Below are 57,671 nucleotides of genomic sequence, written 5' to 3'. Positions count from 1 at the left end.
TTTTAGTTCCCTGGAAATGATTTACCTGACAACGGGGAAAATTTCCGAATGCGTCCATGTTTATACCAATAATCTGTTGCTGAAGAAGAATATTGCTATCAGGTCGGACCATAAATTGCATTTTATCGAAGAAGAGGGCGTAACCAATCGGATTGAAGTGCTTATCGTGGATAAAGTAAAGGAAAAACTTGGGGTTTATTACCCGGAAGTTTTAAAAACGGTCACTGAAAATGCCCTTCTTCTGAAGGTGAAATTGAGTGTGGATGCCTTTTGCCGTGTTGTGCGTTCTTCCACTGATTTTATAAAAATATTTGCTGTCAATCTTTTTGTGCTGCTTTTCTTTTTTCTGGCCGGACTTTTAAGGCTTTTGTTCGGGCTTTATAATGGGAAGCCGGTAACCTTTATTTTAATGACGCTAGGGGTTATGTTGGTGCTTTCAGTCTTTTATCTGATAAGGGTTTATAAAATGTTTTTCAGCGAAATTCTTTTTGCTAAATATTCTGAAAAGATCTACAACGACAGGATTCATAAAGGAGACCTGGACTGGAGCTGGAATTATTTCCTGAAAGGCGAGGAATTACTCGTGCTTTCGTTTATTCCGCTTGTCGGGTATACGAACCGAAACAATGCCAAAAACGGGTCAGGTTGCAATACCGGTTGCGGAAGTTCCTGTGGCTCAAGCTGTGGTTCCAGTTGCGGAAGCGGCTGTGGGGGCTGCGGCGGGGATTAAAATTAGTCACAGTAATCAGTCACAGTCGCAGTAATTCAGTGCGGTTTTCAGGAAGTTGTTTCTGATTCCGGTTGAAGCGGTGTTTTTTTCAACTCCTCAAACCAATCCGTTACTACGGGCAACAGTGCTTCCGAAGTTTTCATGACCGGATTCAAAAGCAGTGATTTTTCCTGTGTTTCTTTTGATAGCAGCATGTTGTTGTGGTTCACTTTCTGAAACAGGTTCAGTACAATTCCCAACAGCAAAATTGTTTTTAAAACGGCAAATAGCCCGCCACCAATGGTGTTCAGCCAGCCTAAAAAAGCAAAATCCGCCATGCCGGTAAATACTTTGGCCAATAAATGGATGGCAACCACAACCACTAGCAAGGTTATGATAAAAGCGCTCACCTGTATCGTTTTCGGCGACCAGGAAACATGAGGTTCCAATAGGGCTTTACTAACATAGGAGAATTTAATCGCAACATAAATCCCGATGAAGAAAGCGATCAGCGAAGCCAATTCCACAAAAAGTCCGTTGCGTAAGCCTTTAATCAGTGCGAAAATCAGCAGTGCGGCCAAAACGATATCGATGAAACCCATGATTAAGAAAATAGATGCAAGAACAAAGATACAAGAAGTGAGAATAGAGACAAGAAACAAGAGAAAAGACTTTTTCGAAACCATGATTCTCGTTGCATAACTCACTATCTTTGCAGCATAATTTTATGAAAGGTGGATTCCTAATTCATAACTCATAACTCATATTTTTAAAAAATGTCTAGAGACGAACAGTTAAAAACCCGCTGGGACGCAGTGGTCAACATATTATCCAACCAGTTTGCCGATGGTGAAATATTGGATTTGGACGCTATTATTTACCTGATTGGCGTACAGGAATTGGGGCAACTCAACCGTAAATTCAAAAAAGACGAAAAGCTCAACCTGATGCACATCGCCATTTGCCGTTTGCTCGAGCCCTACGGCTACTACGAATTCGAGTTTTTCGATGCAGAAGGCTGGCCGCATTATCAGGTGAAAGAGCAGTTGCCTTCGTTAAAAGCCGGAGAGCAATCCGTACTGATGAAAGAAGCGATTGTGAATTATTTTCTGGAGAAAGAACTTATAGATTAGTTGGCAGTCTCAGTTTACAGTCTCAGTTTTGAATTTTCACACTGATTACTGCGACTGCGACTGAAAACTACAAATTAATTTGCTAAATTTGCATCCAATTACCGTATGACGATGACTGATAAGATTAAAGAATACATTGGTGAAGCACAGGCTTTTACCACCGACAATAAAGACACCTTGGAAGCTTTCCGAATTAAATTCCTGGGAAGCAAAGGCTTGTTGAAAGACCTTTTTGCCGAATTCAAAAACGTGCCGAACGACCAGAAAAAAGAATTTGGTCAGGTAATCAACCTGTTGAAAACCACAGCAGAAGATAAAGTAAAAACCATCCTGGAAACTTTGGAAAGCAAAGAAGTGGCTGGTGGTGTTTATGGCGATTTGACGCGTCCGGGCGAGCCTTTGGTTGTTGGTTCCCGTCATCCTATTTCCATCGTTAAAAACCAGATTGTCGATATTTTTTCCAACATCGGCTTCAACGTTTCCGAAGGTCCGGAAATAGAAGACGACTGGCATAACTTTACCGCACTGAACCTTCCGGAATACCATCCGGCGCGTGACATGCAGGATACGTTTTTCATCCAGACCAATCCGGATGTATTGTTGCGTACCCATACGTCATCGGTTCAGGTGCGTTACATGGAAGGCAACAAACCGCCGATCCGTACGATTTCTCCCGGGCGAGTGTTCCGCAACGAAGCGGTTTCCTCGCGTTCCCACTGTATTTTCCATCAGGTGGAAGGGTTGTATATTGATCAGAATGTTTCCTTCGCTGATTTGAAACAGACTTTGTTGTATTTCACTAAGGAGATGTTCGGGAAATCGAAAATCCGTCTGCGTCCTAGTTATTTCCCGTTCACCGAGCCAAGTGCCGAGGTAGACATTTACTGGGGCTTAAAAACCGAAACCGATTACCGTATCACCAAAGGAACCGGTTGGTTGGAAATTATGGGTTGCGGAATGGTAGATCCTAACGTTTTGAAAAACTGTGGCATCGATGCGGATAAATACAACGGTTTCGCTTTCGGTATGGGAATCGAGCGTATTGCAATGTTGTTGTACCAAATTGGCGATATTCGAATGTTCTACGAAAACGATGTGCGTTTCCTGGAGCAATTCAAATCCAGTATATAAAACAAAAAGCTCCGAATTCCGGAGCTTTTTTTATTTCTTTTTTCGGATTTTCATGTACATGTCGTAAGGCTCTAAAGTGCCGGCCAGAAATTCCTGTAGTATTTTTTTCGTAAGGTGTTGGGGTATGCCGATCCATTTAACGGTGCCGTAATTGTCAATCAGTAGGGTAAGTGGGTAACTTATTTTGTCAATGCCTCCCGTCCAAAACGCGTTGATTTTTCGTTGATCAGAAGCGACTATGGCTTTGAAATTCCATTTTTTTACTTCTTTTTTAAGTGCCTCGGGTTTTTCATTGGCCAGCGAAATGAAATACAGGTTTTTGCTCCCAAACTTACCTTGTAATTCGTTTAAATGGTCAATTTGAAAGTGCTTAAAATGTTCTTCCGAAGCACCTGTTTTCCAGAGATTCAAAACGATGAATTTGTTGTCCAGTTTCTTGTCTGTAGGGACATTGACAATCCAATCGGTTATTTTAAGGTTAGCACTTTCGTTAGGTTTTACCTTGATGATTTCTTTTTCTGTTGTATATGAGAACATTCCGTTTTGGGCAAAGGAATTCAGGCAAAACAGTAAAATAAAGGTTTTGAGAAGGTTTTTCATGGTTAAGTAGTTAGGTTTTAGCGTTACTAAGAGTTGTGTGGCAATCCTGCTTTAATAAACGAATATTTGTAGTAAATTTGCACACTTTTAATTTACAACGTTATGCAAAAGGATATTAGTATACCAAAGGTGGAAAATGTATATGTGGCAGCCGTTCAGGAATGGAACGACGATTTTATGGAGAACTCCTGGTATGTGCACCTGATCAACGACAGCGATGTAAAACTGGAAATGGCCATCGTGGTTTCCCGTGCTTATGGTATCATTAATGGGGAAGAACGTAAAACGGGGACTTTCCGTCATGCGTTTAAGGAGGTCGAACCTAATTCCTCCGTTAAAATCGAATTACTGGAGAACAATGTACTGCAACTGAACAACGAATTCATGGTAACGTTTTTTATCGGTGACAAACTTTACGATAAAACCTATGTGTTCAAAACCAATGGTATCAACGAAAAGGCTACGACAGATGTTCCTGTAATGAACAAACGTGGTGTGCTTGTAAAATAAGCCATGACAAAACTACCCGTTTTAGGGAAGTAAATCACAAAACGGTTGCTGCTGTTCCTGAAATATTTTTTATTTTAGGGAAAATTTTACAGACCGTATTTTATGAGAAAACCAGCTTTTCTTTTATTGGCCGCTTTGTTTTCGGCTACTGCTTTTTCACAACAACATAATTTTGCCCAATATGTCAATCCGTTTGTAGGAACCGGCGGTCACGGGCATACTTTTCCGGGGGCCACAGTGCCTTTCGGGATGGTGCAACTTTCTCCGGATACCCGTATCGACGGCAGCTGGGACGGATGTGGTGGTTATCATTATTCGGATTCCGTTATTTACGGCTTTTCCCATACACATCTTAACGGAGTAGGGGTTTCCGATTATGGGGATATCATGCTGATGCCAACCATGGGAGAACCTTCGTTTGATAACAAAGTATATTCATCAACCTTCTCACATCAGAATGAAAAGGCTGCGGCCGGTTTTTATGGGGTGAAACTGGATAAACACAATATCGATGTCCGTCTCACGGCTTCCACCAGAGTCGGTTTCCACGAGTATACTTTCAATCAGGCAGGACAGGCCAACATCATTTTAGATCTGAACCACCGCGATAAACTGCTGCAGGGCGACATTCGAATCGTAAACAGCAGAACCATAGAAGTGTTACGAAGGAGTGAGGCTTGGGCACGTGACCAATACGTGTTCGCTCGCATCGAATTCAACCAGCCGATGACCCTCAATAAAGTGAAAGCCAATGGTAAAAACGAATCGAACTTTTATTCCGGAACGGAAGTAGCGTTGAGCTTTTCCAAACCGGTAACCAAAGGCGAAAAGATTTTTGTGAAAGTGGCGTTATCGCCTACCGGATATGAAGGCGCTGCCTTGAATTTAACCGAAATCAAACACTGGGACTTCGAGCGTACCATCAAAGATGCCGGCGTGCTTTGGAACCTGGAGTTGTCTAAAATCCAAGTAGAATCAAAAGACAAAGAAAAACTGGTGATATTTTATACGGCCTTGTACCACACGATGATGCAGCCGAACATTGCCGAAGATTTAGACGGAAAATACCGCGGCCGCGACAACCAGATTCATGTGGCGGATACCTTTGATTATTACACGGTTTTTTCGCTTTGGGATACCTTCCGTGGTGCGCATCCGTTGTATACGTTAATCGATAAGAAACGAACTTCCGATTACATCAATACCTTTATCAAACAGTACGAACAAGGCGGCCGTTTACCGGTTTGGGAGCTGGCGTCCAACGAGACCGACTGTATGATTGGCTACCACTCGGTTTCGGTAATTGCCGATGCGATGGTGAAAGGTATCAAAGGTTTTGATTACGAAAAAGCGTTTGAAGCCGCGAAACATTCCGCCATGTTGGACCATTTGGGACTGGAGGCATATAAAAAGAACGGTTTCATTTCCATAGACGATGAACATGAAAGCGTTTCCAAAACCCTTGAATATGCCTACGACGACTGGTGTATCGCGCAGATGGCAAATCTGCTGAATAAAAAGGAGGATTACGAGTATTTCATGAAGCGTTCGCAAAGCTGGAAAAACCTATTCGACAGTCAGACCGGTTTTATGCGTCCGAAGAAAAACGGAGGTTGGGACAGTCCTTTTGAGCCACGTGAAGTGAACAACAACTTTACGGAAGGGAACTCCTGGCAGTATTCCTTTTTTGTGCCACAGGATATTCCTGGGCTGATTGCTGCTCATGGCGGTCCGGCAAAATTTGAAGCGAAACTGGATGATTTGTTTTCAGCGCCGACAACTACTACAGGTCGTGATCAGGCGGATATTACGGGCTTGATTGGGCAATACGCGCACGGAAACGAGCCGAGCCACCACATGGCGTATTTGTACAATTATATCGGGAAACCGGAAAAGACTAAAGAAAAAGTACATTACATCCTGAATGAATTTTACAAAAACACACCGGACGGTTTAATCGGAAACGAAGACTGTGGGCAGATGAGCGCTTGGTATGTGTTGAGTTCGATGGGGATTTATAACGTTACACCTGCACATCGTGCTAGTAATTGGACTGTAAGCGAACCCTTTTTTAATGAAATTAATGTAAAATTTGAAAATGGGAGCAATGGCGTGATTAATAAAAAAAGTATACAGGATGATTATTCTAATTTTGGTTTTGATGAAAACTACTTACGAACTTTAAAAAATTATGAGAACATTAGTCCTGTTCCAGCAATTCAATCTGAAAGCAAAGCCTTCAAAAAAGATCTGCAGGTTTCGATAGTCGCCACGCCGGGCACCACAGCTTTTTATTCTTTTAATGCGGGTAAGAGGTTCAGGAAATATTCAAAACCTTTTAAAATTAAAGAATCAACAACGGTTTATGCTTACAGTATTGATGAATCGGATAGACGAAGCAATGTAGTTTCCGCTTCTTATTTCAAAAAAGCCAACGATTGGGCGATTGCCATTGCTTCTAAATATTCGGAGCAATACCACGCTGGAGGGCCAGGAGGTTTAATTGATGGCATTTTAGGCAACGAAAACTGGCGTAAAGGCGATTGGCAAGGGTATCAGGGTCAGGATTTTGAAGCGGTGATCGATTTGAAAAAAGAAACGAAAATCAATGAGATTGCAGGACGTTTTCTGCAGGATACCCGTGCCTGGATTGTAATGCCGACTAAAGTGGAATACTATGTTTCGAATGACAACGTGAATTTCCAATTGGTGGGATCGGTTTCCAATACCGTTCCGGCTGACGATTACAAGGAACAGATAAAAGCCTTTGCCTTAAAACTTAAGGGAACAACTGTGCGCTATGTAAAAGTGAAAGCGTTTAACTTCGGAAAATTGCCGGACTGGCATCAGGGTGCTGGTGGTGATGCTTATATTTTTACGGATGAGATCCTGATTAAATAGTAAATAAATAGCAAATAAAAAGAGCGGTAGTACTACCGCTCTTTTTATTTTATCCTAAAAATTAAATTACTCCTTAACCGGGAAAACAAACGAAGCTACTACCGAAAGCATTAAAACGCTGCCCACTATGATAAGCGAAACCGGCGACGAAATATGACAGAAAGGCGCAATCAGCATTTTAACGCCGATAAAAGCCAAAATAAGCGCCAATCCGTATTTTAAACGGCTGAACATGTGCATGAAGTTGGCCAAAAGGAAATAAAGCGCCCTAAGCCCTAAAATCGCAAAAATATTCGAAGTGTATAAGATGAAAGGGTCGTTCGGGGCAATCGCAAAAATAGCCGGGATACTGTCTACGGCAAAAATCAAGTCGGTAAACTCGATTACGGCTACTACCACCAATAAAGGTGTGGCCATTTTTACACCGTTTTGGACGGTAAAGAATTTTCCACCGTCATAATTCGCACTTACTTTAAAAAAACGGTGTACTAATTTAGCACCGGGACTTTTAGTGAAGTCTTTGTCCCCTTCATCGGATTCTGAAAACCAGGATTTGATTCCGGCAAAAATCAGGAAAATACCAAAAATCGAAAGAATAATGTTGATTTTTACAAGATGTCCAAATACATCCATTTCAGGAAGATAGGTTAGGTTGATCAGTTCCACCCCGGTAAAAATAAAGATGGCCCTAAAAACTAAAGCACCCATGATTCCCCAAAACAATACTTTATGATGGAGTTCTTTCTGTACGTTGAAAAAGCCGAATACCAGGATGAACACGAAAAGGTTGTCCACCGAAAGCGCTTTTTCGATCCAGTAGGCCGATTGAAACTGGGCAAATTTTTCCACGCCCATATAATAATAAATCACAGCACTGAACCCCATGGCCAGGGTAATCCAAAGCGTAGACCACATCAAGGCCTCGCGATTACTGATCGCATGGTTGTTTTTTTTGAAAACTCCCAAATCTAAAAGGAGCATCGCGACAATGACGATAGAAAAGACCGTTAAAATTCCGGGGTGATTGATTAAGTTGTCCATAATGGCTTTTTTGATTTATTTTGGCTAATATAAATGTTATTTTTTTCTCCAAGGGAAACGCTGTGGGCCCTTTACCGGTAAGGCTTCGCGATAACCGGTTTTTTAAAGGGACTGTGTTTTAAAATGCAGCAAACCCTTGTAATCATTGAAGGTCACAAAGGATTTTCGGGATGATTTTTTCAGAAACGTATCATTTCTAAAAAAAAATCAAAAATTATTTAATCCAGCTTTTCGGTAAGTTTCTTGAATACTTTTTTCGGTTCTTTTCCTTCGTACAACACATCGTAAACCGCGTCGATTATCGGGGTTTTGGCTTTGTAGGTTTCGTTCAGTTTGTGGGCACTTTTGGTAGCGTAATAGCCTTCGGCCACCATGCTCATTTCCATCTGTGCCGATTTTACCGTGTAGCCCTTTCCGATCATGTTCCCAAACATACGGTTACGGGAAAAAATCGAATAGCCGGTCACCAATAAGTCGCCCAAATACGCCGAATCGTTGATGTTACGCTTCATCTTGTGCACTTTTTTTATGTATTTTTTCATCTCGCGGATGGCATTGCTCATCAGCAAAGCCTGAAAGTTGTCCCCGTATCCTAAACCGTGTGCAATCCCGGCGGCAATCGAATAGATGTTTTTCAACATGGCTGCATATTCCGTCCCGATGATGTCGTCGGAAGTTTTTGTCTTGATGTAATGACTGTTGAGATTTTCCGCCATGATTTTGGCTTTTTCATCATCTCCACAGGCAATGGTCAGGTAGGACAGACGCTCCAAGGCTACTTCTTCAGCATGACAGGGGCCGGTAATCACACCAATATTGTCATAAGGGATATTGTACGTTTTGTGAAAATGTTCCCCGACAATTAAGCTGGTTTCCGGAACAATTCCCTTGATGGCCGAAAAAATGATTTTGCCTTCCAGACTAACGGTCAGTTTTTCCAATTCAGTACTTAAAAAGGCAGAAGGAATCGCAAAAATAACATAATCGGCGTAAGCCACAGCTTCATTGATATCTTGGGTAAGCTTAAGTTTTTTGGTGTCAAATTCTACCGAACTAAGGTAATTCGGGTTGTGTTTGTTGATTTTGATATGTTCAATGGCGTAAGTGTTTCGCATGTACCACGCAATTTCCGGTAGGTTAAAGCAAAGCATTTTAGCAATAGCTGTTGCCCAGCTTCCGCCACCGATTACTGCAAATTTTGGAGTGTCACCCATCTTGATTTTCAAATTTGTAACCCCAAAAGTACTTAAAATTGCCGAATTGGGAAAACTTTACCGATTACTGTGGCATGTTATTTGACCGGGACATTGATAAGGGATAAGGTGTTGGTTAGTCATTTGTGATTTGATTCCCAAGATTCCCTGATTAAAAAATTTAACATTAGATTGTGATTTTACCGGGCAATGAATCATGCGACAGCCCGTTATAGGTTTAAATCAGTTGCTAAAAGACTGATGCCATAAAGTAGAAGTTAGGTTAGGATTAGTTAATATTTTTTGTTTTTGGTGAGGAAGGCGCTCTAGAAATTTATTTCGGAGCGCCTTTCGTTTTTTTTGCTACATTTGTCTGATTTTTTAACTTTATGATTCGGATTATCAAGGTGTTACTGGTTTGTTTTTTTACGGTGACTGTTCTCGGGCAGGCTCCGGATATTTCGTACACCACTCCGAATGTTTTTGCCTTAAACCAAGCCATAACGCCGCTTTTGCCCAATAATGCAGGAGGCACCATACCGAACGAGCCTATAGTGTCTACTTTAGCCGGTTCCGGAAGTGTGGGAAGTACCGATGCAACTAGTGTTTCAGCAAGTTTTAATTTTCCTACCGTGGTAAGCCTGAACGGACAAAACGACATTATTGTAGTAGACCGGAGCAATCATAAAATCCGTAAAATTACTCCTGTGGGTGTAGTGACCACCCTTGCAGGAACCGGAGCCGCCGGAGCCGCTAATGGAGCGACTTCTGTAGCTACTTTTCGCTATCCGGACGGAGCTATCGTGGATTCTCAAGGCAATATTTTAATTAGTGACCAAAGCAACCACCGCATTCGTAAAATAACACCAACAGGGACCGTTTCTACTTTAGCAGGTTCTACCGCAGGGTATTTGGATGGAGTGGGAACGGCTGCAAAATTCTACTATCCGGCGGCTATGGCTATTGATCCGCAGGACAATTTATACGTAGCAGACTGGAACAACCATAAAATCAGAAAGGTAACCCCCGACGGTACCGTAACCACTTATGCGGGCAGTACTTCCGGCTATCAGGATGGAACTGTGGCATCTGCTAAATTTAACGGACCTACCGGTTTGGGCCTTGATACAGCAGGGAATCTTTATGTAGCCGATTACAGTAACCATCGCATCCGAAAAATTGATACCTCAGGACAAGTGACCACCATTGCCGGAAACGGTGCGGCAGGCGTTGCGGATGGTTTAGGGATCAATGCTTCGTTTAACAATCCAGCTTTGGTGGCTGTAGCTTCAGACGGTTCACTTTTTGTTACCGATGAAGGCAATAACAAAATCAGAAAGATAAGCATAACGGGAGATGTAAGCACCTTCGCCGGAACCGGGGCCGTGGGAGCCACAGACGGAACGGCAAGCAGTGCCAGTTTTAAAAACCCAACCGGGATTTGTGTGGCGCCAAACAATACCCTTTACGTTTCGGATTATGGAAACCATAAAATCAGAAAAATTAAATCGTTTGGATATAGTATTGCCCCTTCTTTACCGGATGGTTTAAGTTTTAATCCTGTCACGGGTGAAATTTCCGGGACACCAACTATGCCAACCCCTTCGGCACAATATACCGTTACTGCTTCTAATGCAGACGGTGTCAGTACTTTTGTGCTGACCATTGAAGTTACGGCCACATTGGTAGCCCATCATTGGAATAATACCGCCTTTAAGGTGTATCCGAATCCGGTAAAAGACAAAGTGATTGTTACCGCAGAAAATCAAGTCATAAAAAACCTTGCGCTCTGGAATGTTTTAGGGCAGAAGATAAAATCGGAAGAAACGTCGCAGCAAACTGTTGAAGTGGATTTGTCTCAAATACAAAGCGGTATTTATATTTGCCGTATTGCTTCCGATTTGGGAGAACAGGAAATCAAAATCATAAAAGAATAAAAAACGCTCCCAAAAGGAGCGTTTGTGCTAATAACTCATTTCCACTATTGCACGGACTTTTTCCGGTGTGATGTTTTGTTTTTCTCCCATGGCCAGCCAGCCTCTTTCTTCAAATCGTTTAACAATGAACTCTGCCGTGCCCTCGTATTTTTCCGTGTTTTCCGAAAGTCGGGTCAGCATGCCCATTTTGTGGAAGAAGGTAACGGTTTCTGCAATCGCATTCTCAGCTTTTTCCTCAACAGAATTCCCCTGAACCCCAAAAACACGCTCGCCGTATTGCGCCAGTTTTTCTTTTTTGGTCTCAAACATTACGCGGTACAAATTAGGACCGATGATGGCTAAGGTACGTGCGTGATCGATTTCGTAAAGTGCCGTCAGTTCGTGGCCGATCATATGGGTGGCCCAATCGGTCGGAACACCTTTCTGAATCAGTCCGTTTAAGGCCATGGTCGCGCACCACATAAAGTTGGAGGCGAGTTTATAATCGGTTGGGTTTTCGGCTACCTCCGGGCCAATTTCCACTAAGGTCTGTAAAATACTTTCCGCGATTCTGTCTTGAAGCAAAGCATCGGTCGGATACGTGAGGTATTGTTCCATCACATGGGTGAATGCGTCTACGATACCGTTCTGGATTTGTCGTTTCGGCAAGGATTCGATCACCGTCGGGTCGCAAACCGAAAATTTCGGAAACAGAGCACTGCCGCCAAACGATAATTTTTCGTGTGTTTCGTCTATGGTAATCACCGCGCCTGAATTCATTTCAGAACCCGTAGCTGGCAAAGTTAAAACGGTCCCGAACGGAATAACCTGATTTAAATCCTTAATCAACAGACGTTTTTGGAGAATGTCCATCGGATTGCCCTCAAAACGAACAGCCGTCGAGAGGAATTTCACGCCGTCAATCACACTGCCGCCACCCACAGCCAGTATAAAACCGATGTGTTGTTCGCGAATGATGGCAACGGCTTTCATCAGGGTTTCATAACGAGGATTAGGTTCAATGCCGCCGAATTCGATAATTTCAACATCATGAAGTGCTGCTTTTACCTGATCGTAAACGCCGTTCTTAAAAATGCTGCCGCCGCCGTATGCCAGTAAAATTTTAGTGTTTTTCGGAACAAGGTCGGTGAGTTTGGCTATCTGGCTTTTGCCGAAAACATAGTTCGTAGGATTGTATAATTCGAAGTTTAACATAAGTACGTTTTTAAGTTCAATATAGGAAAGTTTAAAGATACTTATTGTTCCGGCGGAATTGTTTTAAAGGAATGTTAAGAGATATTTTTTATTTTAGCGTAAAAATTACACTATATGGAGATGCTTCAGAATATCAGGGTTGCGGTGGATGCCGTTGTTTTTGGGTACCGTGATGCTTCGTTATATGTTTTGTTGATTCAGCAGAAATTCGGAACCCATAACACCTATTGGGCTTTGCCGGGTGGATTGGTGCGTGAAGATGAAACACTGACCGAAGCCGTTAAAAGAGAGCTTAAAGAAGAGACTAATGTGTCCATAAATTACCTGGAGCAGCTTTTTACTTTTGGAGATGATTTGAGTAGGGATCCGCGGAACAGGGTAATTTCCGTTTCTTATTTCGGGTTGGTTGATCCTTCCAAAATAGAAGTCAAAGCCGCGACGGATGCCGATGCTGTTGCCTGGGTGAAAATAGATGAAGTGCCCAATCTGGCTTTTGATCACAATGAGATTCTGAAAATGGCACTTAACCGTTTGAAAGCAAAGCTTACCTATCAGCCTATAGGGTTTGATCTTTTGCAGGAACTTTTTTTGTTTTCCGAGCTGGAAAGCCTTTATAGTACCATTTTAGACAAACCGATTGACCGGAGAAATTTCAGAAAGAAAATTTTAAGTTTCGGGGTTTTGGAAGAAACGGAAGTGGTAAGTGCTTCAAAATCAGGACGCCCGGCTAAGTTTTTCAGGTTTAATGCCGCTAAATATAAAGAACTTTCCAAACAAGGGTATTATTTCGACATTAAGTTTGCGTAAAAAAAACGCAAAATAATTTTGAAGTTGTAAAATACTGTTTTATATTTGCGTATATATTACACAAAATAATTATGATACTCAATTTAGATCCTTTTTTCAAACCTTTGGACGGACAGGAAATCGATTTTCAAAGTTTTACTTTTTCCGGAGGTGAACCCCATATAAAAATCCTTAGCGCAATTCCGTCTGCAACAGAAGTAACCATAACGCACAGGGTTAATTCGTTTAACGATTTTGGACTGTTTTGTCTGGCAGTAGATGCGCTAAGAAGAATGGGTATTAAAACAATTAATGCTTATATCCCGTATTTTCCGGCAGCGCGACAGGACCGTGTTATGGTGGCCGGTGAACCATTGTCGGTTAAAGTGTATGCCGATATTATCAATGCACTGCAATTGCATAAAGTGTGTGTGTTTGATCCGCATTCGGAAGTAACTCCGGCGGTTCTTGACAACTGTGTTGTGATAAACAATCATGGGTTTATCAAAGAAGTGGTGGAGCAAATCGGGAATGAAATCCTGTTGGTTTCCCCGGATGGCGGTGCTTTGAAGAAAATTTACAAGGTTTCCGAATTTTTGGGAGGCGTAGAAGTAATCGAATGCAGTAAGTCAAGAGATGTAAAAACAGGAAAACTGTCCGGGTTTAAAGTCTATTCCGAAGACTTGCAAGGCAAAGACTGTCTAATCGTAGATGATATTTGCGACGGCGGTGGTACTTTTATTGGTCTGGCCGAGGAATTGAAACGAAAAAATGCCGGTAAACTCTACCTGGCGGTAAGTCATGGTATTTTTCACAAAGGCTTTGATAGTTTGAAGTGTTTTGATAAAATATTTACCACAAATTCTTTTAAGGATAGTAATGAGGACAGGGTTATTGTCCATAAATTGAAAATGAAAAATGAATAAAAAAGATAGAATAGAAATTGCTGAGAAAACCCTTGAAATTATAGACAAGGGGTATTATCTTCAGCAGGATGTAAAAAAAGAAATAAGCCGTGAAATAGAACAAAATATAAAGGAAACTTTCACTGTTTTGCCTGAAAGTTGGGATGAAATCTTAGAGAAACCGATAAGCAATTATGAAAATATTACTGAAATAACTGTAACAAATGCTACCAGCATTGAAGCTTTGGTAAAAGAATCCGGTTCCAAAACAGCAGTCCTGAATTTTGCTTCGGCTAAAAATCCGGGAGGAGGTTTTCTGGGCGGAGCAGTAGCCCAGGAGGAAAGCCTTGCGCGATCATCAAGTTTGTACGCCTCACAGCTAAAGGATAAAACGCTTTATGATACGAACAGAAACCAAAGATCGTTCCTGTATACGGATACTTTAATTTACAGTCCTAAAACCGTTTTTTGGTTTGATGACTGCGGAAATCCTTTTGTAGAAGCGGTTATTGCTGACGTAATCACTTATCCAGCGCCCAATAAAGGAGCCATGTTGCAGCATAACAGACAGGATGAAATGTCACAAATCGAGGAGGTTTTTAAAAAACGGATTGATCATGTACTTCACATAGCTAATCTTGAAAAGGTGGAAACCCTTATTTTGGGAGCCTGGGGATGCGGTGTCTTCAGAAACAATCCATCAGATGTGGCCGAATGGTTTATGGAAATCATCAGTAAGAAGTATTCCAAAGCATTTAAAAAAATCGTATTTGCGGTTTACGATACTTCAGAACAAAAGAAAGTCTATACTGCTTTCGAAGAGAAAGTAGTGATATTCACAGCATAATACATCACTTATGAAATATACAGTTGACAGAATTGCCCCAAACAGTAAATTCCTTTTCTTTTGGGGACATCAGCCCTCGAAAGACGGAACTATTACCAAAACCTGTTTCAGCCAATGGTGGCAAAGCCCTTTTGTCGTTGAAGGCCTCGAATATAAAACGGCAGAACATTGGATGATGGCTAAAAAAACAAGTTTGTTTGATGATGCAGAAATTCTGGATAAGATTTTAAGTTGTAATTCGCCTGCGGAAGCTAAGAAATTAGGCCGGGAAGTGAAAAATTATAACGAAACACTTTGGCTGGAGAAACGCTATGAAATCGTGAGAGAAGGGAATTATCATAAGTTCAGCCAAAATTCGGCACTTAAGGAATTTTTACTGACTACAAACGATAGAGTAATTGTTGAAGCCAGTCCTGTGGATCCAATTTGGGGAATAGGAATGACGGGCGAGGATGAAAACAGTACCCATCCAGAAAAATGGCCGGGACTTAACCTGCTTGGTTTTGCCTTGATGGAAGTAAGAGATACGTTAAACAGTAATACTTAAAATATATGAACCCGCTATTATTAACAGATGGCTATAAAGTAGACCATAGAAGACAATATCCGGACAATACCACACTAGTGTATTCCAACTGGACCCCTCGAAAATCCAGAATAGAAAGCATTGATAAGATTGTGTTTTTTGGGCTTCAGTATTTTATCAAAAAGTACATACTTGAAGATTTTCAGACCCATTTTTTCAGCAAAACAAAAGAAGAAGTAGTCAACAGATACGCCCGTCGCATTAATTACTATTTAGGGGAAAACAAGGTGGGAACCGCGCATATCGAAGCCTTACACGATTTAGGCTATATCCCGATGGTGTTCAAAGCACTTCCCGAAGGTTCCATGGTGCCTTTACGTGTGCCGATGTTTACCATGTACAATACCAAACCGGAATTTTTCTGGCTGACCAATTATTTTGAAACACTGCTTTCGGCTGTGGTCTGGATGCCTTGTACTTCCGCAACGATAGCCAAACAATACAGGTTGGTATTGGACGAATACGCGCAACAAACTTCAACGATGCCGGAATTTGTAGACTGGCAGGGCCATGATTTTTCCATGAGAGGGATGGCAGGCATTGAGGCAGCAGTTATATCCGGTATGGGACATTTGCTTAATTTCACCGGTACCGACACCATTCCGGCAATCGAATATCTTGAATCGTATTACGGAGCCGATGTTGAAAAAGAACTCATTGGAGGCTCTGTGGCGGCAACGGAACATTCTGTTATGTGTATGGGAACCACAGACGGGGAATACGATACCTTTAAACGTCTTATAACGGAAGTTTATCCAAAAGGGATTGTTTCCATAGTATCGGACACCTGGGATTTGTGGAAGGTTTTAACGGATTATCTGCCACGTCTAAAAACAGAAATCGCAAACCGCGAAGGAAAAGTAGTTATCCGACCTGACAGCGGTAACCCGGTAGACATTATCTGCGGAAATCCAAACGGTAAAACCGAACAGGAACGAAAAGGTGTGATCGAGCTGTTGTGGGAGGTTTTTGGCGGAACCGTTAACGCGAAAGGCTATAAAGAACTGGTTCCTCATATTGGTGCAATTTACGGAGACAGTATCACCGTGGAACGAGCAACCCGGATTTGTGAACGTTTAAAAGAAAAAGGATTTGCCTCCACCAATGTAGTGCTTGGAATCGGGTCGTACACGTATCAGTACAATACAAGAGATACCTTTGGGTTTGCCATGAAAGCGACCTACGGAGAAGTAAACGGTAAAGGAAGGGAAATTTTTAAAGATCCGGTTACAGACGACGGCACCAAGAAATCTGCAAAAGGCTTAATGAAAATCGAATTGGTAGACGGTAATTACCAACTATCGGATCAGGTTTCCTGGGCAGAAGAAAATCAGGGAGAACTGAAAGAAGTATTCCGTGACGGTAAATTGCTTGTCGACCATACGTTGGAAGCCATACGAAACCGACTGAAAGAATAAAAAAAATAACCGAGTCTAAAAAGATTCGGTTATTTTTTATAAAATAAATTATGATCGATATATTCCCAAACCTTGGCCGGAAGCATTGGTCGGATGTCTTTACCTTTTTTGATGCTTTCGCGGATGAACGTTGAGGACAATTCCAAAATCGGGGCGCCTATGCGATGGATTTTCGGATGGCTGACAAACTGTTGGTCAATTTCTCCGGAAGCGGCTCTCGGATAAACATAAATATCATGGTTTTGCAGAATCACTTCGTAATTTTTCCACTTGTGCAGCGAATTCAGGTTGTCTTCTCCCATGATCAGACAAAATTCATAGGCAGGATGCTTTTCCTGTAAATGGGCCAAGGTGTTTACCGTATAATTGGGTTGCGGCAGTTTGAATTCGATATCGGACGGTTTGATTTTCGGATAGTCTTCGGTGGCCAGATGTACCATGTGCAAACGGTGATAATCGTCCAGCAGTGATTGTTTCTGCTTGTGCGGATTGTGCGGGGTAACCACCATCCAGATCTGATCCAGATCGGAGTGCTCCGCCATATGGTTGGCAATGATCAGGTGCCCGATGTGAATGGGGTTGAAGGTGCCGAAATAAAGTCCGATTTTCATTTTTTAGTAATCACTGGTTACTAATTACTCATTTATTCACAAAACCTTTCACCAACTGATACGCTTCTTCTTTAGCTATGTCCAAATCGTAATTTTTGATGATGGTGTCAAACTGAGGCGCCGTAGCCAATTCCACGTGGGCTTTGGCAATGCGCATGTTGATTTTGTCTTCGCTTTCGGTTGAGCGTTCTTTCAGACGGCGTTTTAATTCGTCCACACTGGGCGGTTTCACGAAAACCGCTAAGGTTTCTTCCGGGAATTTGGATTTGATGCGCAAACCTCCGGCTACGTCAATATCGAAAATGACATTTTTGCCCAACGCCCAGATGCGTTCCACTTCTGTTTTTAAAGTACCGTAGAAATTGTCGCGGTATACTTCTTCCCATTCCACGAAATCTTCCGCTTTGATGTGTTTTTTGAAGTCTTCAATCGACATGAAGTAGTAATCTTTCCCGTTTACTTCTTCACCGCGGGGAGCCCGTGTGGCCGCCGAAATGGAGAATTCGAGATTTAATTCCTCAATGCCTAACAAATGTCTTACTATGGTGGTTTTTCCCGAGCCGGACGGCGCCGAGAATACGATTAATTTTCCTTTATTCATTATGTGTTGCTTTAGGCTGTAAGCAATATGCTTTAAGCGCTGTTGTTGTAATTGCCTTTAGCGTATAGCTTTATAAAACGTTTAAAACCTGTTCTTTGATTTTTTCCAGTTCGTCTTTCATCTGCACCACCAGTTTCTGCATTCCGGCATGGTTGGATTTGGAACCCATGGTGTTGATTTCACGGCCCATTTCCTGAGTGATGAAACCTAATTTTCGTCCGTTGGCTTCTTTTCCGGCTAAGGTTTCCAGAAAATAATCCAAATGGTTGGTTAAGCGCACTTTTTCTTCGGTGATATCCAGTTTTTCAAGATAATAGATCAGTTCCTGTTCGAAGCGGTTTTCGTCCACATTCACTTTCAGTTCCTCGATTGCGGTCTGCAGTTTGTTTTTGATGTTTTCGATGCGTTCCGGATCCAGTGCCAGCGCCTGTTGCATAAACGAACGGATGTTGGCAATACGCAGTTGAAATTCGTTCTCCAGCGAAAGCCCTTCGTCTTTACGGAACTGGTTGATGTTCGTCAAAGCCTCATTGATCGTGGTCTGAATCTGTTTCCATTCGTTTTCGTCGATTTCGTCACGCTCTGTTTTCAAGGCATCGGGCATACGTACGGCCATTTTCATCAGTTCGGTGGCATCAGCTTCCGGCAGGATGGCGCGCATTTGGGCAATGTAACCTTTTACGATGGGAGCATTTACTTTTGAAGTGGTTTCTTCGCCGGTGATTTCCACGTATAATGAAAAATCGACTTTACCTCTTTCCAGACTTTGGGAAATCTGATTGCGCAGTCCCAACTCCATCTCGCGGTACACGGAAGGCATACGGACGTTCAGATCCAGTCCTTTGCTGTTTAACGATTTAACTTCTACTGTAACTTTTTTGGTAGCCAACTGCAGTGTCGCTTTTCCGAAACCGGTCATCGATTGTATCATACGCTTTTTTGAAAATAGTCATCAAAGATAAAGAAAAGAATTTATTCCGGGTGATTTGCCTTCAAAGGAGAGTTTTTCCAGACGGAAAACTTAGTCTTCCACTTTGAGTACCCAAACATAATTGCCGGTGTTTTTTAAACTCATGGGAAGCTTGATTTCCAGTTTTTTATCCGAAGTGGTTTTCCATTTTAATTTTTGACTGCTACCCAACAAAGAAATCACAGTCTTTTTGGAAGTAACGATTTTTGTCAACACCGTTTTTCCGTCTTGCGGATAATCGAATAAAAAGATGTAACGGGTTTTTCCGTTTTTGCTTTGGGTATAACGGATGCTCTTTCCTTCTTCAAAAGAGGTATACATTTTTGTGTTGTAAATCGCCGGGCTGTTGGTTGCCATCCATTTCCCTATTTCAGTCAGTCGGTCATAGGCTTCCGGAGCAAATTCGCCTTCAGGAGTAGGGCCGATGTTCAACAGAAAATTACCGCCTTTGCTTACCACATCGACTAATTTTTCGATCAGTTCTTCAGAGGATTTGTAACGGTCGTTTGGAGTGTAACTCCAGCTGTCACCCATAGTCATGCAGGTTTCCCAGGGATAGGGAAGGCCTTTTTCGGGTATTTTTTGTTCCGGGGTTAAATAATTTTGATGAGGTCCTACCACCGCCCGGTCCACGACGATAAGTTTGGGCTGCTTTTCTCTGGCGTTTTTTACCAGTGTGGCCATATCGATGTCCTGATTTTGCGGATTGCGCGCCCATCGGGAGTCTTCGTACACTTCAAGGAGTTTTTGCTTGATTTCCTCCTCGGTGGTTTTTCGAACCCAGCCGCCGTCTAACCATAATATGTCGATTTTACCATAGTCGCCGCCGGTAAGTTCACCGATTTGATTGTGTGTGAATGCTTTGAATTTTTCCCATTGATCGGGATGCTTTTGAATCGAATAATTCGGGTTTCGGTCTGAAGGCGGGAATTTCTTCCACCAGTAAAAGTCGCTGTGCCAGTCGGGTTTGGAGAAATAGGCGCCAATCCAGAAGCCTTCGTTTCTGAACGTGCTGAAAATTTCTTTGGTCACATTGCTTCGCGGATTTTTAGAAAAAGGTACTTCTTTGTCCGTGATTTTATAGTCTGAAAACCGGGTGTCGAACATGGAGAATCCATCGTGGTGCTTGGTCGTGAAAACCACATATTTCATTCCCGCTTTCTTGGCGGCTACGGCCCATTTTTCCGGTGAAAATTTCGTAGGGTTGAAAGTGGTTTTAAGGTTTTCGTATTTTTTTAGATAGGTGAAATAATCATCGTCCGATTGCCCTTTTTTTCGGCCTTCGGCGGCCCAGCTCAAATCTTCCGGACAAATGCTCCAGCTCTCGACGATGCCCCATTGGCTATAAGGCCCCCAATGCATCAGCAAACCGAATTTCAGGTCTTTCCATTCTTCCAGGCGTTGCTGGATTTCAGGGTTGGGATCGGGAACATAACGTTGGTGCTCGTCATGCTGAGCCGTCAGCGTGGTTGCGAAAAACAAAATCAGTACTTGTAAAAAGGATGTTTTTTTCATTTTAAGCGCTGAAGATTTTTAGGTTAAACCGGTTCTTTTTCTGTTTTCTTCTGGGTAACAAGATACACACCAATAAAGATAAGCAAAGTAGAGCCTAATTTCACCCAACTCGGTTCGTCTTTTCCTAATCCTATGGCAAAAATGGAAGCGAAAAGCGGTTGTAAGTAAATGAACACCGCTACTGTGGTTGGTTTCAGTTCGCGCATGGACAACAGGTTTAGCAAATAGGTAAGGAAGGTCGAAAATACCACCACAAACCCGATTTTCAGTAGGGCAGAAGTTGGGACGCTGTGCCAATCCACGGCCTGGAATTCACCCCAGCCGAATGGGATCACCATCAGGAAACCGAAAAGGTAAATCCATTTTACAAAGGAAAAGGCGTTGTATTTGTCCATCAGTTTTTTGACTAAAATCAGGTAGAAACCATAGGAAAGCGCGTTTACGAACACCAATAAGTTACCTAAACTCGCGTTCGGTGCGTTGATTGTTGATTTTCCGTATAAAATTAAAGTCACCGTTCCGGCCAGCCCCAAGAGGATGCCCAGTACTTTTCTTTTTTTCATCCGTTCTTTCATGATGATGGCGGATAAAACCAAAACAATCATCGGTGTGGTAACCATTAAAACAGCTCCCATAATCGGTGAGGTATAACTCAAACCTTTGAAAAACGTAAGCATGTTAAAGGCTACTCCAAAAAAAGCTGCGGCCAATATTCTCGGAAAGTCTTTCCTTTCTATTTTTTCAGTTTTCACAAAAAGGGACGACAGCCAAAAAAGCAGCATCGAGCCGCCCACACGAAGGAAAATAAACCCGAAGGCGTCGATGTGTTTCGGCATTACGTCTTTGGCGATCGTAAAGGTTACACCATAGATCAGGGCTACGGTCCAGGCGGCCATCAGGGCATAGGTGCGGGCTTTCATCAGCTTAAAACGGATATTACTTCATTAATGTTTTTTTGGTTGTTTCCGATGTAGATTTTACCGTCGATAATAAAGACCGGTCGGCTCAGAAAGGTATAATGTTCCAAAATGTATTTTTTAAAATCGGGTTCTGTCAGGTTCTTGTTTTTCAGATCCATTGATTTGTATAGTTGCGCTTTTTTGCTGAAAAGGGCTTCGTAACTTCCTGAAAGCTGGTACATTTCCTCCAATTGTTCGGGTGTAATCGGATCCTGACGAATGTCCTGAAAAACCAAACGATTGGAGTTGGGTAACGATTTGATTATTTTTCGACACGTATCGCAGGAAGCTAGATAATATATTTTATTCATGGTATTTTAAGTTTCAATTTGAAATGCAAACATACGCTTTTAGTTAAAATAGTTTTAATTTCTTCCGGGCGGAAATAGTCACCCGGAATATTCTCGTTATTTTTGGGTAAACATTATTAAGATGAGCGTTTTTACCAAGACTATTTCGATCCGATGGTCGGATCTTGACCCGAATTTTCACATGCGCCACAGTGCTTATTACGATTTTGGTGCCCAACACCGTATCGAAGTTTTAGAACAGCAGGGCCTGACGTTGAAAGTAATGCAGCAACAGCATTTCGGGCCCGTCCTGTTTCGCGAAGAATGTATATTCCGGAGAGAGATTCATTTGGGTGATACGATAACCATTAGTACTAAAATCGGGAAAATGAAGGACGATGCTTCGCGCTGGACCATTGTGCATGAACTGAGAAACCAAAAGGAGGAGCTTTGTGCCGTATTGAGTGTGGATGGCGCCTGGATGGATGTCCGTTTGCGAAAACTAGCCAGTCCAACACCCGAAATTGCAAAGGATGTGATGCACGCTTTTCCGAAAACCGATGATTTTGTTTTACTCTAAATATTTAACCAAACTATGCAGACTACTTTTGACATTACCTTATCCAGCAGAAACATCCTGCTTAAATTTCTTGACAATTATTCATTAGAACAATTAAATACGATTCCGGAAGGCTACAGCAATAACCTGATCTGGAACATTGGCCATATGGTAGTGGTACAACAGATGTTGGTGTACAATTTATCAGGTTTGCCGATGATGGTTTCCCCGGAAATGGTGGAGAAATTCAAAAAAGGTACTAAACCGGAAGGTACTGTTTCCCAAGAAGAAGTGACACAAATCAAAGGATTGCTTTTTTCGACTTTGGAGCAAACCCAGAAGGATTTTGCTTCCGATGTTTTTAAACAGTACAATGCCTTTACCACGATGTCCGGATTCCACATCCGAAATGCTCAGGAGGCCATGGAGTTCAATAATTACCATGAAGGCGTACACACCGGGATTATGATGCGGATCAGCAAGTTTTTATAATCCTGAAATATGCCTTACTTTTACACGCTAAAATAATAAGTATGAAATTCAATACTAAAGTAATACATGGTGGCCAACATCATGAGAAAATAACGGGAGCGGTTATGCCTCCAGTTTTTCAGACGTCCACTTTTGCTCAAGTTTCACCGGGACAGCCTGTGGGAGAATACGAATACAGCCGAGCGGCAAATCCGACTCGTCAGGCTCTTGAGGATGCTTTGGCTTCTATAGAAAACGGAGCACGCGGACTGGCTTTTGCTTCCGGTTTGGCGGCAACCGACTGTTTGTTGCGTCTTTTTAAAGCCGGAGATGAAATCATTGCCATGGACGATTTGTACGGCGGAACGTACCGTTTGTTTACCCGTTTGTACAAAGACAGCGGCATCAAGTTTCATTTTGTGGACATGAACGATTTGGACGGTTTTCAGAAGCTGATCAACGAGAATACTAAATTGGTTTGGGTGGAAACCCCGACTAACCCGTTAATGAAACTGGCCGATATTGCCGAAATTGCCAAAATCACCAAAAAACACAATATTTTATTTGCGGTTGACAATACTTTTGCAACGCCCTATTTGCAAAAACCATTGGATTTAGGGGCGGATATCGTAATGCACTCTGCAACCAAATATTTGGGCGGACACAGTGATGTGATTGCAGGAGCATTGGTTATTAAAGACCAGGCTTTAGGCGATGAATTACACTTTAAACAATTTGCAACAGGTGGCACTTTAGGGCCAATGGACAGTTTTTTGGTGTTGCGCGGAATCAAAACACTTCACCTGCGTGTGCAAAGACATTGTGAAAATGGTGCAAAAGTGGCCGAGTTCTTAAAAAACCATCCGAAAGTGGATAAAGTATACTATCCGGGACTTGAAAATCATCCTTTTTATGAAATTGCGAAAAAGCAAATGACTGGCGGTTTTGGTGGAATGGTGACTTTTACCTTTAAATCAGGAGCAAAGCAGGATGCTATCAGCTTTTTGGAAAAAGTGCAGGTGTTCACCTTAGCGGAGTCTCTTGGTGGTGTGGAATCTTTAGCGAACCACCCGGCTTTAATGACGCATGCTTCGATTCCGGAAGACAAACGTAAAGAAATAGGAATTACGGACGATTTGGTGCGTTTGAGTGTTGGGGTTGAAGATGCAGAGGATATTCTAGAAGATTTAAAACAAGCCTTAGCGTAATAGTCATAAAAAGAAAACCCGTCTCGTTTACAAACGAGACGGGTTTTTTTATAGCTAAAATAAAAGACTAATCTAAGTAGTAGATATAACCGAAGTTTAACCAAACCAACCAGTCATTGGATTTGTTTTCTTCCCAAACTTTAGGATCCGGGTTCAAACCGTCAACCCAGTTAGAGAAGTAATACTGCCAACGCAAGTCAATCATTAAATCGGATAATTCGGTTAATTTATAACGGGTACCAACACTCGATACTACAGACCATGTACTACCGCTGTCGTTAGAAACACCTCCGATATATTTTACAGGTAAAACCCCAGGCTGATCCAATCGGCCTAATTTCGAATAGGATTCCGGTGTATAGTAAGAATAGTGCGCACCTAAGCTAACGAATGGTCCGAAAGAACCAATAGTTGAGGTGAAATCTCTGATGCTTAACGGATAGTATTCCAACTGCATACCGATATCGGTTACAGAAGCAACACCACGCATCGCTCGTAACTGATTGGCTGTTGGACCTGTTCTTTTAGCATCTACCCATTCTCCAAAATGCTGTAAATTTGTTTTGGTATAAGAAAGCTCGGTTCTTAATTTAAAATGGTCGTTGAAATACGTTTCAGGCGTATAACAGTTACACTCGGCTCTGTAGGAAAAGTTAAGATAGTGGATTAATCCTATCCCATAACCTGTGTTTCCGCTATTGGTTTTGAAATCATATCGCTCACCGTAATCCGACATAAACATAACAGGGCCGGCGATAGCACCGACTTCGTGTGAGAAACCAAACTGAGCTCTCATTAAACCGCTCTGTGCTACAAGGGCTAACAGGAGTATTAGGATTTTTTTGGGCATTTTTACTCTTTTTAGGTCAATTCCCGACAAATATATAAAAACATACTACACTTAAAAAAAAAAAAGAAAAAAATACGTGTTATAAAAAAATTAAATTCAGTTTTCCCTTATAGGATTCAGGGAAAAGCAATGTGTTAAATACAAAAAGCAAAATATTTGCGTTTTACTTTATATTTGTAAAAAATCAGCAACTCTAATGAAGAAGAACCTAGCTTTTTTTCTGATAGCCTTATTTGGTATTCACTGTGGCGCACAGCAGGAACAGCTTTGGAAAAGTTATCTTTCCTATAATAGTATAAAAGATCTTTCACCCTCTGCTGAACGTGTTTTTGCTGCGGCAGACAACGCTTTGTTCTCAAAACATCTGAGTACGAACGAAATCAAGACTACAACTTCCATAGACGGTTTTAAAGCCGAAGTCATTACGGCGATGCACCACAGCGAAGCCTTTAATAAAACCTTAGTGGGGAACAACAACGGTCTGCTTTTGGTGGTTGATGAGAACGACGGTTCGGTGCTGAATGTAATAGATATCGTCAACAAACCTTCGATTCCGCCTAACAAGAAAAAAATCAATGACATCTACGAACACAACGGAAAGGTTTATTTGTCCTGTGATTTTGGGCTTTGTGTTTTCGATTTAAGCATCAACCAATTTGGAGATACTTTTTTTATCGGACCGGCAGGAGAAGAGGTGGAAGTATTGCAAACGACGGTTTTTAATAATTATATTTATGCAGTGACCCGTTACCATGGCATCCGCAGAGCTGAAGTGACCAATCCTAATCTGGTGGATTTTTCACAATGGACGGTTTTTGACGGCGGCTATTGGAACGGCATCGAAACGTTTTCCGGTACGCTGGTGGCCTCAAATGTAGATTTCAAGATTTACAGGCATAACGGAACCTCTTTTCAGGAACTGTTAAATGTCGGGCAGGTAAATGTTGATTTCGAAGCCTATAACAATAGGTTGATAGCAACTTCAAACAACCATGTTTATGTGTTTAATGAAAATTTCCTGCAACTGGCACATATTACCCAAATACCGGATATGAACGTTACCTTTACCTGTGCCACAGCAATAAACGATAAAATTTTTATCGGGACTTTTGATAAAGGAATGTTTGGTACTACCATCGGGAATACTACGCTTTTTGAAAACAATACGCCTAACGGGCCGTTTAGGAACAACATTTTCAGTGTTAAAAAAGCTTCGGATTTCCTTTGGGCGGTGTATGGGGATTATTCCAAGGAATACAACCCTTATCCGTTGGATGCATTTGAAATCAGTAAGTATTCGGAAGAACAAGGATGGACGGCGATTCCTTATGAAGATTTATTCGGGGCGAAATCCCTTTCAAGAATTACGGTCAATCCCAATAATAACAATCAGGTTTTTGTGAGTTCCTTTTATTCGGGACTGCTTAAAATAGAACAACCGGATACGGTTCAATTGTTCAACCAGTCCAATACCGGGCCGAACGGCTTGGAGTCGTTGGTAGACCCTGCCTGTCCAACCTGTGTGGATGTTCGCGTTAACGGGCCTGCCTTTGACAAGAACAACAACCTTTGGATGACCGTTAGCCGTGTCAAGAAAGCGATTAAAGTCATGAAATCGGACGGTAACTGGCAATCCTATACCCTGGAAAATGTTACGACTTCTCCGGTCGATGACAGTTATGCTTCCATGGTAGTGGATCGGAACAATACCAAATGGATACCGTCAACCTACAACGGAATCATAGCCTTCAATGAAACCCTTGGGAATAAATTTATTCTGCTTAAAGAAGGGGATGGAAACGGTAATCTTCCTATTAATGATGTGAGATGTCTGGCCATTGATAACAATAACCAGCTTTGGATCGGGACTTTCGACGGATTGAGAGTGCTGCCAAGTGTTGACAGGTTTGTTACGGAAGATGCTTTGGAGGCGAATTCAATTATTATTGAAGAGGATGGTTTGGCACAGGAGCTTTTTTACCAGCAAAGTATCTGGGATATAGCAGTCGATGGGGCTAACCGTAAATGGGTTGCCATAGCCGAAGCCGGAGTATTCCTTGTTTCCGGTAACGGACAGGAAACGGTCTACCATTTTACCATGGAAAACTCACCGTTGCCAAGCAATAACATCAACGATATCGAAATTGACGGCGCAACCGGAGAAGTGTTTTTTGCTACCGATAGAGGTATGGTTTCGTTCAAAGGTGTTTCCACCAAGCCGGCCGACGATTTAAGCCATGTTTTTGTCTATCCGAATCCGGTACGTCCGGGCTATGAAGGCACGGTTAAAATAAGTGGCCTGATTGATGATGCGAATGTTAAAATCACAGACATCGAAGGGAATCTGGTCTACGAAACCACTTCGGAAGGCGGAACCATTGAATGGGATACCAGAACTTTTGGGAAACACAAAGTAGCTTCCGGTGTATACATGATTTTCATCGCCTCGGAGGATTCGACGCAAACCGCCGTAAAAAAAGTAATGATTGTGAGGTAATTGGGAATTCGGTTGTTTACTTCGTTAGTTCGCTAACGCTCGTGTGAAGATTTGGTTATTTGAGTTGTTGTCTTTTAACGACTTCTGTTGATTTGTAATTTATAAGTGATGAAATGCTGATTAAAACTAAAGCTATTGTTTTAAGTGCGATAAAATATCAGGAAAAATCACTGATTGTTAAATGTTTTACCGAGTCCGACGGGCTGAAATCGTATTTTGTACCGAGCGCTTTTTCTTCCCGGAAATCCAATCAGAAAATTGCTTATTTCCAGCCGCTTTCCCTTTTGGAGATTGAAGCCAATCATAAAAATAAAGGCACTTTAGAACATTTTAAGGAAGTCCGACTGGCGACACCTTATCATTCGATCAACCTTGATGTGGTTAAAAGTACGATTGTCATTTTTTTATCCGAAGTGTTGCACCACAGCATCCGGGAGGAAGACAAGAACCAGGAGTTGTTCACTTTTCTGGAAACGGCACTGTTGTGGCTGGATAACCACGAGGAAACGGCGAATTTTCATTTGATCTTATTGCTGGAAATTACCAAATTTTTAGGGTTTTACCCCGATGTTTCCGAAATCGATCTACCTTTCTTCGAAGTAAATGAAGGGGTGTTTTCGCAATTTCATGCCATGAGCTGCCTTTCGGAACAGGAAACTTTTTTGTTTAAAAAACTCATCGGCCTGAAATTCGATTCCGAACAGAAAATCTTCGCCGGTACCGAACGTCAAATCCTGTTAAAAATCCTTTTGAAGTATTATGCCGTCCATCTTGACGGTTTTAAAATGCCGAAATCGCTGGACGTGCTAAAGGAAGTGTTTTCGTAAGTATATTTTAAAAAAAAGCGCCATGTGTATGACATGACGCTTATGAGTAATCAAACTTTTTTATTTTAAGGTTTTCTGTATGAAACGCAAAAGATGTTCTTTGTCTTTCATGCGATTGATGTCTGTTCTTGATTTGCCCTGACTGCTCTGGATATAAGCATCAAATACATGGCTGATATAAAGCGGGGATTTCGGGTTTCCGGATGAAAAACTCACCGCATTGTGGCATGAGAAACAGTTGGTCAGATTCGAAGCGTTGATGCTGGAAATGCTGCTTTCAAAGGTTTGTGTATAGGTTTCCATGGTGATGTTGGCATTGTTTAACGAACCACGGGCACTGGAGCCTTTAGTGGCGTTCCCGATGTTGAATCCTAAATTCACAACCGTCTGCGCTTGTTGTTGCGGTGTCATCCCGTCGGTATTGATCCAGATGGAACCGTTGTAGAAATAATTGTTCCATACATCGTCCAGTTTTGAGGCCACACATTCATTTATCGCTTTTATGTTGTCAAAGTTTTCAGGCTCCATCTGGCAGGTTTCCATGTATTGGTCGCCAGCGGTTTTCGGAACCCCAAATTGGAATAAATCATAAGCTTTTAGCGGTTGTTTTGGTCCGGAATTTTTTACCCAGGTGATGCCGTCCAGTCCGGTGGTGGTTCCTTTGCTGTACAATAATTTATCTTCTGCAGAAAAGGCCTGATTGGTTTTCCAGTCATACACCGGTGCTAAATCATTATGTTGGAACGTAGCCCAGATAAATTCAGGATGGTTGATTACCACGCCCACGACATGCATTCCTAATAAGGCCATTTTCTTTTTTTGAAACGTTTTGCCGTCTGCACTTACGGAAGCATCTGTGATGTAAAAATTCTTTTGTTTGTCCGCTCGGATGGTGTTCGCGTCTACCCAAGAAACTTTCAGTTCCAGTGAACCCACCGGGAAGGTTTTTAAATTGTTGGCGCTCAGTTTTCCGCTGTTCAGGCTGTCTTTAAAGATTTTGGCCGCTTTTATCATCACATCGTTGGAATGGATGGAGTAATACACCGTAAAATCTTTAGCAATCTGATTGGTGCCGCCGTAAACCGGATTTACTTTTAAAACACCGTTCGAACCCGCCTGTTCGGTATCGGTCAGTACGATAGAAGCTCCGGTTTGTTTGGCAACGGGGATCAAAGCATCGGAAACCTGTGTCAGCTCGTTCAAAAACAGTGGCATGTTGTTGGCTTGCGGTTTGGTCAGCCATAAAAATTTCTGCCATGACCACTGATGGAAAATCTCGTTGGTGGTGGAAGTCGTGTCAAACGGACTGCCTTTGCCTTCTAGCGGGGCAGGGGTTTGGGAATGTGGGAACCAGGTTGGGGAACAGCCGGTGCCATCACTTTTGTTGTAAGCTGCAGCGGTTTCTTTTTTATTCCCTTCTTTTGCTTCTTCTTTTTTGCAGGAAGCAAGCAGGGTAAGTATCAGACAGCCGTAAAAAAGGCTTTTGGAGGTTAGGGTCAAATGGCTCATGTTGTCTTTTTTTAGAATTTAAGCCAAAATTGCTAATCCGGAACCAAACACAGACCCGTAAAAATACCTGATTTTGAAAAAGACGTTGGTTATTTGTGCAAAAGGTTTGTTTTTTAGCGGAATAGATGCGGCTTATGATGCGCATTTTATGTTAGTATTAACGTAGAATTGTTCAAAATTTAGTACTTTCGCGCATTGATTTTAGAAAACGACAAAATGAGTACAAAATTCACTGAATACAAAGGACTTGATTTGCCAACCGTGGCTTCTGAAGTGCTTGATTTCTGGAAAAAACAAAACGTCTTTGAGCAAAGTGTAACGTCCCGTGAGGGCGCGACCCCGTATGTGTTTTTTGAAGGTCCGCCTTCAGCGAACGGTTTGCCGGGTATTCACCACGTGATGGCACGTGCGATTAAAGATATTTTTTGTCGTTATAAAACTCAAAAAGGCTATCAGGTAAAACGTAAAGCGGGTTGGGATACCCATGGCTTGCCTGTGGAGTTGGGTACCGAAAAAGAATTGGGCATCACCAAAGAAGATATCGGTAAAACCATTTCCGTGACCGAATACAACGAAGCGTGTAAACGAACCGTAATGCGCTACACCGACGTGTGGAATGACCTGACCGAAAAAATGGGGTATTGGGTGGATATGGAAGATCCGTATGTGACCTACAAATCCAAATACATGGAATCGGTTTGGTGGCTCTTGAAACAGATTTACAATAAAGATTTATTATACAAAGGCTACACCATTCAGCCATATTCGCCAAAAGCGGGTACCGGATTGTCTTCGCACGAAGTGAACCAGCCGGGCTCTTACCGCGATGTGACCGATACAACTATCGTGGCGCAGTTCAAAGTTTTAGATGATCAAAGAAAACTGACGTTTGCCAAATTTTACGATTACATCACGCATAATAATTTAAAACAGTATAAGTTTGAAAGATTGGAATTGGATGAAATTCATTTCCTGGCCTGGACGACGACCCCGTGGACGTTGCCAAGTAATACGGCGTTGACCGTTGGTCCAAGAATCGAATATGTTTTGGTGAAAACCTTTAACCAATACACCTTCCGTCCGATTAACATCATCTTGGCGAAGAATTTGGTTGGAAAGCAATTGTCTAAAAATTATTTCGAGACCAGTGAAGCATCCGATTTTGAGAATTTTAAAGAAGGCGACAAAAAAATCCCTTTCGAAATCATAGCGGAATGTAAAGGTGTTGATTTGGTAGGGATTCAATACGAACAATTGTTGCCTTGGGCGTTGCCTTATCAGAATCCTGAGAATGCGTTCCGTGTAATTTCGGGCGATTTCGTTACTACGGAAGACGGTACCGGTATCGTACATACTGCACCGACTTTTGGTGCCGATGATGCGAAAGTAGCCAAAGAAGCTACCCCGGAAGTGCCGCCAATGTTAGTGTTGGATGAAAACGGAAACCCTGTTCCTTTGGTGGATTTACAAGGAAGATTTGTAGCACAACTAGGGGATTTTGGCGGGAAGTACGTTAAAAACGAATACTACAACGATGGCGAAGCGCCGGAGAAATCCGTTGATGTTGAAATAGCGATCCAGTTAAAAGAAGAAAACAAAGCCTTTAAGGTTGAAAAATATGTCCACACCTATCCGCACTGCTGGAGAACGGACAAACCAATTTTGTACTATCCTTTGGATTCCTGGTTTATCAAGGTAACCGAAGTGAAAGACCGTATGTTCGACCTGAACGAAACTATCAACTGGAAGCCGAAAGCAACCGGAGAAGGCCGTTTCGGGAATTGGCTGAATAATGCCAACGATTGGAACTTATCCCGTTCAAGATATTGGGGTATCCCGTTACCGCTATGGCGAACAGACGAAGGAACGGAAACCGTTTGTATCGGCTCGGTGGAAGAACTGTACAACGAAATTGAAAAAGCGATTGCAGCCGGTTTCATGAGCGAAAACCCATTCAAAGGCTTCGTGATCGGAAACATGGAGGAGTCGAATTACGATTTAGTGGATCTGCATAAAAATGTAGTGGACAGCATCGTTTTGGTTTCAGCATCCGGAAAACCGATGAAGCGCGAAACCGACCTGATCGACGTTTGGTTCGATTCGGGTGCGATGCCGTATGCGCAATGGCATTATCCATTTGAAAATAGAGAATTAATCGATGGTAAAAAATCTTTCCCTGCTGATTTTATCGCGGAAGGAGTAGATCAGACCAGAGGTTGGTTTTATACTTTACACGCGATCGGAACGTTGGTTTTCGATCAGGTGGCCTATAAAAACGTAGTTTCCAATGGTTTGGTACTGGATAAAAACGGTCAGAAAATGTCCAAACGCCTAGGAAATGCGGTGGATCCGTTCGAGACTTTGAAAGAATACGGGCCGGATGCGACACGCTGGTACATGATTGCCAACGCTAACCCATGGGACAACTTAAAATTTGATATTGAAGGCGTAGCGGAAGTAAGAAGAAAATTCTTCGGTACTTTATATAATACCTACTCGTTCTTTGCGTTATATGCTAACATCGACGGATTTTCTTATAGTGAAGCGGAAGTGCCGCTGAACGAAAGACCGGAAATCGACCGTTGGATTTTGTCGGAATTGCATACGTTAATAAAATTAGTGGATGAAGCGTATGAGGATTACGAACCTACAAAAGCTGCCCGTGCTATTTCCGATTTCGTACAGGAAAATCTGAGCAACTGGTACGTGCGTTTGTGCCGCAGAAGATTCTGGAAAGGCGAGTACGGAACCGACAAGATTGCCGCTTATCAGACGTTGTATACGTGTCTTGAAACAGTAGTGAAATTATCGGCGCCTATCGCTCCGTTCTTTACGGACAGACTGTATAAAGACCTGAACGCCGCTACTGGTAAGGAAAATTTCGAAAGTGTGCATTTGGCGAAATTCCCGGTTTTTGTTGACAATTTTGTTGATAAGTCACTGGAAAGCAAAATGTTGAAGGCGCAAACGGTTTCGTCGCTGGTATTGTCACTTCGTAAGAAAGAGATGATAAAAGTGCGTCAACCGCTGCAAAAGGTAATGATTCCGGTACTTGACGAAGTACAACGTGCTGAGATCGAAGCCGTTTCAGACCTTATTAAAGCAGAAGTAAACGTGAAAGAAGTAGAGTTGCTGGACGATGCTTCGGGCGTGTTGGTAAAACAAATCAAACCGAATTTCAAAACCTTGGGACCCCGCTTCGGTAAAGACATGGGACTGATTTCCAAAGAGATACAGAACTTCGGTCAGGAGGAGATAAATAAATTAGAAAGAGAAGGCGAAATAAACATTGTTATTTCAGGAAATAGTATTACTTTAACAACTGAAGATGTGGAGATATCTTCGCAGGATATTGAAGGTTGGTTGGTAGCGAATTCCGGAGGCATAACAGTGGCATTAGACATCACGATAACCGATGCTTTACGAAAAGAAGGCATCGCCCGCGAATTGGTCAACCGAATTCAGAACATCCGCAAAGATTCAGGTTTTGAAGTGACGGACAAGATTAAAGTAACTATGCAAAGAGACGGTATCATACAAGAGGCCGTTAACGATAACGAAGCATACATTAAATCGGAAACCTTAACGGAAGAACTTGTTTTCACAGAACGTATCGAAAATGGTACGGAAATTGAATTTGACGACCTTAAAACAAGAATATTAATTTCAAAATGAAGAAGTTATGGTGGATGAACAAATAAGATATTCCGACGCGGATTTAGCGGAATTCAAAGAATTGATTCAGAAGAAACTGGAGAAAGCGAAAAATGATTTGGACTTAATTAAGAGCGCTTACCTGAACGACTTAAACAACGGAACTGACGATACATCACCAACGTTTAAAGCATTCGAAGAGGGAAGTGAAACCATGAGTAAAGAAGCCAACTCGCAGCTTGCCATTCGTCAGGAGAAATTCATCCGAGATCTGAAAAATGCTTTGATCCGTATCGAGAATAAGACCTATGGAATCTGTAAAGTAACAGGAAAACTTATCAATAAAGAAAGATTGAAACTGGTTCCTCATGCAACCATGAGCATCGAAGCCAAGAACCTGCAACGTTAATCTTTTCAAAAATTTACTAAACGCTCCTGATGGAGCGTTTTTTATTTTACATAAATAGTTTACTTTTGTTTTCAAATTCAGCAAAATGTCGTTAAAGAAAGCCTATTTACTGGTTATCCTGATTCTGGTAATTGACCAGATTTCCAAAATATACATCAAAACCACTTTTGAACTCGATGGAGAATTTCCTGTATTCAGTTGGTTCCGTATTCATTTCATTGAGAATTCAGGTATGGCCTGGGGTGCTGAAATCCCCGGAGCTTTTGGAAAACTTCTTTTAACGACCTTCAGAATTGTGGCTGTGGGTGGTATTGCCTATTGGTTGTACGATGCCGTGCGAAAACACTCCTCCAATTTCCTGATTGTGGCGGTAGCTTTGATTTTAGCCGGAGCGGTTGGGAATATTATCGATTCGGTGTTTTACGGAAGAATTTTCAACGACAGTTACGGTCAGGTAGCTACTTTGTTTAGTGAAGAGCCTTACGGGCATTGGTTCCACGGAAAAGTGGTAGACATGTTTTATTTCCCGATTATCGAAGACGGCCAATTCCCTTCCTGGTTTCCAATCTGGGGTGGACAGCGCTTTACGTTTTTCAACGCGATTTTTAACATAGCCGATGTGGCCATTTCCACTGGAGTAGGCATACTGATTGTTTTTAATAAGAAAGCCTTTGGAAAATAAGTTATAAATAAAAAAGACCGCGAAAGCGGTCTTTTTTATTATTGTTTGTTTTGCTGCCCAGGGGCATATTTTTTGGCGCTTTTCCCGCCGTATATTTTTTTGGCCTGTCCCGGAGGAAGCGGTTTGGATTTAGGAGCAGTTCTGCTTGAGGAGCCTCCAACGCCCACGCTAACACCAGCTCTTGCTCTGCAGCTTGTAAAAGAAACAGCAGTTACGACTAGTAATGCAAAACCTGCGATTCTTATTTTTTGTAATGTTCCCATAGTAGTTTCTGTTTTTGGTTATACGAATATACTTTTTTAAAGTTTAAATTCAAAAATTCCTTCGGGAGTTACGCAATAATTTAATCGGATGTCGTTTTCGGCGATGTCTTCAATGGTTGCTTCCGGATCGAAATAGGAAAGCCCTATTTTAATCACCTCCGGTTTGCATTCGGCTAAAAACGTATCGTAAAAACCTTTGCCATAGCCTACACGGTGGCCTGTTTTATCGTAAGCCAACAAGGGTACGAATACCACATCGATTTTCGGGGAAGGCACTTCTAGACCATCAACAGGTTCCGGAATGCCGTAGTCGTTGTTTTTGATTTTCGTATTGTCGGTCAATAGGAAATGTGTCATTTTGCGAGTATTGAAATCGGCTTTGGAAATAACTACTTCCTTGTCCCTTCCGGCCAGTATCTGCAACAGGTATTCGGTATTGATTTCTTTCTGTTCTTCAATCGGTAAAAACAAATGGAAATAGGTTTTGTCCCAAACGGGCAACGATAAACAGAGATTGGCAATTTCCAGGCTCATCAGCTGGATTTCATCGAACGTGAGTTTTTTTCGGTCGTTTTTATACTTTAAGCGCAATTCTTTCTTTAGCATGGAGCGTACTTTTCAAATCGGCTATAAAAGTACTCAAATGATCGATTTCCACATGATCCATGATGACAATTTTGTACCATTGGTTGCCAAGGCCATGTTTCTGCGGGACCAAATCGTATTTTTCTTCCAGTTCAAGACTGATAACCTGCGACTGTATAGTTACAATGTTCATATAAGGATCCCGGAAATAATTTACGTTTAAAGTGTCTAATTGGTGGCAAAGCCAATCGGTTCGCATTTGCAACACCCGGATTTTTTCGCACCAGCCAAAAGGACCGTAAGTAAAAAGGATCATCCAGACGGCAATGGCATTAGCACCACTTCGGCTTCCGCACAAAGTCAAATCCATGCCTTCTACGTACTCGGCTTCTTGTGTCAGGACATTTTCGATTAAACCTTTTCGGCACAGAAAAATACCGGTTCCATAAGGGGCTTGCAGCATTTTGTGCGCATCGATGGTGATGGAACTGATTTTCGCGTTTTTAAAATGAATCGCACTGTCCGGGTTGCTAAACGGATAGACAAATCCGCCATACGCCGCATCAATATGGAGCTTGTAAAGTAAGTTGTGGCGTTCCAAAATCTCGCAATAGTCGTTTGGGTCATCAATAGCGCCAAACATGGTTGTTCCCATATTGGCAATCACGATGAAATATTTTTTGCCTTTATTTTTGGCAGCAAACACGATTTTGTCCAAAGCGATTTTGTCCAGCTTTCTGGTTTCAAAGCAGACTGGAACCGCGAAACGGTCTATCAGTAATAAATTGGAGGCTTTCGGTATGGAATAATGAGTGTCTTCCGAAGCCAGAATCGCAATTTCCTCCGGAGCAGCATAACAATAGTTCATAAAGAAGTTGCGGTACATCCAGATCGCCTGGATATTGGCTTCCGTGCCGCCCGGGGCAATGTAACCGTCATAGGAATCAGGTGTGGCCTTGAAAATGTCTTCGGCTATAACCTTTAAGACTTCGCGTTCCATTTCCTGAGTGCCGTTAAAAGCTTTTTCAGAAGTGCCAAAGGTATGACAGCCGATATGGTTCGGATTGGCCACATAAGCCTGCAGTGTCGGGGCGTCTTTTAAAAAAGGGACTTCGCTGTTAAAAACCCGGTTGTCCAGTTTGGAGGCCGGATAGCCTAATGAAGCGTCGTGTGCAAAATTGACATTTTCCTGCAACGCTTTTTCAATACGGGTTTGTCTTTCCTGTTGTGATAGTTTTTTCCACGGAATCATAGTCTTGAATTTTGATCAAAACTAACGGCTTCCGAAGGAATAAAATATGATAATTGTTAGGTTTTCGATTCCAGTTCCGTGGAAATATGATAAATCGCATCACCCTGATACACAATCGGCGCTTCGTTCACGTTGATGATGTAGCCGGTATTCGGTGCTTTCATTTTGTGCTCGATTTTACCGTACGGATCGGATATGGTGGCTAAAAGCTGTCCTTTTTCCACATAACTGCCTATTTTGGTGTAACCATGGAACATCCCGGAATAGCGGGCGCGGATCCAACTTGATTTTTCAATATAAATACTGGCTTTTTCCGAAGGTGTAGCTTTCTTTTTGTTCAGCATGCCCAAATGTTCCAGGACTCTTTTAGCACCCTCAATGCCCTGTTGGGTGATTTCTTCGTTGATGTCTATGGATTTTCCGCCCTCAAACAACAGCATTTTCACCCCGAGTTTGTCACACGAATTTCGGAACGAGCCGGTGATATTGTTGGAGTACAAGGTGAAAGGCGCATTGAAAACGGAAGCCAGGTCGCGGAGTTCAGGGTTTCCGGGAGCAATCCGGATTTGAGCGGCGTTGAATCGGGCTGCACCTCCTGCATGAAAATCGATGGCGTAATCCACATGCGGAATGACTTCTTTCAGCATGTAATAGGCGAAACGACTGGCCAAGGAACCTTTTTTACTGCCCGGGAACACGCGGTTCAGATCACGACCGTCGGGAAATTCGCGGGTTTGGTTCACGAACCCGAAAACGTTAATGATCGGAATACAGATGATGGTTCCGGTTTTTGGTTTGTTTATTTTTTTAACGATAAGCTGACGTACAATTTCAATCCCGTTGATTTCATCCCCGTGCAACCCGGCCGATAACAAAACCGTCGGTCCCGGAAGTTTGGAACGCTCCACAATGATGGGGATTTTCAGTTTGGTCATGGTGTGGAGCTTGGCAATTTCCATGTTGATGGTTTTGCTTTCCCCGGGTAAAATCTCTTCTTTTAGTATTTTCAGGATGTTATTGCGGTAGTTCATAGTCAGTTAAAACGCTAAAATAATAATAATTATAAATTATGAGTTATGAATTGTGAGTTAAACGGTTTTTAGCCAAACAAATTTGTAACTTTGAAACTAGCTAAGTACAATTCTTCAAGATGTCGCTTTCCGCTTTAGAACTCCAGATTCAAACCTTACCGGACAATCCCGGCGTCTATCAGTATTATGATAAAGACGGGAAGATCCTGTATGTGGGAAAAGCGAAAAATCTAAAGAAAAGGGTTTCTTCCTATTTCAATAAAATTCACGACAACGCCAAAACCAACGTATTGGTGAAGAAAATCGTGGCTATCAAACACATCGTCGTACCCACGGAAACCGATGCGCTGTTGTTGGAGAACAATCTGATCAAAACCCTGCAACCGCGTTATAACGTTTTGTTGCGCGACGATAAAACCTATCCGTGGATCTGTATCAAGAATGAACGCTTCCCAAGGATTTTTTCCACCCGGAAAATGATCAAGGACGGTTCGGAATACTTTGGGCCCTATACCAATTTCAAAACCGTGCACACCATTTTGGATTTGGTGAAAGAACTCTATCCGCTTAGGACCTGCAATTACGATTTGAGCAAAGCAAACATCGACAGCGGGAAATTCAAGGTTTGTTTAGAGTATCATATCGGGAACTGCAAAGGCCCTTGCGAAGGTTTGGAAAGTATCACCAATTACGAAAAACAGGTACAGGCCATCCGTGAAATCCTCAAAGGGAATTTTAAAGAAAGTTTAAAAGACTTCAAAAAGCTCATGACGGATCTGGCCATGGAGATGAAGTTCGAAGAAGCGCAGAAAATCAAGGAAAAGATTGAGGTCCTGGAAAACTATCAGGCGAAATCGACCATTCTGAACCCGAAAATTTCGAACATCGATGTATTTTCTATCGTTTCGGATGAAAGTATGGCGTATGTGAACTTCCTTCAGATTTCGCATGGTGCGATTGTACGTTCGCATACGATGGAACTCAAAAAGAAACTCGAAGAAACCGATCAGGAACTTTTGGAATTGGCTGTTGTGGAACTCCGCGAGCGTTTTCATCTGAATTCAAAAGAAATCATCCTGCCGTTCGAACTCGATTTCGGTGATAAAATAAAAGTGACCGTTCCCAAACTGGGCGACAAAAAACAGATCCTCGATTTATCCGAACGCAATGCGAAATACTATCGCTTAGATCAGTTGAAGCAAATCAAAATCGTCGATCCGGATCGTCATACCAACCGCATCATGGTTCAAATGCAGAAAGATTTGCGTTTGTCCGTGGAGCCCCGTCATATCGAATGTTTTGATAATTCGAACATTCAGGGAACCCATCCGGTATCGGCCTGCGTGGTGTTCAAGGACGGAAAACCGAGCAAGAAAGATTACCGCCATTTCAATATAAAAACCGTGGAAGGGCCTAACGATTTTGCCTCCATGGAAGAAGTGGTATACCGACGTTACAAACGATTGCTAGATGAAAACGAACCGTTGCCGCAACTTATCATCATTGACGGCGGAAAAGGCCAGCTGTCTTCGGCACTGAAAAGTCTGGAAGATTTAGGCCTGCGCGGAAAAATTGCGATTATCGGGATTGCCAAACGACTGGAAGAGATTTACTATCCCGGCGATTCGGTTCCGTTGTACCTGGATAAAAAATCGGAAACCCTGAAAACCATCCAGCACCTGCGCAACGAAGCCCACCGTTTCGGGATTACATTCCACCGCGACAAAAGAAGCAAAGCGGCGATTCAAACCTCGATTGAAAGTATACCGGGAATCGGGGAAAAAACCATGATTACATTAATAAAACATTTCAAATCTGTAAAAAGATTATCAAAAGCGACAGAAAGTGAAATTTCTGACGTGGTAGGGCTTTCAAAAGCCAAAAAAATTGTCGAATTTTACAAGGAATCCAACCAAACAAGTTAACCATGAAAAAACTTTTCACACTGATAGTTGTGTTTAGCCTAGTTTTTTCTGCCTTTGCCCAAGATCCAAAGAAACCCAAAATAGGTGTGGTTTTAAGTGGTGGCGGTGCGAAAGGCCTTGCGCATATAGGGGTGCTGAAAGTATTGGAGGAAGCCGGCATCAAGGTGGATTATATTGGCGGGACCAGTATGGGGGCCATTGTGGGTGGGTTGTATGCTTCCGGATATTCCGCCCGTCAGCTGGATTCGATTTTCAGTGTAGTGGATTCCGATGCCTTGTTGCAGGATTACATTCCGCGCTCATCCAAGAGTTTTTTCGAAAAACGAAACGACGAGGTATATGCTTTGAGTCTTCCGTTTAATAAGTTTAAAGTCGGAGTGCCGACAGCGCTTTCCAAAGGGCTTTATAATTTTAACCTTCTGAGCAGGCTCACCCATCATGTGCGCCATGTGCGTGATTTCGATCAGTTGAAAATTCCTTTTGTCTGTATTGCGACCGATATTGAAACCGGGGAAGAAATCGTGCTTAAAAACGGAGTTTTGCCTCAGGCGATATTGGCCAGTGGGGCTTTTCCTTCGCTTTATTCTCCAGTGGAAATTAACGGTCGGCTATTGATAGACGGTGGGGTGACCAATAATTATCCGGTGGAAGAAGTACGGAAAATGGGTGCCGACATCATTATCGGGGTAGACGTTCAGGATGGCCTGAAAGATCGTAAAAGTATGGGAGGTGCTTCCGGGGTATTGGTGCAGATTACCAATTTCGGGATGATTGAAAAGATGGAGGCAAAACGCAAACTGACTGACATTTACATCAAACCGGATATTAAAGGCTTTTCCGTGATTTCTTTTGATCAGGGCAGTGAGATCATCCGAAAAGGTGAGGAGGCTGCTTTTGTGTATTATGAGCAATTGGCCAAACTGGGAGGTGAAAAATTGGCGCATGCTGAAAATTTGGGCGCCGAAATGGAGGATGTGGTGCAGGTTGAAGATGTTAGGGTGAATAGTCTTGCCAATTATACCCGTGCATATGTTTTGGGTAAACTTAAACTGAAAAAATCCGCAAGCATCACTTATGAAAGACTGAATGCCGGCGTGGGGAACCTGAGTTCCACCCAAAATTTCAGTGCGATTTCCTATTCGTTTGAAAAAGCAGATACTGGTGACCGTTTGCTTGTTGATTTAAAAGAAAACCCGATAAACAGTTATCTGAAGTTCGGGCTGCATTACGATGGTTTGTATAAAAGTGCCGCGCTTTTGAACATCACCCGAAAAAAATTCCTGACCAAGAATGATAATGTTTCTCTGGATGTTATTTTAGGGGACAATCTCCGCTATAACCTGAATTACTATTTTAATAATGGGTTTTATTGGAGTTTTGGTGTGAATTCCCGCTTCAATACTTTTAATAAAAACATAGCCACGGATTTCAGTAACGGGGAGCAACTCACCGAGTTGGGCATCAATTCCTTTAATGTGGATTTCTCCGACCTGACCAGCCAGCTTTATGTGCAGACCGTTTTCGCGCAGAAGTACCTCATTGGAGGAGGATTGGAGCATAAATACCTGAGGATTGAGTCGGAAACCCTGCAAAACACGAGCCCGGTTCTGGAAAACAGTAATTATTTTTCGTTGTACGGTTATTTGAAATTTGATACCCAGGATAAGATTTATTTTCCCAAAAGAGGATTCCATTTCTTCGGGGATTTCAAATCGTTTGTGTATTCCTCCGATTATAACGGTGGTTTTGAACCTTTTTCCATAGCCAAAGCTGATATCGAGATCGTTCAGACATTTTTCAAAAAAATTACGGTGAAATTACAGTCGGAAGGCGGTTTTGCCATAGGGGAGCGAAGTGTTCCTTTTCATGATTTTGTGTTGGGCGGCTACGGTTATAACATGATTAACAATTTCCGTCATTTTTACGGCTATGACTTTTTAAGCCTTTCCGGGGACAGTTATGTGAAAGGGGAAATTGGCCTGGATTACGAATTTTACAAGAAGAACCATTTGAATTTTTCGGCCAATTATGCTAATATCGGTAACAATATTTTTGAATCCGATCAATGGGTGCCCAAACCGGCCTATTCGGGATACGCGTTTGGGTATGGGATGGAAACACTTGTCGGGCCGATCGAAATCAAACACAGCTGGTCGCCGGAAACCCACGATCATTTCACTTGGTTCAGTGTGGGATTTTGGTTCTAAATCGCTGTAAATTCTATTATGTTTTTAATTTATTTCCTTTTTTAACACGAATGTTTTTAAAAAAGGCTATTTTTGGGAACTAAAAATTACCAAAAATTATAGATATGTCAATCTGGAAAAGAAAATCTATTGATTCTTTATTGGCCGAAGCTTCGGATTCGGAAAAAGGTTTAAAAAGGACACTTACTGCCTGGACTTTGGTTGCACTTGGAATTGGTGCGATTATCGGAGCAGGATTGTTTGTTAGAACGGCAGCGGCAGCGGCTAATAGTGCAGGTCCTTCTGTAACGATTGGTTTCATAGTGGCAGCTATCGGATGTGCCCTGGCAGGACTTTGTTATGCGGAATTATCCTCTTCCATTCCAATCGCAGGAAGTGCATATACGTACACCTATGCGACTATGGGTGAATTTTTAGCCTGGATTATCGGTTGGGATTTGATTTTGGAATATGCCGTGGGAGCTGCAACCGTAGGGATTGCCTGGAGTGAATACCTGAACAATTTACTGGTCAATGTCTTTCATACCAGTCCCATACCTTACGAATGGTGCCACTCGCCTTTCCAAAGCTCTATAGACGGGACAAGCGGGATTATCAACTTGCCGGCGCTTTTCATTGTGGGGGCTTTGAGTTTGTTGTTAATCAAAGGAACACAGGAATCGGCTTTCGTAAACGGAATCATTGTGGTGCTTAAAGTGGCAATCGTAGTGATGATTATTGTTTTGGGATGGCAATTCATCAATCCTGTAAACCATGCTCATTATGTGCCAAAAGCAACGATTTATACTGATCATCAGGGTCTTGACCATAACTTTGGTGGGATCATGGGGATTTTAGGTGCAGCAGGAACGGTTTTCTTTGCATTCATTGGGTTTGATGCGGTTTCTACAGCGGCTCAGGAAACGAAAAATCCTAAGAAAGACATGCCGATCGGTATTTTAGGATCTTTGGCAGTATGTACTGTTTTGTATATCCTTTTTGCACACGTGTTAACCGGAATAGCTACAGTAGAAGATTTTAGAGGAGAAGGTGGAGAAGCTTCAGTGGCTTATGCCATCAATAAATATATGGTAGGGTATGAGTGGCTAGGACAGTTTGTAACTGTGGCTATTTTAGCTGGATTCTCTTCCGTAATTTTAGTAATGCTTTTAGGACAGTCCCGTGTATTCTACTCTATGGGTAACGACGGTTTGTTGCCGAAAGTTTTCAGTGAAGTACATCCAAAATATAAAACGCCTTACAAAGCGAATATGATCATTTTTGTGATTGTAGGTTTGTTCGCGGCTTTTGTGCCGGGGGATATTGTAGGGGATATGACAAGTATCGGAACCCTTTTCGCCTTTATCTTGGTTTGTATTTCCGTAATTGTGTTGCGTAAAACCAATCCGGATATGAAGCGTGAATTCAAAACGCCGCTTGTGCCATTTGTGCCTATTTTAGGTGTATTGGTTTGTTTGGCGATGGTTTACGGATTAGGATGGCCTAACTGGTTGCGATTGATTGCCTGGATGATAATCGGATGTGTGATTTACTTTGGGTACAGTAGAAAGAATAGTAAGCTTAATAACGGAAATTAAGTTTTCAAAATATAGCAAAAGGATTAGAAAGGTAACTTTTTAATCCTTTTGTGTTTTTTAAAAGTCGTGTCGAATTGTATAACAAATCGTATTTTTTTCCGATATTTGTAGTGTTATGAATAAACACTGGAACGGTTTATTGGCACATCTAAAATTCCTCATCAAGAGAAATCCTGAATGAGTGCTTTTTTATTTGGTATGAGCGGGTTATTACAACTAACGTCAAACTTTAAACAAATAAAAAATGCCATTTTATCATAAACTTGGAAAAATTCCACATAAAAGACACATACAATTCCGTAAAGAAAACGGGGATTTGTATTATGAACAGTTGTTCGGAACAATTGGATTCGACGGAATGTCTACCAATATGTACCACGAACACCGTCCTACTCAGGTAAAAGAGATTCGCAAACAGTACAGTGTTGCGCCAAAAATTGCCAAAGCGAATAACATTCAGTCCTACCGTCTGCGCGGATTTCAGGTAACTCCGGAAAACGATTATCTGGAAAGCCGAAAAGCAGTACTGACCAACAGTGACTGTACTATTATTTTAGCGGCACCTAAAGAATCCACAAAGGATTATTTCTACAAAAATACCGATGCCGACGAAATGATTTTTATCCACAAAGGATCCGGGAAACTGCGAACCATGTTGGGAAATCTTGATTTTAAATACGGCGATTACCTGATCGTGCCCCGCGGGATGATTTATAAAATCGATTTCGACACACAAGATAACCGTTTGTTCATTGTAGAATCACGTCGTCCTATTTATACCCCAAAACGTTACAGAAACTGGTTTGGCCAGTTGTTGGAGCATTCGCCGTTTTGCGAGCGTGACATCCGTCAGCCACAGGAGCTGGAAACCTATAACGAAAAAGGTGATTTTGTGATCAAAGTAAAAAAGAAAGACGAAATCTTTGAAATGGTCTATGCTACGCATCCGTTTGATGTAGTGGGGTATGACGGTTTCAATTATCCGTATGCACTTTCTATCCATGATTTCGAACCGATTACGGGAAGAATCCACCAACCGCCACCGGTACACCAAACTTTCGAAACCGATGCGTTTGTAGTGTGTTCCTTTGTGCCGCGTTTGTACGATTACCATCCGCAGTCCATTCCGGCGCCTTACAACCACAGTAATATCGATTCCGATGAGGTATTGTATTATGTGGACGGGGATTTCATGAGCCGTAACGATATCGAAGCGGGCCATATTTCCTTACACCCGGCAGGGATTCCTCACGGACCACACCCGGGCGCAACGGAGCGAAGTATCGGCAAAGTCGATACACAGGAATTGGCTGTAATGGTCGATACCTTCAAGCCATTAATGGTTACCGAAGAAGCGATGAAAATTGCCGACGAACAATATTACCAATCTTGGTTAGATTAATTTTTAAACACAACATCAGACAATTTAATTGTCGTATAAAATATTGAATATCATGTCAGAAGAAATAAAATCAGTAGAATACGGATTAGAGAAAATTTTTGAAGGAGCTCAGGATTTCCTTCCATTGTTAGGGACCGATTATGTGGAATTTTACGTTGGGAACGCAAAACAGGCGGCCCACTTCTATAAAACCGCTTTCGGATTCCAGTCGTTAGCGTATGCAGGATTGGAAACAGGTGTAAAAGACAGAGCTTCTTATGTGTTAAAGCAGGATAAAATCCGTTTAGTTTTAACAACGGCTTTAAACAGCAGTTCGCCTGTCGGAGAACACGTAAAAAAACACGGAGACGGGGTTAAAGTTATTGCACTTTGGGTTGAAGATGCCCGTTCTGCCTTTGAAGAAACTACAAAACGCGGCGCCAAACCTTATTTTGATCCAGTTGTTGAAAAAGATGAAAATGGTGAAGTAGTGCGTGCCGGTATTTATGGTGCCTATGGAGAAACCGTGTTTATTTTTGTGGAACGTAAAAACTACAACGGAATCTTTTTGCCAGGATACAGTGAATGGAAATCGGATTACAATCCTGAACCGGTTGGATTAAAATACATCGATCATATGGTTGGAAATACAGGTTGGAACCGTATGAACGAAGCGGTAAAATGGTTCGAAGATGTGATGGGATTTGTGAATTTCCTTTCTTTTGACGACAAACAGATTACCACAGAATACTCAGCGTTGATGTCTAAAGTAATGTCTAATGGAAATGGCCGTATCAAATTCCCGATCAACGAACCGGCTAACGGTAAAAAACGTTCTCAGATTGAAGAATATTTGGATTTTTACGAAGATGAAGGAGTACAACATATTGCAATCGCAACAGATGACATTATTTCAACGGTGGCAGAAATGAAAGCCCGAGGAATTGAATTTTTAAGTACACCACCGCAAGCGTATTACGATGCTATTCCGGATCGTTTAAAAGATCATATGTCGAAATTCAAGGAAGATATCAATGAATTGCAGAAATTAGGTATTATGATTGATGCCGATGAAGAAGGCTATTTGTTGCAGATTTTCACCAAACCGGTAGAAGACCGTCCAACACTTTTCTTCGAAATCATCCAGAGAATGGGGGCCCGCGGATTCGGAGCCGGTAATTTCAAAGCACTTTTCGAATCTATTGAAAGAGAACAGCAATTGCGAGGAACATTGTAATGAAATTATAGTTTTATTGATAATAATTCAAAAACCGACTTTTAAAAAGCGTAAAATTTGCTAAAAATGTGTTAAAGTTAATTTTTTGGTTGCAAATCACTAAAAAAGTAACGTACATTTGCACTCGCAAAAATGAGGTATTCATAACACCTCATTGAGCAGGTAAATTTTTCATAATTTATAGTTTTTTGGTTGGTTAATAGCATAAAAACTCAGTCATTATTTTGGCTGAGTTTTTTTGTTTAGTAATTTTGGAATGGAAATTGCACTTGTGATTGAAAATAACAAAATAAAATCAATGAAAAAAGTTATTACCCCGTTGCTGCTCATTACATTATTTGGTATTGTGGCGTCCTTCACAGTAGCAAAAGAAGACTCTGCCTTTACCACAGGGGAGTATTTTAAATTCCGCATCCACTATGGAATGGTAAACGCGGGCTATGCTACTTTGGAGATCAAGGAAGCGGTTCGTAACAATAAAAAAGTCCATCATGTTATCGGTAAAGGTTATACGGTGGGTATGGCCAAACTTTTCTTCAAGGTGGAAGACGATTACCAGAGTTATTTCGATCGCGATAGCGGTCAACCGTATCAGTTTGTAAGAAAAATTGATGAAGGCGGTTATACCAAAAATCAGGAAGGTTTTTTTAATCAAACAAAAAACACCGTTTTAGTTAAAGACTACAAAAAGAAAACGGAAAAAACGTTTGCGGTTACCGAAAATGTTCAGGATATTGTATCTTCGTTCTATTATTTGAGAAACCATCCCAAAATTGATAAGATGGCTGTTGGAGAATCCATTGTCATGGACATGTTTTTTGACGATGAGGTTTATAAATTCAAACTGAAATACCTTGGCAGGGAAGATGTGAAAACAAAATTTGGTACTGTTCCCGCTATGATATTCAGGCCATATGTACAATCCGGAAGGGTTTTCAAAGAAGAGGAAAGTTTAACTGTCTGGATTTCTGATGATGAGAACAAGGTGCCGCTGCGAATCAAAGCAAGTTTGGCGGTGGGTTCCCTGAAAGCGGATTTGGACGGTTTTAAAGGTTTAAAACATTCTTTTAAAGTAAAAGTAAAATAATGATAATGGAAATTACTCCTGAGGTTCACGATAAAATCAGACAGATTGAGGAAAAATATGCTGCCATCAATCAGAAGACAGAAACGCATTTAGAAGGCTTGTTGTGGTCCAAACCCATTACGTACTGGGACTACATCCAGACCGATGCTCTGTTGAACCTACAGATCCAGCGAACCACTTTACCGGATGAAATGGTGTTTATCATGTACCATCAGGTGAACGAGTTGCTGTTTAAAATGATTTTATGGGAAATCAATCAGGTGGCTCATGCCGATAAACCATCAACGGAATTTTTTACCGAGCGTTTAATGCGCATCAGCCGTTATTTCGACATGCTGACCACATCTTTCGACATCATGAAAGACGGTATGGAAGTGGAACAGTACCTGAAATTCCGTAATACGTTAACCCCGGCCAGCGGTTTCCAGAGTGCCCAATACCGTATCATCGAATTTGCTTCAACCGATTTAATCAACCTGATTGACCACCGTTTCAGAGCTACCATTGACCGAAACACTCCGTATGAGCATGCTTTCGAGCATTTGTACTGGCAGGCTGCCGGGAAAGATTATAAAACCGGTGGGAAATCGTATCTGATCAAAGAATTCGAGAAAAAATACAAGAAGGAATTCCTTTGTTTAATGGAAGAATACAACACCGTGAACCTTTGGCAGAAATTCAAACAATTGCCAACGGAAGCACAAAGCAATCCGGAATTGATCGCAGCGATGCGTCATTACGATAAAACGGTGAATATCACCTGGGTTATGGGGCATTACAATGCAGCGGTGAAGTATATTGAAAGCGTTCCGGGCAATCACGAAGCCACCGGAGGAAGCGACTGGAAAAAATACATGCTGCCAAAATACCAAAGACGTATATTTTTTCCCGAACTTTGGAGCAAGGATGAACTAGAGAGATGGGGAGAATAGAACAATAACCTAACCAAAACCAACAAACTTGAAATACACCGCAATCATATTATTCTCACTAATACTATTTGCTTGTAACTCTAAAGAAGAAAAAGATACCGCCAAAAACCCGGAAGTTAAAAAAGAAAAAATCGTTTACGAATTCGGATTCAAACTCAACGATTTTAAAGTAGTGAACGATACTGTTCAGTCCGGTGACAGTTTTGGTAAGATTTTAGGTGAACAGGGTTTTGATGCCGCAAAAGTTCACGAAATCAATGAAAAAGTAAAAGATTCCTTTGATGTCCGTGACATCCGGATCGGTAAGCCTTTTACCTTGCTTCAGGATAAAAAAGCACCCAACGGTTTAAAAGCATTCATTTATCAGCCCGATAAGATGAGCTATGTTGTGGTGGATCTGCGCGATTCCATCCCGGTGGCTTATAAGAAAGTGCGCCCGGTGATTATCAAACGCCGTACAATTGCCGCTTCCATTGACGGATCGGTGTCCAGTACGTTGGCGCGTGAAGGGGTTTCGGCTGCTTTGGCTCCGGAACTTTCTAAAATTTATGCCTGGTCCATCGACTTTTTCAAAATCAACAAAGGCGATAAGTTTGCTGTAACCATCAACGAAAAATACCTTGAAGGTGGTGAGTACCTTGGGGTTGAAAGCATTGAATCTTCTTATTTTGAATACAAAGGGAAGAAAATCTATGCGTTTCCGTTCAAGCAGAATGAAAACGATAAAAGAGCTGACTATTATGACGAAGAAGGGAAAGTGCTGAAAAACATGTTCCTTAAAGCGCCTTTGAAGTTCGTAAACATTACCTCCCGTTTTTCACGCAGCAGGTTTCATCCGGTGCAGTTGCGCTGGAAAGCCCACAACGGTACCGATTATGCCGCTGCAACCGGAACCCCGATCATGACGACGGCTTCCGGAACCGTGGAACAAACCGGTTATACGGGCGGTAACGGGAATTTTGTAAAAGTGCGTCACAATTCAACCTACGCTACCCAATACCTTCACATGTCTAAAATCCTGGTGCGACGCGGGCAACACGTTCAGCAGGGGCAGGTGATCGGGAAAGTGGGAAGCACCGGTTTGGCTACAGGCCCACACGTTTGTTACCGTTTCTGGAAAAACGGGATTCAGGTAGATCCGTTGCGTCAAAGACTGCCAAATTCGGAACCGATGAATCCAAAGTATAAGTCGAAATATTTGGCTTATATTGCGCCGTTAAAAAAAGAACTGGACAGTGTTTCCTTAGTTAAATTCGGAGAGTAATGGCGTTAGAAAATATAAATCCGACTCAAACCCATACCTGGGGATTGCTGCAAAACCATTTTGCTCAAATCAACAGGGTTTCCATGCAGGAATTGTTCGCCAAGGATGCAGGTCGGGCCGAAACATTTCATATCCAATGGAACGATTTCTTACTGGATTATTCCAAAAACAGAATTGATTCCAAAACCCTTGAACTTTTACAGGCTTTAGCAGAAGAAGCAAAACTTACTGAAGCCATACAGAAATATTTTTCAGGCGACCAAATCAATGTGACCGAAAACCGCTCCGTGTTGCATACGGCTTTGCGTACTTCGGAACCAAGTATTATCGCTGAAGGGAAAAATGTTATCCCTGAAATCAAAGCCGCGCAGACCAAAATCAAATCGTTCTCGGAATCGGTTATTTCCGGCAGACGAAAAGGTTTTACAGGAAAAGCGTTCACCGATATTGTCAACATAGGCATCGGTGGTTCGGATTTAGGACCGGATATGGTAGTCGAAGCGCTGCAGTTTTACAAAAACCATCTGAAGCTGCATTTCGTGTCCAATATCGATGGCGATCACGTAAACGAAATCATCAAAAAACTGAATCCGGAGACGACACTTTTTGTAATCGTATCCAAGACGTTTACCACACAGGAAACTATTACCAATGCTACTACCATTAAAAAATGGTTTTTGCAGTCGGCAAAGCCGGAAGATATTGCCAAGCATTTTGTAGCGGTTTCCACGAACCTTGAAAAAGCAAACGAATTCGGTATTGCCTCTGATATTATTTTCCCGATGTGGGACTGGGTTGGCGGCCGTTTTTCACTGTGGAGCGCCGTAGGGTTGTCTATTGCCCTGTCTGTCGGCTATGAAAACTTTGAGCTGTTGTTGGAAGGTGCTCAGGGTATGGATGTGCATTTCAGAACGACGGCTTTTGATCAGAACCTGCCGGTAGTACTGGCCTTATTGAGTATTTGGTATGCTGATTTTTTCGGCTGTGAAACAGAAGCGGTAATTCCTTATACGCAATACTTAAGAAAGCTGGCACCGTACCTGCAACAAGCGGTTATGGAAAGTAACGGTAAACGTGTTGACCGTGACGGCAAGCCGGTAACCTATCAAACCGGAAGCATTATCTGGGGAGAACCCGGAACCAATGCGCAACATGCTTTTTTTCAGTTGCTGCACCAGGGAACCAAGATCATCCCGTGTGATTTTATCGGTTTTAAAGAATCGCTTCACGGCAATACGGAACAACACCATAAACTGATGGCTAATTTCTTTTCACAAACCGAAGCGCTGTTGTTGGGAAAAAGCGAAACCAAAGTGGTGGAAGAAAGTGGTGAAAACATCTTTTTAACGCCGTTTAAAACCTTTGAAGGCAACAAACCTACAAATACATTGCTGATAGAAAAACTAACGCCTAAATCGCTTGGATCACTTATTGCGATGTACGAACACAAGATTTTTGTGCAGGGCGTTATCTGGAATATTTTCAGTTACGATCAGTTCGGAGTGGAATACGGAAAACAACTGGCCCATACGATTTTGGAAGAAATCAAGGCCGGAAGCGGTCAGTCCCATGATGCTTCGACCAATTTTCTTTTGAAACACTATCTTAAATAATAGGCCTCTTTTCAGGGGCTTTTTTTGTAATATAACTTTGTCTTAAACTTGGTAACAATCTGATAAACTTATAGTAACATCGTTTCGCGTCTTAAACAGCATTTTTGCAGTGACAAAAGCGCTTTTAGGTAAGCCGTGTGTTATTATTCAAAAAAAACCTCCATTCGTTCTGATTGGAGGTTTTGTTTTTTTTACATCATTTCTATTAATTCCAGTGCGCGTTTAATCGATTTTACATTTTCAAAAGTTAGCAGCAATCGCAAACCGTTCTTGGTTTCCTTCTCTTTCATTTTACAGAGGTTGCCGTTTTGCTGGACAAATTGCAATACTTTCATAAATTTAGCCGACTGGTAGTAGGCGGATTGTTGGTCGGAAACAAAATACCCTACCATTTTGCCTTGTTTCAAAACTAATTTTTCTATACCGATGTGCGTCGCTTTCCATTTGATGCGAATGCTGTTCAATAACGCCACGGCTTGTTTTGGCAAGGCCCCGAAACGGTCGATCAGTTTTTGTTCGTATTGCGTTAAGGCTTCTTCGCTTTTGATTAAACTCAGTTCGTTGTACAGGTTGAGTCGTTCCGAGATGTTGTTGATGTATTCGTCCGGGAACAAAAGTTCGAAATCGGTATCGATCTGTAAATCCTTTACGTATTCTTTGGTTTCGATGTCGTTGTCTTCCGGGTATAAATCCTTGAATTCGTTTTCTTTCAGCTCATCAAGAGCTTCGTTCATGATTTTCTGGTAGGTTTCAAATCCGATTTCATTAATGAAACCACTCTGTTCCCCGCCCAGCAAATCGCCGGCGCCACGGATTTCCAGATCTTTCATGGCGATGTTGAATCCGCTGCCCAATTCGCTGAATTGTTCCAATGCCTGAATACGTTTTCGTGCTTCGTCGGTCATCGCCGAATACGGTGGACAGATGAAATAACAGAACGCTTTTTTATTGCTTCGGCCCACACGCCCGCGCATCTGATGCAAATCGGACAAACCGAAATTATTGGCATTGTTGATGAAAATCGTATTGGCATTCGGGACATCCAAACCGCTTTCGATAATCGTTGTAGCGACCAAAACGTCGAAATCCCCGTCCATGAAGGCGAGCATGAGTTCCTCGAGTTTTTTACCGTCCATCTGGCCATGTCCTACGCCTACTTTGGCACCGGGCACCAAACGCTGGATCATTCCTGCTATTTCCTTGATGTTTTCAATTCGGTTGTTGATGAAATACACCTGTCCGCCCCTTTCAATCTCATAGGAAATCGCATCACGGATCACTTCTTCGTTAAAACCGACCACTTGCGTATCAATCGGATAGCGGTTAGGCGGCGGTGTGGTTATGACCGATAAATCTCGGGCCGCCATCAGCGAAAACTGTAACGTTCTCGGAATCGGGGTGGCCGTCAAGGTTAGCGTATCTACGTTATGTGCGATGGTTTTCAGTTTGTCTTTTACGTTTACGCCGAATTTTTGCTCTTCGTCTACGATCAGCAGGCCTAAATCTTTAAATACCACATTTTTATTCACCAACTGATGCGTTCCGATGATGATGTCCAGTTTTCCCGATTCCAGATTCTGAAGGATTTCGTTTTTCTGTTTTGTCGTTCTGAATCGGTTGACATAACTCACATTCACCGGCATGTCTTTCAAACGTTCGCGGAAGGTTTTGTAATGCTGAAACGCCAAAATCGTCGTCGGTACCAAAACGGCTACCTGCTTACCATTGTCCACGGCTTTAAACGCGGCACGGATGGCCACTTCTGTTTTTCCGAAACCTACGTCACCACACACCAGGCGGTCCATTGGGCGGTCATTTTCCATGTCGGCTTTGACTTCCTGCGTGGCTTTTAACTGGTCGGGCGTGTCTTCGTAGATGAAAGACGATTCCAATTCCGCTTGTAAATAACTGTCCGGTGCGAAGGAATACCCTTTGTCCAAACGGCGTTTCGCGTACAATTGAATCAGGTTGAAGGCAATGTGTTTAACCCTTGCTTTGGTTTTCTGTTTTAAGGCTTTCCAGGCGTTGGAGCCTAATTTGTATATTTTCGGAGGTGCGCCGTCCTTCCCGTTGTACTTGGAAATTTTGTGCAGGGAATGAATGCTTACATAAACGATGTCATTGTCGGCATAGACCAATTTGATGGCTTCCTGCGTTTTGCCTTCCACCTGGATTTTCTGCAATCCGCCGAATTTCCCAATCCCGTGATCGATATGCGTCACATAATCGCCAACGGAAAGGGTGTTCAGTTCCTTCAGGGTAATGGTCTGTTTTTTGGAATAGCCGTTTTTCAGGTTGAACTTGTGATAACGCTCAAAGATCTGGTGGTCGGTATAACAGGCCAGTTGTAATTCTTCATCGATAAAACCTTGAAATAAAGGGAAAACGATGGTATGGTATTGTTTGCGGATATTCTCATGATTCGCTTCGTCCAGACTTTCAAAAATGTCGTGAAAACGTTTCGCCTGACCCTCATTGGCACAGAACAAATAGTTTTTGATGCCGTTAAAATGGTTGTCGTTCAGGTTGTTTAAAAGCAAATCAAATTGTTTGTTGAACGAAGGCTGCGGCTGGATGTGGAATTCAAAAGCTTTTTCAGTGCGGAAAACTGCTTTGGAAGCCAATTCCACCAAGGTGAAATCCAGTGCTTTTTTTACAAACGACTGCTGGTTCACAAACATCGCTTCCGGTGAAGCATGCTGTATGTCTTTCGACAGTTTTTCAAAAGCTTCGGTCGCTTTGCCGAACAATTTGTCAAGCTGCGTGAGTAATAAATCGGTATTCTGAAGGAATACAACCGTCTGCGGGCTGATGTAATCCAAAAAGCTTTCGCGGTTTTCTTTCAGGAATTTGTTTTCCACATTGGGAATGATGCTGATTTTCTTCTGTTTTTCCAAAGAAAGCTGGGTTTCCACATCGAAGGTCCGGATGGAATCCACTTCGTTCCCGAAAAACTCGATACGGTACGGGTTGTCATTTGAAAAAGAGAACACGTCTATGATTCCTCCACGCACGGAAAATTCGCCCGGTTCGGAAACAAAATCCACGCGTTTGAAGTTGTATTCGAACAGAACCTCGTTGATAAAATCAATCGAAATGGAATCGGCAACGGCTACTTTCAGGGTGTTTTTATCTAACTCTTTTCGGGTAACGACTTTTTCAAAAAGCGCATCGGGATAGGTGACAATGATAGCCGGTTTCTTGCGCGAGTTGATGCGGTTCAACACTTCGGCACGCAGCAAAACATTGGCATTGTCGGTTTCTTCGATCTGATAAGGACGACGGTAAGAACCGGGATAAAACAAGACATCCTGATCGTTAATCAGATTTTCCAGATCGTTCAGGTAGTACGCCGCTTCTTCCTTGTCCTGAAAAATCAATAAATACGGTAAATCGGTTTTGGTGAAAAGGGCTTCCGTGACATACGACAACGACGAACCGATCAGGCCTTTTACCTGGATTTTGGTTTCGCGTTTTTGAAGTTGTTCGGCAATTTGGGCCACTTTTGCCGATTGATGGTACTTATGTTGGATTTCGGTTTTCAACGTTTTACGGTTTTGGTTCCTGAACTTCACGACGGGCATGTCGGGCGGTGTCTAAAGCCTGAAGCATGATCATTTCGCCTTCTTCTTTTGGGATTTCGCTTTTTATGATGATTTCACTCATCTGGTTCTGGATCGAGGTTACTTCGAAAGAAATCTCCGGTAAAAGCTGCAATACCTTATTGGTTTGGATGAATTGCAGGTTCATGTAGGTTTCCAGGGATTTTATTTTCGTCTGCAGCGTTGAAATCCTTGCTCTTACTGCGGGTTTGTCAAAAAGTCCCGGGATGTTGTTGGTCAACGAGTCTACCCGGGTGCTTAAATTTTTGGATTTAATACGGAAAGCGTTTAGTGAGCTTTTCGGCTGCTGATGCAACTCCTGATTGAAAACGCGCCATTCATTCCAGCGGTGGATGTGCGCCTGAACTTTAGGGTTTACGGGAGCCGTATTGAATTTCCAGTTTCGGCTGATTACCGTAAAAACGGAATCGTTATGTTTTGAAGCTCGTTCGCTGTCGGCCATGCGGTCTTCCTTGTCGTTGCAGGAAAAGAAAACAGTGCTTAACAGCAATAAAACGGTAACTATTTTTTTCATGATTCGGCTTTAGGAAAGCAAATGTACAAATGTTCTGGGAATCTGCTTTTTTTGATAGGAATATGTTAACTAAAATAGCGTTTTTTGTGAATCGGTAATTTTGAAAGAAAATAGAAAGGCAGTTTTTCGTAAAAAGAGTATTTTTGTAAGCAACAAACTAACACAAATGAGCACGAAAATATTAATCATCGGCGCCTGCGGACAAATTGGTACCGAACTGACGGCCAAACTTAGGGCTACTTACGGAACGGAAAACGTAATTGCTTCCGACATCCGAAAACTGGAAAACGAAGTAGTACAGAACGGAATTTTTGAAGTAGTCAATGCCCTTGATTATAACCAGATCGAGAATCTGATCGAAAAATATGAGATTACCGATGTGTACCTTATGGCAGCTTTATTGTCAGCCACTGCGGAGAAAAACCCTGCCTTTGCCTGGGATCTGAACATGAATTCCTTGTTTCACGTCTTGAATCTGGCCAAAGCGGGAAAAATCAAGAAAATTTTCTGGCCTTCCAGTATCGCCGTTTTCGGACCGACTACCCCTAGAGACAATACGCCACAATACACCGTGATGGAACCTTCTACGGTTTACGGGATTTCTAAACAATCCGGCGAGCGTTGGTGTGAATACTACCACAAGCAATACGGGGTGGATGTGCGAAGCATCCGTTATCCGGGACTTATTTCCTGGACAACGCCACCGGGAGGCGGAACTACAGATTATGCTGTGGATATTTATTACAAAGCTTTATCCGATAAAAAATATACCTGTTTCCTTTCTGAAAATACGGCCTTGCCGATGATGTATATGGATGATGCCATTAAAGCGACCATCAGCATCATGCAGGCGCCGGAGGAACAGATTAAGGTGCGTTCTTCCTATAATTTATCGGCTATCAGTTTTACACCGAAAGAAATTGCGGAATCCATCCGTCAGCATATCCCGGACTTCACCATCGATTACGCTCCTGATTTCCGTCAGGCCATCGCGGATTCCTGGCCGGCAAGCATAGACGATACCGTGGCACGAAACGACTGGGGTTGGAACAACGATTACGATATGGAACGAATGACTTCCGTAATGCTTGAAAACCTTTCAAAAAAATAACAGAAAAGCTACCCAAAGGGTAGCTTTCTTTTTTAAGCTAAACACAATTTAGGGTTGCACAATTTGGGTTCGGAGTGATTCCAGAACCGCAACCACCTCATTAATTATTTCCGGATCGGTTACGCCGTTTAATCCTGCTGCAGCACCAACATAACCAATAAACTTATTGTAATTGGTATTGGTTGCCACCGTTCCCATTCTGGGATTCATGGCAGGGTTGTGGGCTGCTGACATGCTCAGACCGGTATAGGTATTGGTAGCACCACCACCAGTATTGGCGGAGAAGAAATCGGTCAGGTTTTTGCTCAGCACCGCAACATTGGTAGTATTTCCCCCTGAAACTTCGCCTACCAAAGGTGCAAAATGAGCGCTGAAATTTCCTTCGGAACCGGCCACAATATCGGCTACAATCAGGGTAATGGTGCTGTCTACCACGGAACGATATGCCAAGCGGCCTTTTTCTATCATTGCTCCCGGGTTGTTTGGGTCTGCTACCATGGTAGAACCGCCTAATTTTTGGTAGAGACTTTTTTGCATGGTTGCATTGTCATCATTGTCATTGCAGGAAGTAATGAAGACCAAAGCTCCACAACAGAGTGCAAGAATTACAAGTTTAGAAAACGTTTTCATAGTATTTTGAATTATAGATTACTTAAAGATGCGTTGGACTCCTCTTGAGAATTTGTAGCGGAAACTGTTGGTGTTCATTACCGGGCATACCTTTCTGTTGGCGGTTTCCTGGAAAACGATGTAACGCTCGGCTCTGTAATTTCCCTTTGCCATAAGTTGACGGAAAACGCTTTCCGAGTTCACGATGCGGTTATCATGGAAATACACCAATACACCGGTTTGCGTATTGATTCTGTCGTTTTTTACACCGGTAATTGTTTTCAGGTGTCGGTGTATTTCTTTGGCTTTGAGCGGATCAATAGGTTCTTTAAAGTCGATTCGGCTTATCTGTAAAGTGGCATTGTCGTATTCCGCCGGTTTCACAGTTGCTAGGTGAACAACTAAAACAAGAAACAGCAGTGTAAAGGTTCCTAAAATACCGCTGATTGTCCATTTCAGGGTTTTGCTGACTTTCATAAGCTTTCGTTTAAATGGTTGTTAGAAGTATTTACGAGAAAAAGAAAAGCCTGGTTTTAGAAAGCCGGAAAAAGTTATAAAAAAAACCTGTTCGGATGGAACAGGTTGTGTTGGGTGTTATTTTTTCAGTTTCGTTATGAAAGCGTCTTCAATCGGGGCTTTGATTTTTATGACTTCGTCAACATTGTCGTTTGGAACGGTCATCGATAGGACGTAATGTTTTATTTTCCAGACTTTGTTTTCTTTTACCAATACCCCTGAACCGCGGCAGATTTTCATTTGGGTGTCCAGTAATTCATCGAACCAGGCTGTTTTGCCGTCTTTGCTGAAATAGACATGACGTTCCAAGGCTTTGAAGTTCCACGCGCGGCCTCGGTCAAAATAAGGCTTGGCAAAATCCTGAAACGCTTTTTTGTCCCAATTTTCCGTGGCATCGGTCCCGATAAAAATGGACTCGTCGGACATGGCCCCGAAATAGTT

51 protein-coding genes (2 of these 51 only partly in view) are annotated in these 57,671 nt (G+C 42.2%); 29 read left to right on the top strand and 22 right to left on the bottom strand.

The features are described 5' to 3' along the window. Positions 1 to 730 carry the 3' portion of a glycine-rich domain-containing protein gene (locus ACWPKD_RS06895; protein WP_455411929.1) on the top strand. Its footprint begins 653 nt before the window's first position, so 730 of the gene's 1,383 nt are visible here — the last part of the coding sequence; its start codon lies off the left edge, out of view; its stop codon occupies positions 728 to 730. Between the two features lie 47 nt (positions 731 to 777). Here ACWPKD_RS06895 and ACWPKD_RS06890 read toward each other — a convergent pair whose 3' ends face one another. Next, a complete protein-coding gene (locus ACWPKD_RS06890; protein WP_455411928.1) occupies positions 778 to 1,311 on the bottom strand; it encodes a CvpA family protein in 534 nt (177 codons plus the stop codon). Positions 1,312 to 1,485: 174 nt separating this feature from the next. Here ACWPKD_RS06890 and ACWPKD_RS06885 point away from each other — a divergent pair, with 174 nt between their 5' ends. Together ACWPKD_RS06885 and pheS are read left to right on the top strand one after the other, a co-directional pair. Beyond that, the gene (locus ACWPKD_RS06885; protein ID WP_455411927.1) at positions 1,486 to 1,842 is read left to right on the top strand and encodes a hypothetical protein; all 357 of its coding nucleotides are present in this window, start codon (positions 1,486 to 1,488) and stop codon (positions 1,840 to 1,842) included. Between the two features lie 111 nt (positions 1,843 to 1,953). Then, positions 1,954 to 2,973: a phenylalanine--tRNA ligase subunit alpha gene (pheS, locus tag ACWPKD_RS06880; protein ID WP_455411926.1), complete on the top strand. Its 1,020-nt coding sequence runs from the start codon at positions 1,954 to 1,956 to the stop codon at positions 2,971 to 2,973. Between the two features lie 30 nt (positions 2,974 to 3,003). On the opposite strand, the gene ACWPKD_RS06875 is transcribed toward pheS, so the two are convergent. Next, positions 3,004 to 3,573, bottom strand: a complete 570-nt coding sequence (locus ACWPKD_RS06875) for a hypothetical protein (protein WP_455411925.1) — start codon at positions 3,571 to 3,573, stop codon at positions 3,004 to 3,006. A 102-nt stretch (positions 3,574 to 3,675) separates the two neighbouring features. On the opposite strand from ACWPKD_RS06875, the gene ACWPKD_RS06870 reads away from it, so the two are divergent. Both ACWPKD_RS06870 and ACWPKD_RS06865 read left to right on the top strand, forming a co-directional pair. After that, entirely contained in the window at positions 3,676 to 4,083 is a 408-nt protein-coding gene (locus ACWPKD_RS06870) for a hypothetical protein (protein ID WP_455411924.1), read from the top strand. Between the two features lie 102 nt (positions 4,084 to 4,185). Further along, positions 4,186 to 6,984, top strand: a complete 2,799-nt coding sequence (locus ACWPKD_RS06865; protein ID WP_455411923.1) for a GH92 family glycosyl hydrolase — start codon at positions 4,186 to 4,188, stop codon at positions 6,982 to 6,984. A gap of 66 nt (positions 6,985 to 7,050) precedes the next feature. Here the strand turns inward: ACWPKD_RS06865 and ACWPKD_RS06860 are convergent, their stop codons facing one another. Both ACWPKD_RS06860 and ACWPKD_RS06855 read right to left on the bottom strand, forming a co-directional pair. Continuing rightward, positions 7,051 to 8,025: a TerC/Alx family metal homeostasis membrane protein gene (locus ACWPKD_RS06860; RefSeq protein WP_455411922.1), complete on the bottom strand. Its 975-nt coding sequence runs from the start codon at positions 8,023 to 8,025 to the stop codon at positions 7,051 to 7,053. Between the two features lie 218 nt (positions 8,026 to 8,243). Then, positions 8,244 to 9,239, bottom strand: coding sequence for an NAD(P)H-dependent glycerol-3-phosphate dehydrogenase (locus tag ACWPKD_RS06855; protein ID WP_455411969.1), 996 nt, complete (start codon positions 9,237 to 9,239; stop codon positions 8,244 to 8,246). Between the two features lie 368 nt (positions 9,240 to 9,607). Here ACWPKD_RS06855 and ACWPKD_RS06850 point away from each other — a divergent pair, with 368 nt between their 5' ends. Next, a complete protein-coding gene (locus ACWPKD_RS06850) occupies positions 9,608 to 11,155 on the top strand; it encodes a T9SS type A sorting domain-containing protein (protein ID WP_455411921.1) in 1,548 nt (515 codons plus the stop codon). Positions 11,156 to 11,182: 27 nt separating this feature from the next. Here the strand turns inward: ACWPKD_RS06850 and ACWPKD_RS06845 are convergent, their stop codons facing one another. Then, positions 11,183 to 12,349, bottom strand: a complete 1,167-nt coding sequence (locus ACWPKD_RS06845; protein WP_455411920.1) for an iron-containing alcohol dehydrogenase — start codon at positions 12,347 to 12,349, stop codon at positions 11,183 to 11,185. A 114-nt stretch (positions 12,350 to 12,463) separates the two neighbouring features. On the opposite strand from ACWPKD_RS06845, the gene ACWPKD_RS06840 reads away from it, so the two are divergent. From ACWPKD_RS06840 to ACWPKD_RS06820, 5 genes are all read left to right on the top strand, one after another. Continuing rightward, positions 12,464 to 13,156 carry an NUDIX hydrolase gene (locus tag ACWPKD_RS06840; protein WP_455411919.1) on the top strand — a complete coding sequence of 231 codons (693 nt, stop codon included), beginning with the start codon at positions 12,464 to 12,466 and terminating at the stop codon, positions 13,154 to 13,156. Between the two features lie 71 nt (positions 13,157 to 13,227). After that, the gene (gene prs / locus ACWPKD_RS06835; RefSeq protein WP_455411918.1) at positions 13,228 to 14,061 is read left to right on the top strand and encodes a ribose-phosphate diphosphokinase; all 834 of its coding nucleotides are present in this window, start codon (positions 13,228 to 13,230) and stop codon (positions 14,059 to 14,061) included. After that, on the top strand, positions 14,054 to 14,887 hold the full coding sequence (locus ACWPKD_RS06830) for a TIGR02452 family protein (protein ID WP_455411917.1): 834 nt from the start codon (positions 14,054 to 14,056) through the stop codon (positions 14,885 to 14,887). Before prs ends, ACWPKD_RS06830 begins: the two co-directional genes overlap by 8 nt. A 10-nt stretch (positions 14,888 to 14,897) precedes the next feature. Then, a complete protein-coding gene (locus ACWPKD_RS06825) occupies positions 14,898 to 15,434 on the top strand; it encodes an NADAR family protein (protein WP_455411916.1) in 537 nt (178 codons plus the stop codon). Between the two features lie 5 nt (positions 15,435 to 15,439). After that, positions 15,440 to 16,891 (top strand): nicotinate phosphoribosyltransferase, encoded by a 1,452-nt coding sequence (locus ACWPKD_RS06820; RefSeq protein WP_455411915.1) that lies wholly within the window; start codon positions 15,440 to 15,442, stop codon positions 16,889 to 16,891. Between the two features lie 29 nt (positions 16,892 to 16,920). On the opposite strand, the gene nadD is transcribed toward ACWPKD_RS06820, so the two are convergent. The 6 genes from nadD to ACWPKD_RS06790 form a co-directional block, all read right to left on the bottom strand. Continuing rightward, positions 16,921 to 17,502 carry a nicotinate (nicotinamide) nucleotide adenylyltransferase gene (gene nadD, locus ACWPKD_RS06815; RefSeq protein ID WP_455411914.1) on the bottom strand — a complete coding sequence of 194 codons (582 nt, stop codon included), beginning with the start codon at positions 17,500 to 17,502 and terminating at the stop codon, positions 16,921 to 16,923. A gap of 28 nt (positions 17,503 to 17,530) precedes the next feature. Next, on the bottom strand, positions 17,531 to 18,103 hold the full coding sequence (gmk, locus tag ACWPKD_RS06810; RefSeq protein WP_455411913.1) for a guanylate kinase: 573 nt from the start codon (positions 18,101 to 18,103) through the stop codon (positions 17,531 to 17,533). A 70-nt stretch (positions 18,104 to 18,173) separates the two neighbouring features. Next, positions 18,174 to 19,034 carry a YicC/YloC family endoribonuclease gene (locus ACWPKD_RS06805; RefSeq protein ID WP_455411912.1) on the bottom strand — a complete coding sequence of 287 codons (861 nt, stop codon included), beginning with the start codon at positions 19,032 to 19,034 and terminating at the stop codon, positions 18,174 to 18,176. A 90-nt stretch (positions 19,035 to 19,124) separates the two neighbouring features. Then, positions 19,125 to 20,588 carry an alpha-L-fucosidase gene (locus ACWPKD_RS06800; protein WP_455411911.1) on the bottom strand — a complete coding sequence of 488 codons (1,464 nt, stop codon included), beginning with the start codon at positions 20,586 to 20,588 and terminating at the stop codon, positions 19,125 to 19,127. Between the two features lie 23 nt (positions 20,589 to 20,611). Next, on the bottom strand, positions 20,612 to 21,508 hold the full coding sequence (locus ACWPKD_RS06795) for a DMT family transporter (protein ID WP_455411910.1): 897 nt from the start codon (positions 21,506 to 21,508) through the stop codon (positions 20,612 to 20,614). Further along, positions 21,508 to 21,858, bottom strand: a complete 351-nt coding sequence (locus tag ACWPKD_RS06790; RefSeq protein ID WP_455411909.1) for an arsenate reductase family protein — start codon at positions 21,856 to 21,858, stop codon at positions 21,508 to 21,510. The genes ACWPKD_RS06795 and ACWPKD_RS06790 overlap by 1 nt, the downstream gene beginning before the upstream one ends. Before the next feature lie 121 nt (positions 21,859 to 21,979). Here ACWPKD_RS06790 and ACWPKD_RS06785 point away from each other — a divergent pair, with 121 nt between their 5' ends. Genes ACWPKD_RS06785 through ACWPKD_RS06775 form a run of 3 tightly spaced genes read left to right on the top strand, consistent with a single transcriptional unit; the run spans position 21,980 to position 24,075 of the window. Next, a complete protein-coding gene (locus tag ACWPKD_RS06785) occupies positions 21,980 to 22,417 on the top strand; it encodes an acyl-CoA thioesterase (RefSeq protein WP_455411908.1) in 438 nt (145 codons plus the stop codon). Positions 22,418 to 22,432: 15 nt separating this feature from the next. Beyond that, positions 22,433 to 22,888 carry a DinB family protein gene (locus ACWPKD_RS06780; RefSeq protein WP_455411907.1) on the top strand — a complete coding sequence of 152 codons (456 nt, stop codon included), beginning with the start codon at positions 22,433 to 22,435 and terminating at the stop codon, positions 22,886 to 22,888. A gap of 41 nt (positions 22,889 to 22,929) precedes the next feature. Further along, positions 22,930 to 24,075: a cystathionine gamma-synthase gene (locus ACWPKD_RS06775; protein WP_455411906.1), complete on the top strand. Its 1,146-nt coding sequence runs from the start codon at positions 22,930 to 22,932 to the stop codon at positions 24,073 to 24,075. Between the two features lie 67 nt (positions 24,076 to 24,142). Here ACWPKD_RS06775 and ACWPKD_RS06770 read toward each other — a convergent pair whose 3' ends face one another. Continuing rightward, complete coding sequence (locus tag ACWPKD_RS06770; RefSeq protein WP_455411905.1) at positions 24,143 to 24,925, bottom strand: THC0290_0291 family protein; 783 nt, start codon at positions 24,923 to 24,925, stop codon at positions 24,143 to 24,145. Positions 24,926 to 25,121: 196 nt separating this feature from the next. Here ACWPKD_RS06770 and porZ point away from each other — a divergent pair, with 196 nt between their 5' ends. Both porZ and recO read left to right on the top strand, forming a co-directional pair. Then, the gene (gene porZ / locus ACWPKD_RS06765) at positions 25,122 to 27,422 is read left to right on the top strand and encodes a type IX secretion system anionic LPS delivery protein PorZ (RefSeq protein ID WP_455411904.1); all 2,301 of its coding nucleotides are present in this window, start codon (positions 25,122 to 25,124) and stop codon (positions 27,420 to 27,422) included. Between the two features lie 113 nt (positions 27,423 to 27,535). Next, positions 27,536 to 28,249, top strand: a complete 714-nt coding sequence (gene recO / locus ACWPKD_RS06760; protein WP_455411903.1) for a DNA repair protein RecO — start codon at positions 27,536 to 27,538, stop codon at positions 28,247 to 28,249. A 60-nt stretch (positions 28,250 to 28,309) separates the two neighbouring features. On the opposite strand, the gene ACWPKD_RS06755 is transcribed toward recO, so the two are convergent. Further along, positions 28,310 to 29,758 (bottom strand): hypothetical protein, encoded by a 1,449-nt coding sequence (locus ACWPKD_RS06755; protein WP_455411902.1) that lies wholly within the window; start codon positions 29,756 to 29,758, stop codon positions 28,310 to 28,312. A gap of 216 nt (positions 29,759 to 29,974) precedes the next feature. Here ACWPKD_RS06755 and ileS point away from each other — a divergent pair, with 216 nt between their 5' ends. The 3 genes from ileS to ACWPKD_RS06740 all read left to right on the top strand — a co-directional run bounded on the left by ileS (position 29,975) and on the right by ACWPKD_RS06740 (position 34,503). Then, positions 29,975 to 33,433 (top strand): isoleucine--tRNA ligase, encoded by a 3,459-nt coding sequence (gene ileS / locus ACWPKD_RS06750; protein WP_455411901.1) that lies wholly within the window; start codon positions 29,975 to 29,977, stop codon positions 33,431 to 33,433. Between the two features lie 7 nt (positions 33,434 to 33,440). Beyond that, entirely contained in the window at positions 33,441 to 33,821 is a 381-nt protein-coding gene (locus ACWPKD_RS06745; protein ID WP_237790972.1) for a TraR/DksA family transcriptional regulator, read from the top strand. Positions 33,822 to 33,906: 85 nt separating this feature from the next. Continuing rightward, complete coding sequence (locus tag ACWPKD_RS06740) at positions 33,907 to 34,503, top strand: lipoprotein signal peptidase (protein WP_455411900.1); 597 nt, start codon at positions 33,907 to 33,909, stop codon at positions 34,501 to 34,503. 38 nt (positions 34,504 to 34,541) lie between these two features. On the opposite strand, the gene ACWPKD_RS06735 is transcribed toward ACWPKD_RS06740, so the two are convergent. From ACWPKD_RS06735 to ACWPKD_RS06720, 4 genes are read right to left on the bottom strand one after another with little or no spacing between them, the layout of a single operon-like run. Further along, complete coding sequence (locus tag ACWPKD_RS06735; protein WP_455411899.1) at positions 34,542 to 34,766, bottom strand: hypothetical protein; 225 nt, start codon at positions 34,764 to 34,766, stop codon at positions 34,542 to 34,544. 36 nt (positions 34,767 to 34,802) lie between these two features. Next, a complete protein-coding gene (locus ACWPKD_RS06730; protein WP_455411898.1) occupies positions 34,803 to 35,372 on the bottom strand; it encodes a 5-formyltetrahydrofolate cyclo-ligase in 570 nt (189 codons plus the stop codon). Further along, complete coding sequence (locus ACWPKD_RS06725; RefSeq protein ID WP_455411897.1) at positions 35,341 to 36,603, bottom strand: pyridoxal phosphate-dependent decarboxylase family protein; 1,263 nt, start codon at positions 36,601 to 36,603, stop codon at positions 35,341 to 35,343. Before ACWPKD_RS06725 ends, ACWPKD_RS06730 begins: the two co-directional genes overlap by 32 nt. 56 nt (positions 36,604 to 36,659) lie before the next feature. Then, the gene (locus ACWPKD_RS06720) at positions 36,660 to 37,634 is read right to left on the bottom strand and encodes a succinylglutamate desuccinylase/aspartoacylase family protein (RefSeq protein ID WP_455411896.1); all 975 of its coding nucleotides are present in this window, start codon (positions 37,632 to 37,634) and stop codon (positions 36,660 to 36,662) included. Positions 37,635 to 37,753: 119 nt separating this feature from the next. Here ACWPKD_RS06720 and uvrC point away from each other — a divergent pair, with 119 nt between their 5' ends. From uvrC to pgi, 9 genes are all read left to right on the top strand, one after another. Next, positions 37,754 to 39,559, top strand: a complete 1,806-nt coding sequence (gene uvrC, locus ACWPKD_RS06715; RefSeq protein WP_455411895.1) for an excinuclease ABC subunit UvrC — start codon at positions 37,754 to 37,756, stop codon at positions 39,557 to 39,559. A gap of 2 nt (positions 39,560 to 39,561) precedes the next feature. Next, positions 39,562 to 41,766, top strand: a complete 2,205-nt coding sequence (locus ACWPKD_RS06710) for a patatin-like phospholipase family protein (protein WP_455411894.1) — start codon at positions 39,562 to 39,564, stop codon at positions 41,764 to 41,766. 104 nt (positions 41,767 to 41,870) lie between these two features. Further along, positions 41,871 to 43,343, top strand: a complete 1,473-nt coding sequence (locus ACWPKD_RS06705) for an amino acid permease (protein WP_455411893.1) — start codon at positions 41,871 to 41,873, stop codon at positions 43,341 to 43,343. A gap of 244 nt (positions 43,344 to 43,587) precedes the next feature. Then, a complete protein-coding gene (locus ACWPKD_RS06700; RefSeq protein ID WP_455411892.1) occupies positions 43,588 to 44,745 on the top strand; it encodes a homogentisate 1,2-dioxygenase in 1,158 nt (385 codons plus the stop codon). A 52-nt stretch (positions 44,746 to 44,797) separates the two neighbouring features. Continuing rightward, positions 44,798 to 45,961, top strand: a complete 1,164-nt coding sequence (gene hppD, locus ACWPKD_RS06695; RefSeq protein ID WP_455411891.1) for a 4-hydroxyphenylpyruvate dioxygenase — start codon at positions 44,798 to 44,800, stop codon at positions 45,959 to 45,961. Positions 45,962 to 46,259: 298 nt separating this feature from the next. Next, positions 46,260 to 47,048: a DUF3108 domain-containing protein gene (locus tag ACWPKD_RS06690; RefSeq protein WP_455411890.1), complete on the top strand. Its 789-nt coding sequence runs from the start codon at positions 46,260 to 46,262 to the stop codon at positions 47,046 to 47,048. A gap of 5 nt (positions 47,049 to 47,053) precedes the next feature. Continuing rightward, a complete protein-coding gene (locus ACWPKD_RS06685; protein WP_455411889.1) occupies positions 47,054 to 47,980 on the top strand; it encodes a tryptophan 2,3-dioxygenase family protein in 927 nt (308 codons plus the stop codon). A 28-nt stretch (positions 47,981 to 48,008) separates the two neighbouring features. Beyond that, positions 48,009 to 49,244 (top strand): peptidoglycan DD-metalloendopeptidase family protein, encoded by a 1,236-nt coding sequence (locus ACWPKD_RS06680; protein ID WP_455411888.1) that lies wholly within the window; start codon positions 48,009 to 48,011, stop codon positions 49,242 to 49,244. After that, on the top strand, positions 49,244 to 50,857 hold the full coding sequence (gene pgi, locus ACWPKD_RS06675; protein ID WP_455411887.1) for a glucose-6-phosphate isomerase: 1,614 nt from the start codon (positions 49,244 to 49,246) through the stop codon (positions 50,855 to 50,857). Before ACWPKD_RS06680 ends, pgi begins: the two co-directional genes overlap by 1 nt. A gap of 191 nt (positions 50,858 to 51,048) precedes the next feature. Here pgi and mfd read toward each other — a convergent pair whose 3' ends face one another. Both mfd and ACWPKD_RS06665 read right to left on the bottom strand, forming a co-directional pair. Further along, the gene (mfd, locus tag ACWPKD_RS06670; RefSeq protein WP_455411968.1) at positions 51,049 to 54,360 is read right to left on the bottom strand and encodes a transcription-repair coupling factor; all 3,312 of its coding nucleotides are present in this window, start codon (positions 54,358 to 54,360) and stop codon (positions 51,049 to 51,051) included. Positions 54,361 to 54,406: 46 nt separating this feature from the next. After that, positions 54,407 to 54,994, bottom strand: a complete 588-nt coding sequence (locus ACWPKD_RS06665; protein WP_455411886.1) for a hypothetical protein — start codon at positions 54,992 to 54,994, stop codon at positions 54,407 to 54,409. A 166-nt stretch (positions 54,995 to 55,160) separates the two neighbouring features. Between ACWPKD_RS06665 and ACWPKD_RS06660 the strand changes: the two genes are divergently transcribed. Further along, positions 55,161 to 56,105: an L-threonine 3-dehydrogenase gene (locus ACWPKD_RS06660; RefSeq protein WP_455411885.1), complete on the top strand. Its 945-nt coding sequence runs from the start codon at positions 55,161 to 55,163 to the stop codon at positions 56,103 to 56,105. A 48-nt stretch (positions 56,106 to 56,153) separates the two neighbouring features. On the opposite strand, the gene ACWPKD_RS06655 is transcribed toward ACWPKD_RS06660, so the two are convergent. The 3 genes from ACWPKD_RS06655 to ACWPKD_RS06645 all read right to left on the bottom strand — a co-directional run. Beyond that, positions 56,154 to 56,735, bottom strand: a complete 582-nt coding sequence (locus ACWPKD_RS06655; RefSeq protein WP_455411884.1) for a hypothetical protein — start codon at positions 56,733 to 56,735, stop codon at positions 56,154 to 56,156. A gap of 18 nt (positions 56,736 to 56,753) precedes the next feature. Further along, positions 56,754 to 57,191 carry a hypothetical protein gene (locus ACWPKD_RS06650; RefSeq protein ID WP_455411883.1) on the bottom strand — a complete coding sequence of 146 codons (438 nt, stop codon included), beginning with the start codon at positions 57,189 to 57,191 and terminating at the stop codon, positions 56,754 to 56,756. 117 nt (positions 57,192 to 57,308) lie between these two features. Next, positions 57,309 to 57,671 carry the 3' portion of a nuclear transport factor 2 family protein gene (locus tag ACWPKD_RS06645; protein ID WP_455411882.1) on the bottom strand. The gene runs 138 nt beyond the window's last position, so only the last 363 of its 501 coding nucleotides appear in the window; the start codon falls outside the window, past its right edge — the gene reads right to left on this strand; its stop codon occupies positions 57,309 to 57,311.

This window comes from Flavobacterium pedocola, from assembly GCF_053764385.1.
Note: the sequence above shows the minus strand (reverse complement) of the source record. Positions and strands in the feature narration are given on the sequence as shown.

Excerpts from the sequence above, each read along its gene's own strand:
- prs (WP_455411918.1), top strand. The coding sequence starts at position 13,228 with ATGATACTCAATTTAGATCCTTTTTTCAAACCTTTGGACGGACAGGAA.
- ACWPKD_RS06730 (WP_455411898.1), bottom strand. The coding sequence starts at position 35,372 with ATGCTAAAGAAAGAATTGCGCTTAAAGTATAAAAACGACCGAAAAAAA.
- ACWPKD_RS06795 (WP_455411910.1), bottom strand. The coding sequence starts at position 21,508 with ATGAAAGCCCGCACCTATGCCCTGATGGCCGCCTGGACCGTAGCCCTG.
- ACWPKD_RS06690 (WP_455411890.1), top strand. The coding sequence starts at position 46,260 with ATGAAAAAAGTTATTACCCCGTTGCTGCTCATTACATTATTTGGTATT.
- recO (WP_455411903.1), top strand. The coding sequence starts at position 27,536 with ATGCTGATTAAAACTAAAGCTATTGTTTTAAGTGCGATAAAATATCAG.
- ACWPKD_RS06665 (WP_455411886.1), bottom strand. The coding sequence starts at position 54,994 with ATGAAAAAAATAGTTACCGTTTTATTGCTGTTAAGCACTGTTTTCTTT.
- ACWPKD_RS06685 (WP_455411889.1), top strand. The coding sequence starts at position 47,054 with ATGGAAATTACTCCTGAGGTTCACGATAAAATCAGACAGATTGAGGAA.
- pheS (WP_455411926.1), top strand. The coding sequence starts at position 1,954 with ATGACTGATAAGATTAAAGAATACATTGGTGAAGCACAGGCTTTTACC.
- ACWPKD_RS06660 (WP_455411885.1), top strand. The coding sequence starts at position 55,161 with ATGAGCACGAAAATATTAATCATCGGCGCCTGCGGACAAATTGGTACC.
- ACWPKD_RS06875 (WP_455411925.1), bottom strand. The coding sequence starts at position 3,573 with ATGAAAAACCTTCTCAAAACCTTTATTTTACTGTTTTGCCTGAATTCC.
- ACWPKD_RS06720 (WP_455411896.1), bottom strand. The coding sequence starts at position 37,634 with ATGAACTACCGCAATAACATCCTGAAAATACTAAAAGAAGAGATTTTA.
- ACWPKD_RS06655 (WP_455411884.1), bottom strand. The coding sequence starts at position 56,735 with ATGAAAACGTTTTCTAAACTTGTAATTCTTGCACTCTGTTGTGGAGCT.
- uvrC (WP_455411895.1), top strand. The coding sequence starts at position 37,754 with ATGTCGCTTTCCGCTTTAGAACTCCAGATTCAAACCTTACCGGACAAT.
- ACWPKD_RS06770 (WP_455411905.1), bottom strand. The coding sequence starts at position 24,925 with ATGCCCAAAAAAATCCTAATACTCCTGTTAGCCCTTGTAGCACAGAGC.
- ACWPKD_RS06710 (WP_455411894.1), top strand. The coding sequence starts at position 39,562 with ATGAAAAAACTTTTCACACTGATAGTTGTGTTTAGCCTAGTTTTTTCT.
- pgi (WP_455411887.1), top strand. The coding sequence starts at position 49,244 with ATGGCGTTAGAAAATATAAATCCGACTCAAACCCATACCTGGGGATTG.
- ACWPKD_RS06785 (WP_455411908.1), top strand. The coding sequence starts at position 21,980 with ATGAGCGTTTTTACCAAGACTATTTCGATCCGATGGTCGGATCTTGAC.
- ACWPKD_RS06870 (WP_455411924.1), top strand. The coding sequence starts at position 3,676 with ATGCAAAAGGATATTAGTATACCAAAGGTGGAAAATGTATATGTGGCA.
- nadD (WP_455411914.1), bottom strand. The coding sequence starts at position 17,502 with ATGAAAATCGGACTTTATTTCGGCACCTTCAACCCCATTCACATCGGG.
- ACWPKD_RS06700 (WP_455411892.1), top strand. The coding sequence starts at position 43,588 with ATGCCATTTTATCATAAACTTGGAAAAATTCCACATAAAAGACACATA.
- ACWPKD_RS06855 (WP_455411969.1), bottom strand. The coding sequence starts at position 9,239 with ATGGGTGACACTCCAAAATTTGCAGTAATCGGTGGCGGAAGCTGGGCA.
- ACWPKD_RS06745 (WP_237790972.1), top strand. The coding sequence starts at position 33,441 with ATGGTGGATGAACAAATAAGATATTCCGACGCGGATTTAGCGGAATTC.
- ACWPKD_RS06735 (WP_455411899.1), bottom strand. The coding sequence starts at position 34,766 with ATGGGAACATTACAAAAAATAAGAATCGCAGGTTTTGCATTACTAGTC.
- ACWPKD_RS06805 (WP_455411912.1), bottom strand. The coding sequence starts at position 19,034 with ATGATACAATCGATGACCGGTTTCGGAAAAGCGACACTGCAGTTGGCT.
- ACWPKD_RS06705 (WP_455411893.1), top strand. The coding sequence starts at position 41,871 with ATGTCAATCTGGAAAAGAAAATCTATTGATTCTTTATTGGCCGAAGCT.
- ACWPKD_RS06860 (WP_455411922.1), bottom strand. The coding sequence starts at position 8,025 with ATGGACAACTTAATCAATCACCCCGGAATTTTAACGGTCTTTTCTATC.
- ACWPKD_RS06890 (WP_455411928.1), bottom strand. The coding sequence starts at position 1,311 with ATGGGTTTCATCGATATCGTTTTGGCCGCACTGCTGATTTTCGCACTG.
- ACWPKD_RS06725 (WP_455411897.1), bottom strand. The coding sequence starts at position 36,603 with ATGATTCCGTGGAAAAAACTATCACAACAGGAAAGACAAACCCGTATT.
- ACWPKD_RS06800 (WP_455411911.1), bottom strand. The coding sequence starts at position 20,588 with ATGAAAAAAACATCCTTTTTACAAGTACTGATTTTGTTTTTCGCAACC.
- ACWPKD_RS06775 (WP_455411906.1), top strand. The coding sequence starts at position 22,930 with ATGAAATTCAATACTAAAGTAATACATGGTGGCCAACATCATGAGAAA.
- ileS (WP_455411901.1), top strand. The coding sequence starts at position 29,975 with ATGAGTACAAAATTCACTGAATACAAAGGACTTGATTTGCCAACCGTG.
- ACWPKD_RS06650 (WP_455411883.1), bottom strand. The coding sequence starts at position 57,191 with ATGAAAGTCAGCAAAACCCTGAAATGGACAATCAGCGGTATTTTAGGA.
- ACWPKD_RS06755 (WP_455411902.1), bottom strand. The coding sequence starts at position 29,758 with ATGAGCCATTTGACCCTAACCTCCAAAAGCCTTTTTTACGGCTGTCTG.
- gmk (WP_455411913.1), bottom strand. The coding sequence starts at position 18,103 with ATGAATAAAGGAAAATTAATCGTATTCTCGGCGCCGTCCGGCTCGGGA.
- ACWPKD_RS06865 (WP_455411923.1), top strand. The coding sequence starts at position 4,186 with ATGAGAAAACCAGCTTTTCTTTTATTGGCCGCTTTGTTTTCGGCTACT.
- porZ (WP_455411904.1), top strand. The coding sequence starts at position 25,122 with ATGAAGAAGAACCTAGCTTTTTTTCTGATAGCCTTATTTGGTATTCAC.
- ACWPKD_RS06780 (WP_455411907.1), top strand. The coding sequence starts at position 22,433 with ATGCAGACTACTTTTGACATTACCTTATCCAGCAGAAACATCCTGCTT.
- ACWPKD_RS06840 (WP_455411919.1), top strand. The coding sequence starts at position 12,464 with ATGGAGATGCTTCAGAATATCAGGGTTGCGGTGGATGCCGTTGTTTTT.
- ACWPKD_RS06825 (WP_455411916.1), top strand. The coding sequence starts at position 14,898 with ATGAAATATACAGTTGACAGAATTGCCCCAAACAGTAAATTCCTTTTC.
- ACWPKD_RS06740 (WP_455411900.1), top strand. The coding sequence starts at position 33,907 with ATGTCGTTAAAGAAAGCCTATTTACTGGTTATCCTGATTCTGGTAATT.
- ACWPKD_RS06790 (WP_455411909.1), bottom strand. The coding sequence starts at position 21,858 with ATGAATAAAATATATTATCTAGCTTCCTGCGATACGTGTCGAAAAATA.
- ACWPKD_RS06845 (WP_455411920.1), bottom strand. The coding sequence starts at position 12,349 with ATGTTAAACTTCGAATTATACAATCCTACGAACTATGTTTTCGGCAAA.
- ACWPKD_RS06830 (WP_455411917.1), top strand. The coding sequence starts at position 14,054 with ATGAATAAAAAAGATAGAATAGAAATTGCTGAGAAAACCCTTGAAATT.
- ACWPKD_RS06820 (WP_455411915.1), top strand. The coding sequence starts at position 15,440 with ATGAACCCGCTATTATTAACAGATGGCTATAAAGTAGACCATAGAAGA.
- ACWPKD_RS06850 (WP_455411921.1), top strand. The coding sequence starts at position 9,608 with ATGATTCGGATTATCAAGGTGTTACTGGTTTGTTTTTTTACGGTGACT.
- hppD (WP_455411891.1), top strand. The coding sequence starts at position 44,798 with ATGTCAGAAGAAATAAAATCAGTAGAATACGGATTAGAGAAAATTTTT.
- ACWPKD_RS06885 (WP_455411927.1), top strand. The coding sequence starts at position 1,486 with ATGTCTAGAGACGAACAGTTAAAAACCCGCTGGGACGCAGTGGTCAAC.